Annotated in this window: 55 protein-coding genes and 4 pseudogenes (2 of these 59 running past the window's edge); 22 read left to right on the forward strand and 37 right to left on the reverse strand. The window is 68.6% G+C overall.

What is annotated here, in order from left to right:
* The 5 genes from FCG67_RS01260 to FCG67_RS01285 all read left to right on the forward strand — a co-directional run.
* A protein-coding gene (locus tag FCG67_RS01260) for an alpha/beta-hydrolase family protein (protein WP_136906433.1) crosses the window boundary here: on the forward strand, positions 1-773 show its 3' portion. It extends 640 nt beyond the left edge of the window; 773 of the gene's 1,413 nt are visible here — the last part of the coding sequence; its start codon lies beyond the left edge, outside the window; its stop codon occupies positions 771-773.
* 363 nt (positions 774-1,136) lie between these two features.
* Positions 1,137-1,604 carry a hypothetical protein gene (locus tag FCG67_RS01265; RefSeq protein WP_136906435.1) on the forward strand — a complete coding sequence of 156 codons (468 nt, stop codon included), beginning with the start codon at positions 1,137-1,139 and terminating at the stop codon, positions 1,602-1,604.
* A gap of 329 nt (positions 1,605-1,933) precedes the next feature.
* Positions 1,934-2,125, forward strand: coding sequence for a hypothetical protein (locus FCG67_RS01270; RefSeq protein WP_136906437.1), 192 nt, complete (start codon positions 1,934-1,936; stop codon positions 2,123-2,125).
* Positions 2,104-2,544 (forward strand): zeta toxin family protein, encoded by a 441-nt coding sequence (locus FCG67_RS01275; RefSeq protein ID WP_342775448.1) that lies wholly within the window; start codon positions 2,104-2,106, stop codon positions 2,542-2,544. Before FCG67_RS01270 ends, FCG67_RS01275 begins: the two co-directional genes overlap by 22 nt.
* A 2,487-nt stretch (positions 2,545-5,031) precedes the next feature.
* Positions 5,032-5,508, forward strand: coding sequence for a hypothetical protein (locus FCG67_RS01285; protein WP_136906441.1), 477 nt, complete (start codon positions 5,032-5,034; stop codon positions 5,506-5,508).
* A gap of 260 nt (positions 5,509-5,768) precedes the next feature.
* Here the strand turns inward: FCG67_RS01285 and FCG67_RS01295 are convergent, their stop codons facing one another.
* Positions 5,769-6,308: a GIY-YIG nuclease family protein gene (locus FCG67_RS01295; protein WP_211243083.1), complete on the reverse strand. Its 540-nt coding sequence runs from the start codon at positions 6,306-6,308 to the stop codon at positions 5,769-5,771.
* A gap of 123 nt (positions 6,309-6,431) precedes the next feature.
* Here FCG67_RS01295 and FCG67_RS01300 point away from each other — a divergent pair.
* Both FCG67_RS01300 and FCG67_RS01305 read left to right on the forward strand, forming a co-directional pair.
* A pseudogene (locus FCG67_RS01300) lies at positions 6,432-7,139 on the forward strand (SOS response-associated peptidase); the annotation flags it as partial.
* Between the two features lie 17 nt (positions 7,140-7,156).
* Entirely contained in the window at positions 7,157-7,531 is a 375-nt protein-coding gene (locus FCG67_RS01305; protein WP_136906443.1) for a hypothetical protein, read from the forward strand.
* 128 nt (positions 7,532-7,659) lie between these two features.
* Here the strand turns inward: FCG67_RS01305 and FCG67_RS25295 are convergent, their stop codons facing one another.
* From FCG67_RS25295 to FCG67_RS01340, 8 genes and pseudogenes are all read right to left on the reverse strand, one after another.
* Positions 7,660-7,959: a helix-turn-helix domain-containing protein gene (locus FCG67_RS25295; RefSeq protein WP_342775435.1), complete on the reverse strand. Its 300-nt coding sequence runs from the start codon at positions 7,957-7,959 to the stop codon at positions 7,660-7,662.
* A gap of 117 nt (positions 7,960-8,076) precedes the next feature.
* The gene (locus FCG67_RS25620) at positions 8,077-8,574 is read right to left on the reverse strand and encodes a hypothetical protein (protein WP_342775436.1); all 498 of its coding nucleotides are present in this window, start codon (positions 8,572-8,574) and stop codon (positions 8,077-8,079) included.
* A gap of 69 nt (positions 8,575-8,643) precedes the next feature.
* Positions 8,644-8,928 (reverse strand): annotated as a pseudogene (locus FCG67_RS25665) (acyl-CoA thioesterase domain-containing protein); the annotation flags it as partial.
* A gap of 395 nt (positions 8,929-9,323) precedes the next feature.
* Positions 9,324-10,049, reverse strand: a complete 726-nt coding sequence (locus tag FCG67_RS01320) for a recombinase family protein (RefSeq protein WP_246044721.1) — start codon at positions 10,047-10,049, stop codon at positions 9,324-9,326.
* A gap of 239 nt (positions 10,050-10,288) precedes the next feature.
* Positions 10,289-10,537 (reverse strand): hypothetical protein, encoded by a 249-nt coding sequence (locus tag FCG67_RS01325; protein ID WP_246044722.1) that lies wholly within the window; start codon positions 10,535-10,537, stop codon positions 10,289-10,291.
* Between the two features lie 209 nt (positions 10,538-10,746).
* Entirely contained in the window at positions 10,747-12,879 is a 2,133-nt protein-coding gene (locus FCG67_RS01330) for a tyrosine-type recombinase/integrase (RefSeq protein WP_246044724.1), read from the reverse strand.
* Complete coding sequence (locus tag FCG67_RS01335) at positions 12,876-14,003, reverse strand: tyrosine-type recombinase/integrase (RefSeq protein ID WP_136906448.1); 1,128 nt, start codon at positions 14,001-14,003, stop codon at positions 12,876-12,878. Before FCG67_RS01335 ends, FCG67_RS01330 begins: the two co-directional genes overlap by 4 nt.
* Before the next feature lie 59 nt (positions 14,004-14,062).
* Positions 14,063-14,442, reverse strand: a pseudogene (locus FCG67_RS01340) (recombinase family protein); the annotation flags it as partial.
* A gap of 393 nt (positions 14,443-14,835) precedes the next feature.
* Between FCG67_RS01340 and FCG67_RS25670 the strand changes: the two are divergent.
* Positions 14,836-15,015, forward strand: a pseudogene (locus FCG67_RS25670) (DUF2188 domain-containing protein); the annotation flags it as partial.
* A 414-nt stretch (positions 15,016-15,429) separates the two neighbouring features.
* Positions 15,430-15,900 (forward strand): hypothetical protein, encoded by a 471-nt coding sequence (locus FCG67_RS25300; protein WP_246044727.1) that lies wholly within the window; start codon positions 15,430-15,432, stop codon positions 15,898-15,900.
* Positions 15,901-16,058: 158 nt separating this feature from the next.
* Here FCG67_RS25300 and FCG67_RS01350 read toward each other — a convergent pair whose 3' ends face one another.
* Positions 16,059-17,816, reverse strand: coding sequence for an RICIN domain-containing protein (locus tag FCG67_RS01350; RefSeq protein WP_136906453.1), 1,758 nt, complete (start codon positions 17,814-17,816; stop codon positions 16,059-16,061).
* Positions 17,817-18,827: 1,011 nt separating this feature from the next.
* On the opposite strand from FCG67_RS01350, the gene FCG67_RS01355 reads away from it, so the two are divergent.
* Entirely contained in the window at positions 18,828-19,412 is a 585-nt protein-coding gene (locus FCG67_RS01355; protein WP_136906454.1) for a recombinase family protein, read from the forward strand.
* Positions 19,413-19,484: 72 nt separating this feature from the next.
* Here the strand turns inward: FCG67_RS01355 and FCG67_RS01360 are convergent, their stop codons facing one another.
* Both FCG67_RS01360 and FCG67_RS01365 read right to left on the reverse strand, forming a co-directional pair.
* Positions 19,485-20,027, reverse strand: coding sequence for a DnaB-like helicase N-terminal domain-containing protein (locus tag FCG67_RS01360; RefSeq protein WP_136906456.1), 543 nt, complete (start codon positions 20,025-20,027; stop codon positions 19,485-19,487).
* 215 nt (positions 20,028-20,242) lie between these two features.
* Positions 20,243-20,839: a TetR/AcrR family transcriptional regulator gene (locus FCG67_RS01365; protein ID WP_136906458.1), complete on the reverse strand. Its 597-nt coding sequence runs from the start codon at positions 20,837-20,839 to the stop codon at positions 20,243-20,245.
* Positions 20,840-20,948: 109 nt separating this feature from the next.
* Between FCG67_RS01365 and FCG67_RS01370 the strand changes: the two genes are divergently transcribed.
* A complete protein-coding gene (locus FCG67_RS01370; RefSeq protein WP_136907124.1) occupies positions 20,949-21,818 on the forward strand; it encodes an SDR family NAD(P)-dependent oxidoreductase in 870 nt (289 codons plus the stop codon).
* Positions 21,819-21,865: 47 nt separating this feature from the next.
* Positions 21,866-23,005 carry an NAD(P)/FAD-dependent oxidoreductase gene (locus tag FCG67_RS01375; protein WP_136906460.1) on the forward strand — a complete coding sequence of 380 codons (1,140 nt, stop codon included), beginning with the start codon at positions 21,866-21,868 and terminating at the stop codon, positions 23,003-23,005.
* 90 nt (positions 23,006-23,095) lie between these two features.
* On the opposite strand, the gene gatA is transcribed toward FCG67_RS01375, so the two are convergent.
* Entirely contained in the window at positions 23,096-24,571 is a 1,476-nt protein-coding gene (gene gatA / locus FCG67_RS01380; RefSeq protein ID WP_136906462.1) for an Asp-tRNA(Asn)/Glu-tRNA(Gln) amidotransferase subunit GatA, read from the reverse strand.
* Positions 24,568-24,867: an Asp-tRNA(Asn)/Glu-tRNA(Gln) amidotransferase subunit GatC gene (gene gatC / locus FCG67_RS01385; RefSeq protein ID WP_027499190.1), complete on the reverse strand. Its 300-nt coding sequence runs from the start codon at positions 24,865-24,867 to the stop codon at positions 24,568-24,570. Before gatC ends, gatA begins: the two co-directional genes overlap by 4 nt.
* Positions 24,868-25,162: 295 nt before the next feature.
* On the opposite strand from gatC, the gene FCG67_RS01390 reads away from it, so the two are divergent.
* Positions 25,163-25,813 carry an ACT domain-containing protein gene (locus FCG67_RS01390; RefSeq protein WP_136906464.1) on the forward strand — a complete coding sequence of 217 codons (651 nt, stop codon included), beginning with the start codon at positions 25,163-25,165 and terminating at the stop codon, positions 25,811-25,813.
* A gap of 20 nt (positions 25,814-25,833) precedes the next feature.
* Here the strand turns inward: FCG67_RS01390 and FCG67_RS01395 are convergent, their stop codons facing one another.
* The 3 genes from FCG67_RS01395 to FCG67_RS01405 all read right to left on the reverse strand — a co-directional run bounded on the left by FCG67_RS01395 (position 25,834) and on the right by FCG67_RS01405 (position 28,184).
* On the reverse strand, positions 25,834-26,322 hold the full coding sequence (locus tag FCG67_RS01395) for a GNAT family N-acetyltransferase (RefSeq protein ID WP_136906466.1): 489 nt from the start codon (positions 26,320-26,322) through the stop codon (positions 25,834-25,836).
* Between the two features lie 105 nt (positions 26,323-26,427).
* Complete coding sequence (locus FCG67_RS01400; protein WP_136906468.1) at positions 26,428-27,486, reverse strand: S-adenosylmethionine:tRNA ribosyltransferase-isomerase; 1,059 nt, start codon at positions 27,484-27,486, stop codon at positions 26,428-26,430.
* Positions 27,483-28,184 carry an SDR family NAD(P)-dependent oxidoreductase gene (locus FCG67_RS01405; protein WP_136906470.1) on the reverse strand — a complete coding sequence of 234 codons (702 nt, stop codon included), beginning with the start codon at positions 28,182-28,184 and terminating at the stop codon, positions 27,483-27,485. The genes FCG67_RS01400 and FCG67_RS01405 overlap by 4 nt, the downstream gene beginning before the upstream one ends.
* A 57-nt stretch (positions 28,185-28,241) precedes the next feature.
* On the opposite strand from FCG67_RS01405, the gene soxR reads away from it, so the two are divergent.
* Entirely contained in the window at positions 28,242-28,745 is a 504-nt protein-coding gene (soxR, locus tag FCG67_RS01410) for a redox-sensitive transcriptional activator SoxR (RefSeq protein ID WP_281282310.1), read from the forward strand.
* Positions 28,746-28,759: 14 nt separating this feature from the next.
* On the opposite strand, the gene FCG67_RS01415 is transcribed toward soxR, so the two are convergent.
* Positions 28,760-29,701, reverse strand: coding sequence for a MerR family transcriptional regulator (locus FCG67_RS01415; protein ID WP_136906472.1), 942 nt, complete (start codon positions 29,699-29,701; stop codon positions 28,760-28,762).
* Positions 29,702-29,840: 139 nt separating this feature from the next.
* Between FCG67_RS01415 and FCG67_RS01420 the strand changes: the two genes are divergently transcribed.
* Positions 29,841-31,100, forward strand: a complete 1,260-nt coding sequence (locus tag FCG67_RS01420) for a hypothetical protein (protein WP_136906474.1) — start codon at positions 29,841-29,843, stop codon at positions 31,098-31,100.
* A 3-nt stretch (positions 31,101-31,103) separates the two neighbouring features.
* On the opposite strand, the gene FCG67_RS01425 is transcribed toward FCG67_RS01420, so the two are convergent.
* From FCG67_RS01425 to FCG67_RS01465, 9 genes are all read right to left on the reverse strand, one after another.
* The gene (locus FCG67_RS01425; RefSeq protein WP_136906476.1) at positions 31,104-31,658 is read right to left on the reverse strand and encodes a dihydrofolate reductase family protein; all 555 of its coding nucleotides are present in this window, start codon (positions 31,656-31,658) and stop codon (positions 31,104-31,106) included.
* A 21-nt stretch (positions 31,659-31,679) separates the two neighbouring features.
* Positions 31,680-33,842 (reverse strand): NAD-dependent DNA ligase LigA, encoded by a 2,163-nt coding sequence (gene ligA / locus FCG67_RS01430; protein ID WP_246044730.1) that lies wholly within the window; start codon positions 33,840-33,842, stop codon positions 31,680-31,682.
* Between the two features lie 63 nt (positions 33,843-33,905).
* Positions 33,906-34,928 carry a methionine synthase gene (locus tag FCG67_RS01435; RefSeq protein ID WP_136906478.1) on the reverse strand — a complete coding sequence of 341 codons (1,023 nt, stop codon included), beginning with the start codon at positions 34,926-34,928 and terminating at the stop codon, positions 33,906-33,908.
* A complete protein-coding gene (gene mnmA, locus FCG67_RS01440; protein ID WP_136906480.1) occupies positions 34,925-36,013 on the reverse strand; it encodes a tRNA 2-thiouridine(34) synthase MnmA in 1,089 nt (362 codons plus the stop codon). The genes FCG67_RS01435 and mnmA overlap by 4 nt, the downstream gene beginning before the upstream one ends.
* Positions 36,013-37,272 carry a cysteine desulfurase family protein gene (locus FCG67_RS01445; RefSeq protein WP_136906482.1) on the reverse strand — a complete coding sequence of 420 codons (1,260 nt, stop codon included), beginning with the start codon at positions 37,270-37,272 and terminating at the stop codon, positions 36,013-36,015. Before FCG67_RS01445 ends, mnmA begins: the two co-directional genes overlap by 1 nt.
* Before the next feature lie 64 nt (positions 37,273-37,336).
* On the reverse strand, positions 37,337-38,200 hold the full coding sequence (locus tag FCG67_RS01450; RefSeq protein WP_246044732.1) for a lysophospholipid acyltransferase family protein: 864 nt from the start codon (positions 38,198-38,200) through the stop codon (positions 37,337-37,339).
* On the reverse strand, positions 38,197-39,012 hold the full coding sequence (locus FCG67_RS01455; RefSeq protein ID WP_136906484.1) for a GNAT family N-acetyltransferase: 816 nt from the start codon (positions 39,010-39,012) through the stop codon (positions 38,197-38,199). Before FCG67_RS01455 ends, FCG67_RS01450 begins: the two co-directional genes overlap by 4 nt.
* 127 nt (positions 39,013-39,139) lie before the next feature.
* Positions 39,140-40,096 carry an electron transfer flavoprotein subunit alpha/FixB family protein gene (locus FCG67_RS01460; protein WP_097213606.1) on the reverse strand — a complete coding sequence of 319 codons (957 nt, stop codon included), beginning with the start codon at positions 40,094-40,096 and terminating at the stop codon, positions 39,140-39,142.
* A gap of 44 nt (positions 40,097-40,140) precedes the next feature.
* Positions 40,141-40,941 (reverse strand): electron transfer flavoprotein subunit beta/FixA family protein, encoded by an 801-nt coding sequence (locus FCG67_RS01465; protein WP_136906486.1) that lies wholly within the window; start codon positions 40,939-40,941, stop codon positions 40,141-40,143.
* Between the two features lie 244 nt (positions 40,942-41,185).
* Here FCG67_RS01465 and FCG67_RS01470 point away from each other — a divergent pair, with 244 nt between their 5' ends.
* From FCG67_RS01470 to FCG67_RS01480, 3 genes are read left to right on the forward strand one after another with little or no spacing between them, the layout of a single operon-like run.
* Positions 41,186-42,025, forward strand: coding sequence for a class I SAM-dependent methyltransferase (locus FCG67_RS01470; RefSeq protein ID WP_425467777.1), 840 nt, complete (start codon positions 41,186-41,188; stop codon positions 42,023-42,025).
* Positions 42,026-42,057: 32 nt separating this feature from the next.
* On the forward strand, positions 42,058-43,587 hold the full coding sequence (locus FCG67_RS01475) for a 1,4-alpha-glucan branching protein domain-containing protein (RefSeq protein ID WP_136907132.1): 1,530 nt from the start codon (positions 42,058-42,060) through the stop codon (positions 43,585-43,587).
* On the forward strand, positions 43,584-44,828 hold the full coding sequence (locus tag FCG67_RS01480) for a glycosyltransferase family 4 protein (protein ID WP_136906490.1): 1,245 nt from the start codon (positions 43,584-43,586) through the stop codon (positions 44,826-44,828). The genes FCG67_RS01475 and FCG67_RS01480 overlap by 4 nt, the downstream gene beginning before the upstream one ends.
* Before the next feature lie 69 nt (positions 44,829-44,897).
* Here FCG67_RS01480 and FCG67_RS01485 read toward each other — a convergent pair whose 3' ends face one another.
* Both FCG67_RS01485 and FCG67_RS01490 read right to left on the reverse strand, forming a co-directional pair.
* The gene (locus tag FCG67_RS01485; protein ID WP_097213611.1) at positions 44,898-45,641 is read right to left on the reverse strand and encodes an acyltransferase; all 744 of its coding nucleotides are present in this window, start codon (positions 45,639-45,641) and stop codon (positions 44,898-44,900) included.
* Positions 45,642-45,657: 16 nt separating this feature from the next.
* Entirely contained in the window at positions 45,658-45,909 is a 252-nt protein-coding gene (locus FCG67_RS01490) for a hypothetical protein (RefSeq protein ID WP_136906492.1), read from the reverse strand.
* A gap of 353 nt (positions 45,910-46,262) precedes the next feature.
* Here FCG67_RS01490 and FCG67_RS01495 point away from each other — a divergent pair, with 353 nt between their 5' ends.
* Positions 46,263-47,561, forward strand: a complete 1,299-nt coding sequence (locus tag FCG67_RS01495; RefSeq protein WP_136906494.1) for an outer membrane protein assembly factor BamB family protein — start codon at positions 46,263-46,265, stop codon at positions 47,559-47,561.
* Here FCG67_RS01495 and FCG67_RS01500 read toward each other — a convergent pair.
* The 8 genes from FCG67_RS01500 to FCG67_RS01535 all read right to left on the reverse strand — a co-directional run bounded on the left by FCG67_RS01500 (position 47,558) and on the right by FCG67_RS01535 (position 54,447).
* Entirely contained in the window at positions 47,558-48,718 is a 1,161-nt protein-coding gene (locus FCG67_RS01500; RefSeq protein ID WP_136906496.1) for a class I SAM-dependent methyltransferase, read from the reverse strand. The genes FCG67_RS01495 and FCG67_RS01500 overlap by 4 nt on opposite strands.
* Positions 48,718-49,698 (reverse strand): class I SAM-dependent methyltransferase, encoded by a 981-nt coding sequence (locus FCG67_RS01505; RefSeq protein WP_136906498.1) that lies wholly within the window; start codon positions 49,696-49,698, stop codon positions 48,718-48,720. Before FCG67_RS01505 ends, FCG67_RS01500 begins: the two co-directional genes overlap by 1 nt.
* Positions 49,699-49,763: 65 nt before the next feature.
* On the reverse strand, positions 49,764-50,543 hold the full coding sequence (locus FCG67_RS01510) for an enoyl-CoA hydratase/isomerase family protein (RefSeq protein WP_077041129.1): 780 nt from the start codon (positions 50,541-50,543) through the stop codon (positions 49,764-49,766).
* 10 nt (positions 50,544-50,553) lie between these two features.
* Positions 50,554-51,366: an NUDIX hydrolase gene (locus FCG67_RS01515; protein ID WP_136906500.1), complete on the reverse strand. Its 813-nt coding sequence runs from the start codon at positions 51,364-51,366 to the stop codon at positions 50,554-50,556.
* Positions 51,367-51,438: 72 nt separating this feature from the next.
* The gene (locus FCG67_RS01520; protein WP_027499165.1) at positions 51,439-52,269 is read right to left on the reverse strand and encodes an ABC transporter ATP-binding protein; all 831 of its coding nucleotides are present in this window, start codon (positions 52,267-52,269) and stop codon (positions 51,439-51,441) included.
* 71 nt (positions 52,270-52,340) lie between these two features.
* On the reverse strand, positions 52,341-53,003 hold the full coding sequence (gene yczE / locus FCG67_RS01525; RefSeq protein WP_246044733.1) for a membrane protein YczE: 663 nt from the start codon (positions 53,001-53,003) through the stop codon (positions 52,341-52,343).
* Positions 53,004-53,095: 92 nt separating this feature from the next.
* Entirely contained in the window at positions 53,096-53,638 is a 543-nt protein-coding gene (locus FCG67_RS01530; RefSeq protein WP_246044736.1) for a hypothetical protein, read from the reverse strand.
* A complete protein-coding gene (locus FCG67_RS01535) occupies positions 53,635-54,447 on the reverse strand; it encodes a MerR family transcriptional regulator (protein WP_136906502.1) in 813 nt (270 codons plus the stop codon). The genes FCG67_RS01530 and FCG67_RS01535 overlap by 4 nt, the downstream gene beginning before the upstream one ends.
* A gap of 172 nt (positions 54,448-54,619) precedes the next feature.
* On the opposite strand from FCG67_RS01535, the gene FCG67_RS01540 reads away from it, so the two are divergent.
* The 3 genes in view from FCG67_RS01540 to FCG67_RS01550 are tightly spaced (at most 58 nt apart) and all read left to right on the forward strand, a layout consistent with a single transcriptional unit that may run on beyond the window.
* Positions 54,620-55,441 (forward strand): ABC transporter permease, encoded by an 822-nt coding sequence (locus FCG67_RS01540; RefSeq protein ID WP_136906504.1) that lies wholly within the window; start codon positions 54,620-54,622, stop codon positions 55,439-55,441.
* A gap of 26 nt (positions 55,442-55,467) precedes the next feature.
* A complete protein-coding gene (locus FCG67_RS01545) occupies positions 55,468-56,196 on the forward strand; it encodes an ABC transporter ATP-binding protein (protein WP_136906506.1) in 729 nt (242 codons plus the stop codon).
* 58 nt (positions 56,197-56,254) lie between these two features.
* On the forward strand, positions 56,255-56,519 hold the beginning of the coding sequence (locus FCG67_RS01550) for an ABC transporter substrate-binding protein (RefSeq protein WP_246044738.1). Its footprint extends 734 nt past the window's final position; 265 of the gene's 999 nt are visible here — the first part of the coding sequence; it begins with the start codon at positions 56,255-56,257; its stop codon lies beyond the right edge, outside the window.

Raw genomic sequence — 56,519 nt, forward strand, 5'->3', positions numbered from 1 at the left:
GGGCCTCGCTCGGCGCCCAGGGGCGCAAGTTCGTCGCCGCAGGGGCGGCCTCCGGTGCCGTGCGCACCTACGCGGGCATCGACAGCGCCCCCGATCAGGACGGCCGGGTGCGCCTGGCCGTCCGCGAGCTGGAACGCGCAGGCGGCCTGGCCAAGTCCACCATCGTGGTGGCCGTGCCCACCGGATCCGGCTGGATCGACGGCAACGCCGCGCAGGGTCTCGAGCAGCGCTTCGGCCACGACGTCGCCCTCGTGGGCGTGCAGTACTCCAGCGCCCCGAGCTGGGTGACCTTCCTGTTCGATCGCGATGCGGCCGAGCAGTCAGCGCGGGCGCTGTTCACCGCGGTCTCCGACCGGATCTCGCTGCTGCCCGCGGCGGAACGCCCCCTGCTGTACGTCTATGGGCAGAGCCTCGGCGCGGTGGGCGCGAGCTCGATCTTCCTGGACGAGGGACTGGGCGAGCGGGCCTGCGGCGCCCTCTACGCGGGCCCACCCGCGGGCTCCGCTCGCACCGCGGGGGCGGTGGTGCTGGCCAACTCGTCCGATCCGGTGGTGCGATGGTCGCCTCGGCTGTTGCTGCACCCGCCTGCGCTGGACCGGACCCGGACCGACGCACCGCGCCCGGCCTGGCTGCCGATCGTCAGTTTCGTGCAGACCAGCGTGGACCTGCTCTCGGCCCTGGACGCCCCTGCGGGGCACGGCCACCGGTACGGCACCGACCAGGGCACCGCCCTGCCCGACGGCGGCTGCGCCACCGGTGCGGCCCATGCGTGACGTCGACCGCCTGCATCGCGATCTTCTTACCGATGAAGGCGGCAACCGCTGGGCATCCGCAGCCGCCGGGGCGGATGCTCGGCAGTTCCAGGGCGCCGGCAACAATGCGCCCACTCGCAGCCCGCACCGGCGGTCACTCACAACCACGACGCCTACGGGGTCTGATCAGCTGCCGCTCTTTTCACCCTCAGCAGTTCACCGGCCTGTTGGACACGGAGCACGAACGCAATGAGGTCCGAACCACCAACCGGGTCGGACTCCTCCGTCATGACGAAGCTAAACCCGCCGCCAGTCCTCGCTTTACCCGTCTTACCTACCGATATAGGCTTCCCTATGAAGTAAGGGGGAGAAAGCGACTTCATCATGGATATGGACCGCGATCAGCAGCAGCTCTACCGCGAGCTCGCGCGCGACAAGGCCCGCGAGAAGGTGGCGCGGATCAACTACCTGCGGCACCTGCGCCAGCTCTACGAGTCGGGGCTGACCCAGGTTGCTCTGGCTGAGGTCGAGAACGTGAGCCAGCCAACGATCAGCGACCTCCTCAAGCGTGCGCGCTTTGAGGCCCCGGACGTGCGGCCTGGCACGCACGGTGGGACCGCGTACGAGATCGCCGCGCGGTATGCCGCGGGGGAGATCGACAGCGCCACCGTCCGTCGCGAGCTGATCGAGTGGGCATACGAGAAGCCGGGCGCTCCCAACCCCTTCCCCTACGCCAATGACGTCCCACCGATCAAGGAGGGCGGGTTCAACAACCAGGTTGGCCGCGCCCTCGACGAGGGTCTCCTCGCGGATGAGGACTACGACGCCGTGCTCGACGCCCTGGCCGACTGACCCGTGGCGACTCCAGAGCAGATCGAGGCCCGCCGCGCCTGGCTCGCCTCGCTTTCAGAAGAAGACGGCCCCCTGACCCCGGACGCACCGCACGCGACGATCAACGATCGCCGGTACTTCCAGAAGGTCGACCGGGAACTGGTCCCGACCCCCGCTCGGCGGCGGCTACAACCGAGATCCTGCACCGCTGGCGCGCATCCCAGCCCGACGTCCGGCTGGACCGTTCGGGGTATTTGCTCGCCGGTCCACCAGGCGCTGGTAAGTCTTCGACGCACGAGCATCTGTTCGACGGCAGCGACCGAAACCACTAGCGTGAACTCGATTCCGACGTGTTCAAGGGCTACCTCCTCGAGGCCGCCATCACCGACGGCTCACTCCAGGAGATGCTGCCCGAGCACCTGCGGATGCCCGCCGATCAGAGCTACTTCTACCCGAACGAGCTCTCCGCACTCGTCACCGCGAATCGACTGAGCTATTCGCCGTCGCCGCACGAGAAGCGATCAGCCGCGGAGACAACCTGATCATCGACGGCACGATGGCATGGAAGCCGTGGGCCGAGGAACTCGTCGGCCGACTGACGGCGGCCGGCTACAGCATCCAGATCGTGGACGTGGAAGCGCCGCAGGAAGTCGCGGCCGAGCGCATCGTCTCCCGATGGCGTCAAGGATTCCTGGCGGCAGCAGCCGAACCAGCCAACCCCGGCGCACAGATGGGAGGCCGATGGATACCTCGCGCCGCCGTCGACGGCCTGTTCACCGACCTCCGGGAACACGACGGCAAGCCGCTGCACGAAAAGTCCGTCACCGAGGTCAACGCCTGCGAATTCAGCGAGGAATCCCCCTCGGTCACCCGGTACGACCTGTACCGGACCAAAGCAGTCGACCGCGGCGCCGACCACATCGAACGCCACGAACGGGCCCCGGGAGCGACCTGCAACTGACGTGGCAGGCACCAGACAACTCCGCGGCGAGTGAGGCGAATACATCTAGCGTCGACTCCGCAGTCCTCGGCGGACTGCGCGCGGCCAGCGCGGCATTCCCCAAGCGGCTCGGCAAGGTCACCCGCACCAGCGAGTCCGTAAACGGACCGGCAACCTCAGGCCCTGAACTCGACCCGCCCGGCCGCGATGTAGGTCCCGAGCTGTAGCTGCCATGCTCGGAGCGGCTTAGCGTGGACCGGATCAGGTTGCCTGACGGGCACGCGACATCGACTCCCGTCGCCTGGCCGAAATCGTCCAACCGAAGGTTCGGACAGAGGGGATTTCGGCCAACGGTTTCGGCCGACAGACCCCGCCAGGTCGGGCACGGGGTACCGAGGCTGCCGATTCGCCGCCGAAATGGTTCGATTCTGGCCAGGCATGCCCAAGCCCCAAGATCGAAGCGGGTACTCGAGTAGTCGATTACTCATGACTCACGGCCGCAGGAAGAACACGCTGAAAGTGCAGCAGGAGGATCCGAGGCGTCGACCCGACTTGCACACTCAAACGCAGCCCTCCAGGAGGCAAATCAAACCAACTAGTATTTTTTTCAGCGAATCGCAGTTGCGCAGCCTCGGGGCGCATGCTCGATCCATTCCGGTAGACAATCCTTCGAGTGCAATAGGAAGCAACGATGGATAAAAGCGAATCAACAATGTGTAAAGAATCGTTTGTGGTAGCAGAGGGCCCCACCCCAACGGTCATCTCTACCAGTCCAGACTCCCCGGCCGCCCCATTCATTGTTCAACGAAGATTGTCATCCCTAGAAGAAATGAAAGACGCTGGATTAATACCTCCCACAGTTTCACTCAGAGACCTCAACGATGCAAAAGAGATTGCGCAGCACATATCATTTCCCGGATTAATGGAGCTGCCATCGGGTCAGTGGGTATCCGACCATCCAATACAAGGAATTAATGCGATTTCCCCCAGGGCAGCCATCACCCAGGAGGTGATACACCTGACCACTGCACATCTCGAACGGGTAGGGCACAGTCGTGCACTCGCGGATATGGTCGCCAAAAGGACTGCGGAGCTAATGTCACCAGTAGGCGATCGACAAATGCTAATCAACGTGGCCGATTTCGGTGGACTCACCCTGGACATTCGCGGGTTGCTCTATGTCAAAAGGGATATCTTTTCCCTTAAAGCATTTCACATCCTCTTCCACTGGTCTGGTTGGATCATACCTCAGGGCACGCACTTCTTTCTCACTTGCGGAAGAATCAGTGGGGTCGACGATAGACCCAACCTGAAATTGCACTACGACCTGATTGCGCGGGACATTTCGGGCAGTACTCCTCGACCAGGCCCAGTAGAAGGATGGACCAATAGGCTCTCTGTAGACGAGATACGCCGACGCGCAGAAGTAGTTACACAAGGATGGAGATAGGCGCCGACAATTCTAGAAAGGAAAAAGAAATGGGCGGGATAGACCAGCGTGGCGCGGATGGAACCAACGGAGCGCCCGGAACGAATGGGACAGTGGGTGCTGTCGGGTCAAACGGCGCGGATGCAGTATGCACCTCCCTCTTCTCTAATGACGAAGGTTCTGGGCGTGGAGGCGACGGGGGCCCCGGCGGAAATGGGGGTCCAGGCGGAAATGGTGGCGACGGCGACCCTGGAAAGACATTCGAGATTCATGTCGAAGTGCTCGGCAGCGGGTGGGAGGTCGATACTTCAGGAGGAAAGGGGGGAAATGGTGGCGCTGGCGGTAAGGGTGGCGCTGGCGGAGCAGGTGGTAAGGGCGGATTTGGAAGAGACTGCGAGCCCAGCGGCTATGGGGGAAAGGGCGGAGACGGTGCAAACGGCGGAAACGGCGGAAACGGCGGAAACGGCGGGATCCCTGGCGACCTCTTGGTGTTCTATGTCAGCGACCAAAGCAGTGGAATGAATATATTCATCTCAAAGGGGGGAGGGTCCGGCGATGCTGGGCCGGGCGGGGGCGGAGGAGACGCAGGGGCGCAAGGTGAGAATGGTGATTATAGCGATTTCAGCCATGCAGTAACAAGCGCGGGCGATCCTTCCCCTGCAGGTAAAGCCGGTTCGACAGGCGTGGCTGGCGCTCCTGGAAAGACCGCTTCTGCCAAGACTGGGAAATTCACGCAGGTCACCCAAATCTAAGCACTTCGTCGTCTCAGAAGGATTGCCGGATGCGTCCGGGCAACCTCGGATTGGGGGGTGGTGAACCGATTTCTCGTTCATTCTCGGACCGCGGGTGCCACCGCGATTGAGTCAGCGGTGACGACGAGGGCAAGAGTCAGCGCGTTGCGCCCCGTGCCGCTCGCCGCTCGCAGCGTGATGACGGCCAGCCATTGCGCGTCAGTGAGCTGGATCCATGCGTGCTGACTGGCTGGCATGAGCCCTTCGAGGCGAAGTCCCGCGGCCCGTGTCCGCAGGTTAATCCGGTCAGGCCTATGTGCGCCTCGGGCGAGCGAGAGTGCCCGGTCGATGTCGACGAGCACCGGCCGCGGCGGGCTGAATCGCTGGATCGCGGGCGTCCGTGGCTACAACTCCCGACAGGCCTCGAATAGTTCGAACATACATGCGATTGTGCGCTTGGCGAGACGGCGGCGCCAGGTCGGGGTAGCTCTACCAGATGGCGAGCTGCTGCTCAGTGACCCGCGACGTCCCGGCGATGGTTCCCTGTCGCCGGCGTACGCGCTCGACACTCGTACCCGCGGCGGCGGCGATCCGGATCCATGGCACTCCCTCGCGGCGGGCACGGTCGATCTCGTGGCACGGGTCGATACCGGCACGCTGGGCGATGGCGATCTTGACGAGAACGCCCTCCTCGCTGTGTACGCAGTCGCGACCGCACTCTCGTCGGATCGGGATCGCGCCGAACGCGCCCTCCCCATCGTGAAGGACCTTCTCGCAACCCTTCGTTCGATGTTCCCTGGCGGCGGCCGCGGCGGTGAGAAGTGAGCCGCCGGGATCCTCGCGGCCGCCCGCCACTGTGCCCCGACCATGTTCTCGATCTAGCCATCGAACTGCAGGAATCAGGGCTGTCGCTTCGGGGTATTTGCAAGGAACTCAACGCCGCAGGATTCCCCACCCCTACAGGTCTAGCAACCTGGGGAATCAGCCACATCAACAAACTCCTCGCCACCCGTAACGCCATGGAGCGCAAGGCATCACAGCGGCACTCAATGGAGGCGCCGGTTGCAGGCGCACCTGTCGGATGGTCAGGCGCTGGCGGTGTAGGCGGCGCGTGCAGTCTCGATGATGACGCGGGCGGGGCCGCTGGCGTGGGACACGTTGAGCGGCGGCGCCCACTGGCCGATTACGGCTGCCTCGACCGCGGACGGCGTCGGGTGCAGGCACCACGACACCCGCAGATTGGCGTGCATCCACGTTGTCAGGCGGATCTCGTCCTCATCGACGAGTACGACGCGGTCAGTGCGCCGCGTCCGGTAGCCCTCGGTGTCGAGCAGCAGCCCGGCAAGGGTGCGCCGCAGGGTGGAGGATCCACTGCGGCGCAGGTGATTGCTGTTGATCCGCCGCCGCAGGTTCGTGGCAAGACCGACGTAGAGCAGCCGCTCGCCGGCGCTGGTGGGGTGCGCGGGGCCGGGAAGCTGAGGGAACACCTCGGGAGCTGCCCACCACGCGTACAGACCCGCCGCGGCCGGCAGCGTAGACAGGTCATCGAGCGCGTGACTGGTGGCGCTGAGGGCAGTGATGGTGCCAGCCGGATCGAGCGGGGTCACAGGGGTCGGGGTCTGCACGCCGTCAGTGTGCCGTGACCGGCCGACACACGGCGATCGCGCGTGAATCGGCGAGGCTTAGTGTCGGCATGACTATCGTCCGCGGTATACCTGGCGATGATGGGAGATCCGAACGTGTGTTGACGGTATGCGAGCACCAGCACCCGACGGGACCTGCTCTCGACCTTCGATGCCACCGAGGCGGTCGGCGAGGAGCTGCTGGCGTCGTACAACGTCGCGCCGACGCAGCGGGTGAACGTCGTGCTCGACCGTGCCCCGCTCGAGGATCCCGACGCGACCCCGATCCGGCAGCTCAACAGCACAGTGAAGTGGGGCCTAGTGCCCTCGTGGGCTAAGGATCCGACGATCGGGTCCCGGATGATCAACGCCCGGTCCGAGACCATCACCCAGAAGCCTGCCTTCAAGGCGGCCGCCGCCCGCCGTCGGTGCATCATCCCGGCTGATGGCTACTACGAGTGGATGAAGGGCGAGGAGGGCAAGAAGATCCCGTACTTCCTGCATGCCGACGGGGTGATCGCGATGGCCGGCCTCTACGAGCTGTGGCCGGACCCCGAACTGCCCGAGGATGATCCGGGTCGCCGGCTGTGGACATGTACCGTGCTCACCCGGGCCGCCACCGATGCGACCGGGCACATCCACGACCGCTCCCCCGTGATCCTGCCTGCCGAGTTCCAGGAACACTGGCTCGACCCCAACCCGACCGACCGCGACGACGTCGACGCGCTGCTCAACTCCATCCCCGAGCCACATCTCGAACCGTATGAGGTCAGCACGGCCGTCAACAGCCCGCGCAACAACACCCCGGAGCTGCTGCGCCCGGTGCACCTATGACCTGGCGCGGATGGCTCATGGCCATCCCAGTCGCGGCCGCGATCCCCACTGCAGCGGTGCTGGTGCGCGGCGACCTCGCCGTGCTGCCGATCGCCCTGGTGTTCGCGGCCGTCGCAGGCGCGCTACTCGGGGTGTGCGCGCTCGCCGGCGCCCAGGCCGCGATCATCATCGCCCGCGAGACCCACCCTCGCTCCTGGGTGTGGCGGCAACTGTTCGCGCTCTGCGTCGCGGCCGCGACCTTCCTGCTGGCTCTGCCCACCACCGCATGGTTGACCGGTGCGACCGCAGCCGCCTCGCTGCTCCCGTACCTGGTAGGTGTCGCCGCGATCGCCTACCTCTGTGGCGCCGTCGTCTGCCCGCCGCTGTCGCAGGTACTCGACGTCAATCGGTGACCTGTCGCTGCGGCAAATCTGAACCTCCCCGAGCCGCACGCAAAACGGAAGCCCGGGGAGGTACGTCCACGGCAACGGGGATTCGCGGGGACTATCCGAGTTTTACACAGCTCGCCGCTCGCGCGCGCTCACCCGATGTGCCGGTAGAGCGTGCTCCGGGCTACTTCAAGCACTTCGGCAATCTCCGCCATCGGGGTGCCCTCTGCGCGCATCTTCTTGGCAAGGCGCTTCTTTGCTGGGCTGAGCGCGGTGGGGCGGCCGCCAACGCGGCCCCTCTCGCGGGCGACAGCAAGGCCGGCGACGGTTCGCTCTCGGATAAGGCTGCGCTCGATTATGTGGACAACTCTGTCTCCGCAAGCCGAATACAACAGAGCTGCCGGGTGCGGGTAGTACGAACCATCCTGTTGGACGCAACCATTCGTGCGCACTCTAGTCAGGTGGTCTCCTGGCGGAACACTAACCGCCGCAACCAGGGGACTGCCCCGTCAGCTGAACACGGGGCAGTCCCGAGATCTGGCGCTTTGCGTCCACCGGGACTGTGGAGGCTAGTGAGTTGAGTCGAAATCGGGTTGGTAGGAACGATCGGATTCTGCCCATTGATCGGGGCCGCTCGCTGAATTCAGGCTGCCGGCCATGTGGGCGACCGAGCCGACCAGACTGATCCCGAACCGACCGTGTCGATCCCACATCGACGCCGCTCCGGCAGCGATACCGCTGTCGGCGATGTGGTTGTCTGCCTCGATCCCGACAACCGGACTGATCGGCAGTCGCGACAGGAGAATCGTCACGTCGTGGTTGATGAAGCCGATTCCGCGATCGCTCCAACTGGTCAGGGTGTTGGTCAGTTCGCCGACCATGGCGGCACGAACGAATGGGGTGTTGTCCATGCCGGAGATGACCTGCGGTTGGTCGAACCACAGGCGCTTCCTGCCGGCGTTCTGGTGTTCGGGCATGGCGAAGCTCCACCGGTCCGGGTGCTCGTCGCTGCCCCAGAGAATGCCGGGATTGGGCAGCGACTCGATGAGTGGCTCGGGCGGGGTCATCGACTCGCTGTCTGGGTGCCACCGTGAACCCGGCGGATCTTGTGTCGGTCGGATCGACACCATGGACGCTCGCGCTACGGCACGATCTCCCTGTCGTACGACCACGTCGGCGATGCGGATGCTGCGGCCCTCCCGGACCACCGTGGTGTCGGTCTGCAAAGGAGCAAACGTCGGCTGCCGGAAGATGTCCAGGGTGAACTTCGCTGGGCGATACCCGGGTGCGCTGCAGTCCGACTCCACCGCATGAGCGGTCAATCCCGCCAGGGCCGATCCGTTGATCGAGTCCGGGGACCACTGACTTTGGGAGAACGGGAGTGGTTGGTATCCGTCTTCTCTGCATTCGAAGTAGGCCATGGAGCTCCTCTGATTTGGTGAGAACGGTCGGCGTCACTTCTGCCAAACTAGAACGTGTTCCAGTATGGCGCAGCATCGAACGCCGTGGAAGGAAGCCGCCAATTCGGCGACGCGACGGCTGTCAAGCGTCGACGGAATTGGATGTCACCGGCGGATCATGCGTGGTCGGGGCAAAGTAGCGCCGGATCCGTTCGCCACCCGGCGGCGGTGAGCCACTGTTGGACTGGCGGCGACAGGAGATTGCTACTGCCGGTGCCAGCGGCGAGTTCTCCAGCGAGGATGGGGCCGTCTTCGCAGACTGCGCAGGCGATGTCGACGGCCGGTTCATCGGGTTGGCAACTGCGGCAGTGGTTTCGAGCGACAATCCCGACTGCGGCGCTGGGATCGCGATACAGTCAGGACACGGCCAGGTCGGCGCGTTGATGGGCGGCCTCGGCGCGGGTGGTTGGCTCGTTTTCGCAACTCGGGCAGGCACGCGGAGTACTTCGCGCCGGCGCGGGGTGTTCGAGTGTGTTCACGCCAAGGTCGGCGGGCGACGACGTCGCGGGATCCGCTGGTGCAGCGGCGGACTTGCTCAGGTGCCCGTAGAGGGTGGTGCGGCGCACGCCGAGGAGCCCTGCGATCTGGGCAACGGTGTGCCCGCCGGCGTCATACAGACGTTGGGCGTGCTCGACCTGCTCAGTGGTGAGCTTCGAGGGCCGCCCGCCCTTGCGGCCGCGGGCCCGGGCGGCGGCGAGCCCGTCTCGGGTGTTGGCCACGATCAACTCACGTTGGAGCTCGGCGAGCACCGAGAGCATCCCGAACATGGCGCGTCCCTCGGCGGTGGCGGTGTCGATGCCCTGCTCGAGCACCTTGAGCCCCACGCCCTTCTCTCGCAGCTCGGCGCCGAGGCCGATCAGGTGCAGCACCGAGCGCCCCAACCGGTCGAGACGAGTGATCGCGAGCTGGTCGCCGTCGCGCAGCAACTTGAGCACCAGGTCCAGCTTCGGTCGAGACGCCTTCGCGCCGGAGGCGTGATCGACGTGGATGTTCGCGGGGGCGACGCCGGCCCGGCGCAGTGCGTCGATCTGATGGTCCGGGTTCTGGTCCCCGGTCGAGACGCGGGCGTAGCCGATCAACATCCGTCGACAATATCCGAGGGCGGGGTTATCCGACGTTGATTCTCGACACGGGTATTCGACAACTGCGGCCTGGGGCAACGATTTTCGGCCGAGCTTGTCGACAAACGATGGTTTTCCGACACAGTCCGGTGTGACTCGCGGACCGCTCGTCCCTTTCAGTTCGAGCGGTGGCGGAGCCGGCTCGGGCAGCCGTCAAGCTCGGCGACCTCGTGCTCGCACTGTGTCTCGTTTGGGCGTCGCTACCGCGTTCTGGTGAGCGCTGCCGAGATGATCGAGGCAACCGTGTCCGGGTCTCTGGGAGTGAAGGCCGGCGTCCCGTAGCCCCAGATCTCCAACACGATTGCGGTGTGCTTCCTCGGTCGCAGTAGGTCGAGGCTGTACCAGTGGCTGAAATCGCCCGTGCCCCAGATTCTCCACCGACCTCCGATGTCGGGGAGTGCGGCGGTGTGCACGTACTCGATTCGCTCGTAGGGCAGGAACCTGCTCACGAACGGAAAGTAGAAGTGTCGAATCGTCACGCCTCGGTCGTCGAGACGCACAGTCCTGTCTTCATAGAGAATCCCACCCATACCCGGGACCATAGCTTCATACGTCGTTGCCTCGCGATGCGGTGGGCGCTGACGGTTCGCGCAGCGGCGACATTGCGCACCAGAACTGCCATCTGGCCATTCGAGACACCTCCACATCTCGCCGCGAGTCACAGACCTGCGATCGGACCGCCATGGTGGATGCAGGCGTCCGGCTCCTCGCCGAGGTCTTTCAGGAGCGAGGTGAGGCGGTCGGCTGTGCGTTGGTGGCGTTCGACCTCTCGGTCCCAGCCGCGGGTTGCGGCGTCGGCGATCAGGGTGTGTTCGGTGGCGAGGCGCTGACGCAGCCGGGGCGCGTAGTCGCTGGTGGTCAGGAATTTTGAGCAGGTCAGCACCAGGTCGCATTCGCAGGGGCCTTCGGCGGGCAGGCGCAGGCAGTGGCCGAGTTCGAGTTCTGTCTTGAGGAAGTTCGTCTGCAACCACGACACGGCCTGCGGGTCCAGGCGGTGCTCGCGCATCGCCTGTGCCGCTGGCCCGGCCAGGCTCACCCCGTCGAGCTTCCGGTCGAGTGCATCCTGGTACTGCTGTTTGACGATCGGATCCGACAGGGACGCGTAGATCAGCGACATGTGCGGAGTGCGGTGCCCGAGCACCGCCATGATCGTCTGGAGCCGGGCGCCGCCCTCGGCCAGCTGGGTGCCGATGGTGTGCCGGAACCGGTGCGCGCTGACGGTGGGCCGGCCCCGCGAGTCGAGCAGCCCTGCGGCGGTGCACGCGGCCTTGAGTGAGAGGTCGAACAGGAATCCCTTCGACAGCAGCTTGCCGCGCACGGTGAACACGTGCTCGACGGCCCTGTCGGCGCTGGGATCGTAGAGGCCGCGCGCGCCGCGGGCGCGGGCGAGCTCGATCAGCGGCCGCAGGACCGCGGCCGCGTCGGGATGCAGGGGGATCGAGCGTTCGGTGTATCCCTTGCCGACTGGGATCCGCAGCCGCGGATGCCCGTCTGGGTAGGTGTCGAGACAGTTGACCTCGAGCCGGCGGATCTCGTCGCGGCGGGCGCCGGACCAGCGGGCGACGATCAGCGCGGCCCGCTGGTACGGGTCGGTCAACTGCTCGACCGCGTCCATCAGGGCAACAAGCTCGTGGTCGGGGATGAACCGGGGCACGGTCTTGGCGATCTTGGGGATGTCCCCGCGGGTGAACAGCACCCGCCCGGGCACGTCGTCCCAGCCCCACGATGCAGTCTCGGAAACGAACCGGGCCAGCAGGGTCACGATCGAACGACGGGTACTCAGCGCCAACGGCAGCCCGGTCTGCTGGCCGGTCTGCTCACCGAGCCACCGCAGAAACTGCTCGGCGTGCTCGCGGGTCAGCTGCTCAAAGCTGGTGACCTCCGGATGCTCCTCGCGCAACCACAGCACCAGGCGTCGCAACGCGTCACGGAAGTGGCGGACCGATTGCTCCCGCCCGAGATTCGCCTCCAAGTGCAGCCCCAGATAGCGCTCGATGACCGCACGCATCCGGGGCTGTGTCCCGTCCGGGGCGAGCCGGGAGGTCCAGGAACCGGCGTCGACCCGACCCGGCGGCGCCATGTCGACCTGCCCGATGGTGAACAACAGCAGGTGGGTCGCGTTGATCCGTTTGGCGACCGTGCGGCGGAACGACTCGACCGGATCTGCCGGAAGACGCTTGCCACGGGAGCGGCCGTAGAACTCGCGGATCGGTTCGTGACGCAGCCGTTCGGTGAAGGTATCGGCCGCACGCCGTATCTCGTCGATATCTGCCATGGTGATTGCCGCGAGATCGGGGTCGCCGCGGTGCAGGAGCAGGCGCCCCACCGCGGCCTTCAGGTCGGTCCTTGCGCTGGCCGCGGTGTAGCCGAGTTGTTCGAGCCGGCTCACGTGCCGCTCGAAGAGACCCAGGCCGACCCCCAGCCCGGTCGGCGCGGCGGAATCAGTGAAGGGGCTGGCGAACGTGCGGGCAAACAGCACCTCGTAGTCGAGTCCGACGCCATGCACCAGCGACAGATACGACAGGTACGGCATGATCACGCTGGCCCCGCCGTGCGGATGCTGCCCCGGCACCGGCCTGTCGGCGTCGAACGTGCGCTGCGCGAGCGGGGCGGCGAACCAGTCGGTCAGCCTCGGCCAGCGGGCGACGAAATCGTCGTAGTTGTACAGCCGCGAATACCGGGCGCCGGGGGTGACGTGCCGCCACAACCAGGCGCGGTAGGTCGTCCGGTCCACATGGTCGACCACCACGGGGGTCTCGAATGGACCCTCATTGGCGGCGGCCGCGGTCACGGCCGATTCCCGAGGGCCGCGTCGTACTCGGCGAGCACCTGCTCGTCGGAGACTTGGGTGTAGACGCGGATCGATTCCGGGGATGCATGACCCAGACGTCGTTGCAGGGCAAGCTCTCTCATCCCGGACTCCCACATCGCCGTCGCGTGCGTGTGGCGCAACGCGTGCGGCGTCTTGCCCGGGGACCGGATACCGAGCCGGTCCAGGCGGCGGGCGAACCCGCGCGCGAGTGCCTGATAGCTCAGCGGGTCGAGCCGGCGGCGACCGGAACCGCCGACCAGGAACACGAACTCGCTGACCGCGGCGGTCGGTCGCTCGTGCAGCACATAGTCGCTGACCGCGTCGAGGGTGCGCGGCTCGTGCAGGTCGACCACCCGCTCTCGGCGCGCCTTCGCCCGCGCCCCACGCGGGTGGTCGTCGCGCTTGCGGATCGTCACCCGTCGCCGCCCGTAGGCGATGTCCGCCAGCCGCAGGCACAGCACCTCGCCGGGTCGCAGTCCGCCGTCGAGCATCAGCAGGAAGATCGCCAGGTCACGCCGCGAGGTCATGCTCGTCAGCAGCGACTCGATGTCCTCGCTGCTCAGTGGTCGGGGCAGTCGGATCGGCAACCGTACTCGCACCGCGCGGCGCACCGGCCGCTGCCGGCTCGCGTCTCCGGTGAAAGGGCGGTGCCGGTCGAGGACCTTCGCCAAGGCGGGGTCGTCGCGCTTCTGGAGGGGGTTCTCCGCACCGCTGTACAGCTCGGCGGCGATCGCCCACTCGTAGAAGCTGGAGGTGGCCGCCAGGATTCGGGCGACGGTCGTCGAGGAGAGTCGCCGACCCTCCTCGACGGTGATCGCCAGTCCCAGGCGCTGAGCGGAGGCGCGGCTGGGGATCCGGCGCAGATAGCCCAGGAATTCCAGAGCCGTCGAGGGGCGGAAGTCCGTCCACACGATGGTCCGCTCGTCGCAGAACATGAACAATCGGCGCAGGTCATAGGCATACGCGCACAGCGTGTTCGGGCTGTAGCCCGAATCGGCCAGATGTGACAGGAATCGGGACGCCGGCACGATCTCGTGACCGTCGTCGTCGACCAGGACCGCACGGCGGACGATACCGCCGACGGTGTGCTTGACCACCCGCATACCGGCCTCCTTCTCAGGTGCCGGTACCTACTGCATCAGGCAGCGACCCCCAACTCAAGGAGGCCGGAATCCCGGCGTGTCGAGATAACTGAGAAATCGGCCAGAGCACCGAAGATGTGGAAGATCAGCTTCCCGCCGGCGGTCGATGTGTCGATGGCCTCGGTCAGCGAGCGGAAGGCCACCCACGCTGCTCGAGCGCGGTGACGGTCTCGATCAGATGCGGGAGGCTGCGGCCCAGGCGGTCGAGCCGCCACACGACGAGGGTGTCTCCCGGCCGGAGCGCATCCATCGCGGCGGCGAGCTCGGGCCGGTCAGTCTTTGCGCCCGATGAGGTGTCGGACCACACCCGAAAGCACCCGGCGGCGCTGAGAGCGTCCGTCTGGAGGTCGAGGTTCTGGTCGGCGGTCGAGACCCGGGCGTAGCCCAACAGTGCGCTCACGGCCGCGAGTGTCCCAGAACTCACCGACAGCACCAGGTTTCGGGACAGCAGCATTGAGACACGTATTTGGGACACGTGAGGCGCTGGTCGCTGGCCGCCACTCCCCTGCCCCAATTCGTGTCCAGGAAACCTCCGATTCCGCGACACCAAGGACCCGACCACGAACCACCATTTTCGGAGCGCCGGAAGTTCCCGCCCGAACGGACTCGATTTAGACCGGGTGGTCGGTCATGATCTAGATAGGTGATTTGCCGCCGCTAGGAGATCAGCAACTGCGGGAGGAGCCGGTTCGGGTGGTTGAACGCTGCTGGTGCCTTAGATGTGTGGGAATCTTCGTCCCTGCACAACTCGCGCTCGCAGATGCGGCATACAAGCCATCTAGAGGCGCAGGCAATGCCAATTAGTCGCATTGTGGACAGCTGGGGTGGGGGTACCTGGGCGATTCGCCAGAGGTTGCAGACGCCCCCACTTTCGGTGCACCAGAGCCTTCAGAAAGCAGTGGACGCAGCCGTCGCGGAAGTAGCGAATGCAGGCGGAGGCGAGGTCGTAATTTGTGACCAGCAGGGACAAGTTCGCGACCGTCGAGTCGTATATCCATCCTGGCCAGCGCATAGTATGCCCCTTCAGCACTTCCCTGGACCGGTCGCAACGGCCGGGAATCTCACTTACCCGGATGGGAAGTCCGCGAGAAGTTCATCCGGCCGGAATTGGAAGCATGTCGCTGAGGTTGTGGGTCTGATCGGTGTTGTTATCGGGATCGTGTTCACCGTGCTCGCATACGTTCGTCCACCGGAACCCCCCGCAGAAAGCGGAAAATTAGACCTTGTGGCCTCGTCGACGATAATTTCTTACTACCCCACGAATGGGAAGCTCCCATCTCTAGGTAACCCTCCACCAGACTTCAGTGGCGGATCTTTTAACTACCATTGCGACAGGTGGCAGGAGTGGTTCAGGGAGAGCTCAATAGCGCCGATTGGAGGGTCGTCGATGGAGCTGGAAGTAACAGCTTCCAGCACGTCGCCGATCTCGATTGTCCGACTGACGACTGATGTGCTGGCCAAGAAACCGACTGGGGGCTCTGCGCGTATTCGGTGTGGATACGGCGGCGCTGGATTTGATCCGCATACCCTAAGGATTGAAATGGATAGGTCGTCAGTGCCCATCCTTGAACGAGGCGGTCCAAATGGTGGAATCATCGGCCCACTGCCACCCTCGTCGTTTAGGGTCGATGAATCTGCCGCGGAAACGCTCACCCTGGATTTCGAGGGCGAGGAGGGATATCTGTATGAATGTTCCATACGGGTTGAATATTCAGAGAACGGTGAAAATAAAGTCGCGGAATTCGGAACGTCGGAGGACCCTATACTTTTACTTCCAAAGGAAGCGAGTCTTTCCGGGTTGACGGAATACGATTGGTCGGTCTCGGATAATCAGTGGATCGTTGCGCCAGTTCGGTAGCTCGATCCGGGTCGGGGTTTAGCCAAAATCTCGATCATTCGCCCGTGGCAGGCACCACGAGGTGGCCACGTAAGCCCTTGTTCAGAGGGCTCGATTACACTAATCCGCCATAATTGGCCTGGAATCATAAATTGCCTGTGACGAATTGCTACTTCGTGTCACAGGGGTGGCATTCCCCGGATCACCCAACGTTGAGTGTCGTCGATCCGCAACACCGGTTCGACTGTGACGACGGAGAAATCGCGTGTCGAGGATGTGTAGGCATCGACGAAGCGGCCGATGCTCAGCTGCTGGATCGTGAAGGTGTCGCTGCTGAGCGGCAGAACCACCCATCGCTGGCTGTCGTGGTCCTGCCTGGCTCGTGTCACCACCGCAAAGTCCTTCTCCGCGGATGTGTGGGCGTCCAGGAAGCGGTTGTTGTGCTGGTGCTGGATGCCATACACGAAACCCACCTGATTGAAGGTCCAGCGTTGGGTGTCGTCGGTCTGAGCGGGGCGGGTTACCGCCGTGAAGTCGCGCGACGACACCTCGTGGGCGTCCAGGAACCGGCCGCTGCTCTTCTGCTGCAATGAGTACGACCCGCCTGAGTGAAAAAGCAGAGTCCAGCGCTGGCCGTCGCCGGTCTGCGCGGGGCGGGTCACCGCCGTGAAGTCGCGCGACGACACCACGTGGGCGTCCAGGAACCGGCCGCTGCTCACCTGTTGGATCGTGACAGCGTTGACATCGTCAGAGGTTCGCCAGAACACCCAGCGTTGGGTGTCGTTGTTTTGTGCGGGGCGGGTCACCGCCGCGAAGTCCTTCTCCAAGGATTCATGGGCATCCAGGAAGCGGTCGTTGCTCTTCTGCTGAATCGTGCATAGGGCACCGATCGGCATGAGCATCCATCGCTGACTGTCGTCGTCCTGCGCGGTGCGCGTGACGACCGCAAAGTCCTTGTCCACGGATGTATAGGCGTCCAGGAAGCGGTGATTGCTCTTCTGCTGGATCGTGCAGGATCCACGTGGCGGATCGATTCCCAGGTTGGTGTCGTAGCTGGGAGGGTAGACAACCGAGGGGTGCTTGTAGGTGTGCGGATCGCCGAGATTCTCGGGCGCCGCCCACGGCCGGACGCCGACTCCGCCTGACCACGGTTGGATGTTGCTGTTGAGGCGGGCGTCGTTGCGTTCGGATCCATAGAGGGTGGCTGGGTTGAGCCGCTCTCGGTGTGCGGGGTCGGTTTGCCAGCGCGCCCACAGCCGATCGACGTTCGAGTGCAACAAGAACACGAACGGATCGCGGAACGAAATATGTTGGTGGCCCATATTGACAAACCCGTGCATCCTGCCGTGCGCCTCCTCCAGCACTCGCCGCATGTCCGCATAATCGCGAGCCCTGAGGATCGCCGCGTCGTCGGGCTCGGGGGAACCGGAGACCGACCGGTTCACAGACCGCGGCGGGTCGGCCGGATTGTTCGTAGCGTCGCGGTGGTGGCGGGCGCCCGGAACGTAGTAGCCGGCCTTCAGCCACGGCTCGCCGATCGGAGCGGGCGTGGAGCCGCCGTAGCCCATGAAGTCATCGGTGAACAGGTTGAGCCGGCCGGTCGCTCCGCCACCGAGGTTGGCGTTCCGGATGCTTCGCGGGTCCTGCGTCCAGTCCCAGTAGTGCAGAGACAGCAGCGGATTGATCCGCCGTAGCATCTCCTCGAGGCGATTGACGATCTCGCGGTGCCACGGAAGAAACTCCGGGCCGCCGTGCACGTGAGTGGCTTTATGGATCTCGTCCTGCTTGAACCACCAGCTCACGTGACCGGGAATCTGATCGTCTCGGCTGCCCTCGAAGTAGCGGCGGCTCAGTTCGATGAGTGCGTCACGCAGCAACCGACGCTCGTCGGGGTCGACTGTTGCTACGTTTCGCCGGATGCCGTCTCCGAATGCCATGGTGTCCCCCATTTTGTAAAGGTGATGTCGGGGTGCCCCTTTGGTAACGCGGGGAATGCCCGTTCAAGTCGATATCTACAAATCTCCTCGGAGCCGTCACGGAAAACCATCACCGTAGGGTGGAAAACGCTCCACCCTACGGTGATTCCTTGCGCTTGAGTGATCCAGGAGACGGAACTATGGCAGCTGCCCGAGGACCTGACCAACCCGTTTCAGCTGACCGCGGTCCATCGGACGCCCGAGACACAGCGGCGCGGCTTCCGCCACCGAATCCGAGTTCGACTCTTCCCCAACGAAATTGATGCGTTTCGGCCCCTTCTAACCGCCCCGATCACTGCCCTCAGCGGCTGGCGCCGATTCTCTACGAAGCAATCACGCTCACGCTGTCGGCACAGTTCGCTGCCTGCTGCGCGGTTCGGGGGAGACATCCAATAGAGGGGACGCATGACGTTTCACAAGACAGCTGTCCGCACCGTTGGGAGCGCGGCCGCCGCAGTAGGCATCGCCGCGGGAGTTGCTCTGTGTGCCGCACCGACAGCGTCGGCCGACGTGCCGTTGCAGTGGGTCGGCATGGGTCCGGATACCTGGACGTTCTCGAACAGCGGTGCGTGCTCGGGCACGATCCCGGTGCGGTTGGAGACCAACCCGGCACGGCCCGGGTTCCTCACGTTCCATTTCGCGCCGCAGGGCCAGCTCGCGACCCCGGGGCTGCGGCACTACGGTGGAAGTCAGGGCGACTACCGGCCTGAATGCGCAGACTCATCTCATGCACGTCGACGGCCGGCCGACCAGTATCGAGCTGTTCACCGGATCCGGTGTCTCGTTGGTCGCCGCAAAGACCCCGAATCTAAACAAGGGCGTTGGCAGTTTGGTCATCGTCCCGCAGGAAGGCCCGCCCGAAGGGACCGCCACCACCTCACTGAGGCGGTGGCGGTCCCTTTTGGTCGTACCGGGCACCCACGCCGCCGAGTGTTGTATTTGAAAACCTGGCTATTTGGGTATCGTGTAAGCATGTTCACTGGATACGCGCGGTGCGCCGCCGAGGGCGATGACGAACGCGAGCAACGTGCGGCCCTCGTCGAGCTCGGTGTGCCGGCGGACCGGATCTTCGTCGATCACGGGTTGACCGGCACCGACCGTGAACGTGAGGGGTTGCCTGCCGCGCTCGCCGGGTTGTCGGTCGGCGACACCCTGGTCGTCACGAAGCTGGAGCGTCTCGCGTGGTCGGTGGCTGATCTGAGCCACACGGTCGCCGAGCTCGAGGACCGGGGCGTGAAGCTGTCGTTTGATGGACAGACGTACGACGTCGGGGACCCTGTCGGGCGGAAGGTGTTCGACATGCTCCGCACGACGTTCGCCGAGTTCGATTCCGGGCTGATCCGGTTGCGGACCTCGGGCGGTGTGGCCAAGGCCAAGGAGCAGGGGAAGTACCGGGGCCGCGTGCTCAAGCTCTCCCCCGAGCAGCAGAGCAAGCTGTTTGACGACCACCAGTCCGGGAAGTTCAAGATCGCCGAGCTGCAGCGCATGTACGACCTCAGCGTGAAGGGGATCTACAACTACGTGGACAGGGAAAAGGCCGCCCGCGCAGCGAAGTAGATGCTGCGGGCGGCCTCTGGTCGATGGCGCACGGCGGTGGCGTCCCTGAGGTCTCCCCTCCCCCTCCCGTGACTAGTCCTCGCGGTGGTCGTTGTCCGGGCCGTTGCGGATGGTGTTGAGGCGCTGGAGTTCGTCGCGCTGCCGCGTGCCGTGCTCGACCAGGATCGGGAACAGCTCATCCTCGGATGCTTCTTCGGCCGCGAGCTGCATGGCGGCCGCGAGGCGGAAGTAGCTGCGGCGGGAGCTGGCGGCGACGACGCTGGCCGCGTATTGCCCCACTGAGGCGGTCGAGCTTCCCAGGGTCAGGACGGTGCGCAGAGCGTTGTGAACGGCGGTGGGGATCTTGTCCCGTCCCGCCTGGGTGAAGCTGGCCGCGATGATTGTCGGGTCGTGCGGCTGACTGGCTGCGAGTGCGTCGCCGATCGCTGTGAAGATCGGGCGGTAGAAGGGGTTCTCGAAGTCGTCTTCCCGCATGTGGGTGAACAGGAATCGCAGGGTCGTTTCGTCGCGGGACCACAGGGCCGCGCACAGCAGGTGTGCTTCTGGGTCCAGATCCATTTCGACATAGTCGATTTCCGGATCCACATCCGGCTCGTGCGTGCGGTGCTCCGCCATGCCTCTCCCCTCCCCTTCGGGGCGGGCCAGGTGTCTCGCGCCCGGCCCGCCAGTCTCGATCAAGCGTTGCTGCTGGCCTTCTCGACCTTGGCCGATCAGGACCAGTAGCCGGTGTCGGCGGTGCTCGACCACCACGGTCCCGTGCGCCGGTACCCGTGATTCTGGACTAGCGGCTCAGCCTTCTCGAGGTTCCAGACGGATCCGCCTGCGGGCAATCAGCTCGGGCGCACCGCCGACAGCACCAGCTCGAGCAGCGCATCCGCATACCCCTCGGTCAGGCCTCCCAGCCCGAGCGCCCAGCGGGTTTGGACGGGCCCGACCAGCAGGTCGACCGCGACCTCCAGGTCGACATCCGGCCGGATCGCGCCGGACAGGGCCGCGACCCGGAGCCGCTCGCGAATCGCCTCGCGCTGCGGCGCGAGCAGCCGATCGCGGTAGATCTCGGCGAGGTCCGGATCCGACTGGATCTCGATCATGACCGCGCGGAGGAAGGCATCGAAGCGCGGTTCGGTCATCTCCGCGACGGTGGCGCGCAGGAACAGCCCGAGATCCGCACGCAGGTCGCCGGTGTCGGGCAGGGCGACCCCGTCCGGACCGGCGGACAGCTCCAGCAGCGCGTCGAACAGCACCGCCCCCTTGGTCGGCCACCAGCGGTAGATCGTCTGCTTGCCCACGCCCGCGCGCGCCGCGATCGCCTCGATCGTCAGCCGGCCGTAGGGCACCTCGAAGACCAGCTCCGCGGTGGCGGTGAGGATCGCCGACCGGGCGCGCTCGCTGCGCCGCGTCGGCGGGACCTTGGGCTCGGATGTCATTCGCCCACCGTAGCAGCGAGACGAGACGTTGCGTCTTGACACACCCTCGTTGCGATGCCACAGTGGGTTAACGAGACGCACCGTCTCGTACGGACCCGAGGAGGCCACGATTCTCACCACCGAACCCCGCACCTGGTTCATCACCGGCGCCGGACGCGGACTCGGACGCGCCTTCGCCACCGCCGCGCTCGATGCAGGCGATCGGGTGGTCGCCACCGCCCGCGACGCGACGACCCTCCGTGACCTCGAGGCCGCCCACCCGGAGCGCGTGGCCGCGCTGCAACTGGACGTGACCGATCGCGACGCCGCCGCCGAGGCCGTCGCGCGAGCCGTCGACCGGTTCGGACGGATCGACGTCGTCGTCAACAACGCCGGCTACGGACTGATGGGAGCCGTCGAAGAGATCACTGAGGACCAGGCCAGGGATCAGATGGAGACGAATTTCTTTGGCGCCCTGTGGGTTACCCAGGCCGTGATACCGCAACTGCGGGCGCAGGGATCGGGACACATCATCCAGATCTCCAGCGTCGGTGCGGTCGGCGCGATGCCGACCTTCGGCCTCTACAACGCGAGCAAGTGGGCCCTCGAGGGGTTCAGCGCCTCCGCAGCCGAGGAGCTCCGCCCGTTCGGGATCTCGGTGACGATGGCGCAACTCGGCGGCTTCGACACCGACTGGGCGGGCTCGAGCATGAGATTCGCGGCCGCGAACACCGCCTACGACGAGACCCGCGTCGCCGTCCTGGGGACCGCGGCGTATCCGGACCCGAGCGCCCCACCGCAGGCGGAGCCGGAGGACACCGACCCCGAGTGGATCGACGCCCCGCCCGCGGAGGCGGCCGCCGCCCTCCTCACGCTGGTGGACAACCCGCACCCGCCGGTGCGCCAGATCATCGGCACCGGCGCCCATCAGATGGTGAACATGGCCCTGGCCGCCCGCCGCGCGGACTACGAGGCGGATGCCGAGTTCGTCTGGCCGTAGCGCTCGCACCCTTGCCCCGGCGCCCCCGGCGGGGGGAGCCTTGATGGATGCACACCGTGCTGATCCTCGGCGCCGGGTTCGGAGGACTCGAACTGGCCGCGTGTCTGTCCGAATCGGTTGCCGACGAGGCCCGCATCGTGCTCGTCGACCAGAGCGACTCGTTCATGTTCGGGTTCGCGAAGATGGACCTCCTCTTCAAGGGCGCGACCGAAGAATCGGTCCGGATTCCGTACCGCGAGCTCACCCGGCCGGGCGTCGAGTTCCGGCGGGAGATCGTCACCTCGATCGATCCGAGAAACCGCCGGGTGATCACCGACCGATCCGAGTACGAGCCGGACACCCTGGTGGTCGCGCTCGGCGCCGACTATGAGCCCGGCGCGACCCCGGGGTTCGTGGAGGACGGGCACGAGTTCTACTCGGTCGAGGGCGTCGGCCGGCTGCGTGCCCGGCTCGACGAGTTCACCGGCGGCAGGGTGTTGCTCGGCATCCTGAGCGTCCCGTTCAAGTGCCCGCCCGCACCCTATGAGGGCGCCCTGCTCCTGCACGAGGAACTGGTCCGGCGCGGACTGCGCGAGCGGACGGGCATCCACGTGCTCAGCCCGATGGATTCGCCGATCCCGGTGTCGGCGGGAACTTCGACCGCCCTCGTCGAGGCGCTCGCGGAACGCGGCATCGACTACTCGCCGGGACGCCTGGTCCACGCGCTCGACCCGACGGCGCACCGCGCCCGCACGCGTGCCGCGGAACTCGATTACGACCTGTTCATCGGGATCCCGGCACACCGGGTGCCTGCCGTCGTCGAGGCCTCCGGCCTGACGGAGGGCGGAACGGACGGCTGGGTCGCCGTCGACCAGCGCACGCTCGCCACGCCCTTCCCTGGCGTCTACGCCATCGGAGACTGCGCGGACGCACCGGTCCCCCGGGCCGGGGTGTTCGCCGAGGACGCCGCCCGCACGGTCGCCCCGGTCATCGCCGCGAGGGTGCGATCAGAACCGCGGCCCGAGGTGAAGTACCGCGGCCGGGGCGCCTGCCACATCGAGTTCGGTGGCGGCCTGGTCGGCAAGGTGGACGCGGACTTCCTCTCGGGTCCGGCGCCCGTCGCGCCGTTCGTCGCGCCATCGCTCGAGTTGGCCCGGGAGAAGGCGGAATTCGCGGCCGCCCGACGTCGCCGGTGGTTCTCCGGCTGACCCGGCAGGAAAGCGCCGAACGGGCGGTTATCGGGACATCGGCCTGGTGGCCGAACCGATAACCGCCCGTTCGTGAGCGCGCGACGAACGTCAGCGCACGACAGGTCCGCGCGCAGCCTCGTAGGCCGCGCCCACCCGGTACAGCCGCTCGTCGGCCATCGCCGGGGCCATGATCTGCAGGCCGACGGGCAGCCCGTCGTCCGCGGACAGGCCCGAGGGCACCGACATCGCGCAGTGTCCGGCCAGGTTGGTCGGCAGGGTGCACAGGTCGGAGAGGTACATCGCGAGCGGATCGTTGACCTTCTCCCCCAGCTTCCACGGGGTGAAGGGGCTGGTCGGCGAGACCAGCACGTCGACCGACTCGTAGGCCTTGTCGAAGTCGCGTGCGATGAGCGTGCGGACCTTCAGCGCCGAGCCGTAGTAGGCGTCGTAGTAGCCGGAGGACAGCGCGTAGGTGCCGATCATGATGCGGCGCTTGACCTCCTTGCCGAATCCGGCGGCCCGGGTCGCGGCCATCACCTGGTCGGCGCTCATGTTGCCGTCGTCGACCCGCATGCCGTACCGCATCGCGTCGAAGCGCGCCAGGTTCGAGGAGACCTCGCTCGGCAGGATCAGGTAGTAGGCCGCGAGCGCGTGCAGGAAGTTCGGGCAGGAGACCTCGACGACCTCGGCACCGAGCTCGGTGAGCTGCGCGACGGCCGCGTCAAAGGAGGCGATGACGCCGGGCTGGTAACTCTCCGAGTGCAATTCCTTGACGACGCCGACGCGCACGCCCTTGAGGTCGCCGCTCGCGCCATGACGGGCGGCCTCGACCACGGGACGGACCGGCGCGTTCACCGAGGTGGAGTCGCGCGGGTCGTGGCCGGCGATGACCTCGTGCAGGAGCGCGGTGTCGAGGACGCTGCGGCCACACGGGCCGCCCTGGTCCAGCGAGGACGCGCACGCGACCAGACCGAACCGGGACACCGTGCCGTAGGTGGGCTTGGTACCGACGGTGGCGGTCACGGCCGCGGGCTGACGGATCGATCCGCCGGTGTCCGTGCCGATGGCCAGCGGTGCCTGGTTGGAGGCGAGCGCCGCGGCCGAGCCGCCGCCGGAGCCACCCGGGATCCTGGTGGTGTCCCACGGGTTGCGGGTGGGCCCGTAGGCCGAGTTCTCGGTGGACGAACCCATCGCGAACTCGTCCATGTTGGTCTTGCCCAGCACCGGGATGCCGGCCTCGCGCAGCTTGGTGGTCAGCGTCGCGTCGTACGGCGACACCCAGCCATCGAGGATCTTCGATCCACAGGTGGTGGGCATGTCCGTGGTGGTGAACACGTCCTTCAGCGCGAGCGGGACACCGGCAAGCGCGGAGGCGGGCGCCTGGCCGGAACCGATGGCGTCGTCCACGGACTTGGCGGCGCTCAGCGCCTGCTCCCCCGCAACGTGCAGGAAGGCATTGATCTCGCCGTCGACCGCGGCGATGCGGTCCAGGTGCGCCTGGGTGACCTCGACGGAGGACACCTCGCGGGCATGGATCTTCGAGGCGAGGACGGAGGCGTCCAACGCGGTCAGGTCGGTGGTCACTGCTCTTCCCCCAGGATCTGCGGCACGGCGAAACGGTCCTGCTCGACGGCGGGCGCGCCGGAGAGCGCCTGCTCGGGGGTGAGTCCGGGAACGATGACATCCGGGCGGGTCACGTTGGTGATCGCATTGGGGTTCGCGGAGGGCGGCACATCGTCCGTGGCGACCTCGGCCACCGTCTTGACATGGCTGAGGATCGAATCGAGCTGACCGGCGAACTCGTCGAGTTCGGCGTCGGACAGCGCGAGCCGGGACAGCCGGGCGAGGTGGGCGACCTCGTCACGGGAGATGGCAGGCACCGCGTGGGCCCCTTTCAGGTCGGAGACAGCGATCGGCCCCTAGCCTAGAGCGTCGCCGCCCGGTCGCCACAGCCAGAGCCGGGGCCGGACGCGCCCCGGCGCGCGATGCGACTTCATTTCCGCGGCGGAACGATCACATGTCGGCCGTGTCACCGAACCGCGGCGAGCTGGGAGTCCGACGGGCAGCGGCGAATTCGCGGACACGTCCGGGCAACACGCGGACCGCCAACGGTGCAAGGATGGGGTCACGGCGAACCCACCGTTCCCCGACCACCCGCAATAGAAGGAACGCCCCGTGTCGTATCTCCTGCGTGTCCAGCTCCCCGATCGTCCAGGAAGCCTGGGCTCGCTGGCCGTCGCGCTCGGCTCGGTCGGAGCCGACATCCTCTCGCTCGACGTGGTCGAGCGGGGCGCCGGGTACGCGGTCGACGATCTCGTCGTCGACGTGGCGCACGGCTCGTTGCCCGACACCCTGCTGACCGCAGCGGAGCAGCTCGCGGGCGTGCGCGTCGACTCGATCCGGCCCTACACCGGAATCCTCGACACCCACCGGGAACTGGAGCTGATCGATCAGGTCGCCACGGCCACCGACGACCGGCTCCAGGTCCTGGTGGACGGCGCCCCGCGCGTGCTGCGGGTCGGCTGGGCGACGGTGATCGGCATCGGCTCGCGCGGGACGTATCGGGTGGTCGGCAGCTCGGGAGCCCCCGAAACCCATGCCGGGGAGGCGCCGTGGATGCCGCTGGCCAAACCGACGGTCCTCGACGGCGAGGACGACTGGGTGCCGACGGTGTGGAAGGACATGAACACCACGCTCGCGGCGGCCCCCCTCGGGCATTCCGACCAGGCGCTGCTGCTCGGCCGCCCGGGCGGACCGGAGTTCCGGCCGTCCGAGATCGCCCGGCTCGGCTACCTGGCCGGCATCGTGGCGACCGTGCTCAGCTAGTCCGGGGTCGCCCCGCCGGCTCAGACGAACTCGCGCACCAGCACGGTGAGCGCGACGCCCGGCATCGGCTCCCAGTCGCGCTGGGGCGCGGGGACGAAATCGTTGCGATCGTAGATACGGCGGGCATCGACCATGTCGGCCTCCGTCGAGATCACCACGCGCGCGAGCCCGCGATCGTAGGCCTCGTCCAGGACGTGCTTCACCAGCGCCGAGCCCACACCTTTGCCGCGGGCGGTCGGCGCGACCGCGAGCATCCGGAACTCCAGTTCGCCCGGCTCCGCGACGTCGGCGAAGGGGGTGCCGGGCTCGGCGATCGTCAGCGAACCGACGATCTCGTCGCCTGCGACGGCCACCACGACCTCGGCGTGCTCCGCGCGGGCCGCGGTATCGCGCAGGCGGTCCACGTACGCGCTCGTGTCCGGCACGAATCCACCGTCGACGTAGACATCGACGGTCAGCTCGCCGATGGTGTCGAAGTCGGCGGGTGTTGCGGGGCGAATCTCGATCATGGCGTCACTATCGCAGGACTTTCGTGAGATCCGGTCACGCGCGCGGGCCGATTGTGAACAACCTCACCCCCCGACCAGGGTCGACGTGAGGGGCGCGAGCAGGCCTTATGCCCGCAGCAGCAACGCGCTGTCGCCGAACTCGTGCCACAGGTATCCCTCCTCGAGCGCGGCCTCGTAGGCCCGGCGCACCGCCGCGGTGCCCACCACGGACTCGAGCAGCATCAGGTGCGACGCGCCGGGGGCATGCCAGCCCGTGATCAGTCCGTCCACCACCCGGGCGGGCCGCCGCGCGCTCAACACCAGGTCCGTCCAGCCGGCCCCTGCCACGGCCGTCCCGCGCTTGGTGGCCCCGGTTTCGAGCGCACGGGTCACCGTGGTGCCGACCGCGATGACCCGGCCGCCCGCCGCGCGCCGGTCGTTGATCAACCGGGCGGTCCACTCCGGCAGCTCATACCGCTCGGGGATCGGCTGCTCTCCTGGTTCGGCCGACGAGACCGACGTGTGCAGCAGGATCGGCGCGACCACCACCCCGGACACGGCCAGCTCGGTGATCATCGCGTGCGTGAAAGGCCTTGCCGCGCTGGCCATCTCCGCGCTCCCCCGGTCCTTCCCGAAGATGGTCTGGTAATACGGCAGCGGCCACCGTTCCCGCACGTACGCGTAGGTGATCGGCCGGCCGGCGACAGCGAGCAGATCCCGCGGGACGTCCGCGACGCCGTCGATCTCCGCGCGCCACAGCCTGATCGACGTCCGCGGCCAGGGTTCCCGCAGCGTTGCCTGCGCGCCGAGCGGAAGGCGAATGCGCATGCCCGCAGCGGCGGCACCGAGCGGCCCGGTGACCGGACCCGGCGCACGCACTTCAACCACCCAGGCGCCGTCGTCGAGCGGCGTGGAGAAATGCACGACCACCCGGCCCACACCGTCGACCGTGCCGTCGACGGCGGCGGCGAGGGTGGCCGACGTGTTCACAATCACTACGTCGCCGGCGCGCAGATATCTCGGCAGCTCATGGAAACGGGCGTGTTCCACCCGCTGCCCCTCGGCCACCAACAGGCGCACGGTGTCCCGCAGCTGCCCGCGGCTCTCCGGCGGGCCGCTCGCCTCCAGCCGATCCGGCAGCACGAAGTCGGGTCCGGCCGCGGTCGCGACCCTCACCTCGGTCACGACGACGCCGCCGTGGTCAGCAGGTTCGCCGCGCGATAGCGGCCGCTCGCCGGTCGGGTGTCGAGGAGCCGCAACAGCGCGGGCACCACCGTCTCGGGTTCGGGCCGGTCGGAGATGTCCTCGCCCGGGAATGCCGCCTGGTGCATCGCGGTGCGCATGTCACCCGGGTCGAACGCGTACACCGAGAGCCGCGGATGCTCCACCGCGAGCACCGCCGTCGCGTGATCGAGGGCGGCCTTCGCCGCACCGTATCCGCCCCACCCCGCATAGGCCTCGACCGCCGCGTCCGACGACACGTTCACGATCGCACCTCCCGCACGGCTCACCGGTTCGAGCAGCGCGGAGATCAACGCCAACGGCGCGAGCACGTTCGTCGCGAACACTGTCGTCAGCTCGGCCTCGGGGTACCGTGCGAGCGTCGGCATCGGGCTGGGTCCGAGTGCACTGGCGTTGTTGAGCAGCAGGTCCAACCGCCCGCGGGAGGCGATCTCCCCGCGGAGCCGTTCTCTGTGGCCTGCATCGGTGACATCGCCCTGGCAGGTGGTGATCCCGTTCGCCTTGGCCGCGACCCGTTCGAGTGGCGCCGCGTTGCGGCCGGTGATGATCACCTGCCAGCCCCGTTCGGCCAGCGCGAGTGCCACCGCCCTGCCCAGGCCGGCCGATCCGCCGGTGATCAACGCCGTGCTGGTGTCGTTCATCAGTGCTCCTTGCGTCCGGTGACTTCTGGGACCATCCTGAAAGCTCAAGTTCACTTGATGTCAAGGACCGCAGGTGAGGAACTCGCGATGCGCACCACGGATCTGCTGACCGTCGGCGAGGTGGCGCGGCGCAGCGGCTTGGCCCCGTCCGCACTGAGGTACTACGAGGACCAGGGACTGATCGCGTCGAGCAGGACGTCGGGCAACCAACGGCGCTATCAGCGCAGCGTGCTCCGCAGGATCGCGTTCGTCCGCGCCGCCAGGAGCATCGGGCTCAGCCTCGACGAGGTGGCCGAGGCGCTCGCGCAGCTGCCGGACGGGCGCGCCCCGACCAGGGCCGACTGGACGAGACTCTCGCAGAGTTGGCGCAGCAGGCTCAACGAGCAGATCGACGCCCTGATCGCGCTGCGCGACGGACTCGACTCCTGCATCGGCTGTGGGTGCCTGTCCCTCAAGACCTGCGCGCTGTCGAACCCGGGCGACGCCGCCGCGAGCTACGGACCGGGCGCGGCCTACCTACCCAAGGCGCTGCACCCCGACGATGCGGACCGCTCCGCCTGACCGCCCTGCCACTCCTACCCCGGCAGCCGGGCGCGCAGGGCCCGCACGAACCAGTCGAGCGCGGCCGCCGAGCTGTCGGGCACTGCCCATCCGTTGACCACGGCGAGCAACCGAAGATAGCGCTCCCGGCGCGGGTCGTTCGCGGCCTCCAGCCGCGACAGCAGCCGCCGCCGAAGCGCGACGTCGTCGTCGGAATTGCCGCGCAGCCGGGAGTATTCCGCGGTCACCTCCGCCACCACCGGGTCGGCCGCGGACGAGGCCGGGTCGATGCCGGCGGCCAGCATCGGCTCGGCGTGGTCACGGACGAGCGCGACGATCTCGCGGCGCACGCCCGCGGAGCCGTCGTGTGCGCGGTCGTCTGCGTGGCCGCTCGCCATCTCCCGCATGACGGCGCGAAAGTCCGGATCCCAGGACAGCTCGGCCAGTTCCACCCACGCCTCGACCTGTTCGGCCTCGGGATCGTCGGGCAGTTCGGGGGTCATCGAGCGCATCATCCCCTCGAACGCGGGATCGCCGTCCAGCCCGCCGAAGGCGTGGTCGAGGAAATCGCCTATCAGGCTGCGCCGTTCGGTCTCGGACAGCTTGGCCAGCTTGTGCACGAGCCTCATCTCCTCCGGGCCGGAGCCGCGCTTGGCGACCACCGACAAGACCGTCCGCCGCAGGCGCAGCGTCCGGATCTGCGCCGCCAGTGCCTCCGCGTGCGCCGCCGCGACCTCGGGCAGGGAGGTCTGGCGGTCCACGACGCCCTTGATCGTGGCCAGGTCCAGTCCCAGCTCGCGCAGCGTCCGCACGAGGTCCAGTCGTGCGACCGAGTCGACGTCGTAGAGCCGGTAGCCGCCCGGGCTGCGGCCGGTCGCAGGCACGATCCCCCGATCCGCATAGAACCGAATGACCTTGACCGTCAGTCCGGTTCGCCTGGCCAGGTCACCGATCGAGAAGAGCGCGTCGTCGTCCATGTCCCCACTCTCGCGTCTCCCCCTGCGGGAGACTCAAGTCCCGTGCCGCGGCCATCGCTCCGACCTGCGGAAACGAGCTCCGAAGCCGCTGCGCCGATGCTAGCCTGGATGAACGCGGCGACCGGAAAGGCGCTTGTCGATGAATGGACACATTCGGAGATCGGCCACGGTGGCGCTGGCGCTGGCCGCCGCAGCGTTTGTTGTCGCTCCCCCGCAGGCGCACGGTTTCGCCGAGGACATCTGCTACTCCGAGGGCGGCGCCCCGCCGCACAACTGTGCGCCCTTGCCGCAGTCGTGTCCGCTCGACGATCCGAACGGGCCGCTGTGCGGACTCGAGGCGTTCGTTCGCTACGGGTACACGTTGCGTCAGCCGCTCGGCGGACGCAGCCTCGTGCATTCCGACTCGACCTACATCATCGCCCGCACCGTCGGCTTCTCGGAGCGGGATGCGTATTGGATCGCGGCGTACGACGAGGCGACAGACCTGGGCACCTTCGCGCCACGAGACGTGAACGGCCAACTCGTCGCCGACGCCGCCGCGTTGACCACCAAGGACATCGGCGGTCTCGTGCGCACGCATTTCGCCACCGGCGGGTTCCTCTTCCATTTCCTCCCGACGATGCGGGGACCGCTGGATCCCGAGCCCGACGGGATGCGACCCGACGTCGATGATCCCGCGCACGAGGTCATGCTCACGCACGTGCGGCGGTGGGCCATGGCCGGGCCGGGCGGCAGCGCCCCGTTGTGCACGGGAGGCTTCACCACTCGCTCGGCCGACGGCGACTATGCCACTGGCGCAGCCTGTTACGCGGACCCGGAGCCGGCGCAGATCAACGGCGTGTACAGCGTGGAGACCCCGGTCGCGATCCCGTTCACCAACGTCACCGGAGAGCAGGTCATCTCCGACGGGGTGTCCTCATCGCAATTCGACTCCTGGATCGGCGCCGACTCGTGGAACGCGAGGATCGGCATCTACATCCACGCCCTCGGTGATCGCATCTCACACCATGCCTGCACCGACGCCGGCACGATCAGCGCGCCGTCGCCGGACCGGCCGGAGTTTCGCATCGATCTGAACAAGCCCACCTGTGACCAGGGCCCGCACGCGGTCCGCCACGAGTACGAGACCGGTGTGGATTTCGCCGGGCTCGAGTCGGAGGACCAGACCACGAAAGCGGCGCTGTCAATGGTCTACGACGAGCTCGTCGAATTCGCACGGATCCGCGGAACCCTCGATGCCCAGGCCACCACGCCTTCGACCAAGAACGCACTCGTGCTCGATGGGCTGTTGCCGGCCTTGGAGGTCGGGAATCCGGTCGAGCGGATGGAAGCCGTCACCGATGTCGGTTGCCGGCTCGGTGTGCCTGCCTTTCCTGGAAGCCCCGCCTGTCGGGGGTGATTGCTACCGCGTTCGGTAGTGCAGGAACACCGTCCCGCCCTCGAACCGACGCTCGTCGACGAGCCGCAGGTCGAGCCGAACGTCCGCGGGCAGCGCCGGGGTGCCGCCGCCCACCACGGCCGGGACGAGATACAGCTGCCACTCGTCGACGAGTCCCGCCCGGATCGCGCTGGCAGCGAGCCCAGGGCCGCCGATCGACAGGTCGCCGGGCGAGGACGCCTTCAACGCTCGGATCGCCGCGGGATCGAACTCCCGCTCGAGCCGGGTGCGGGAGGTCGAGACCGCCTGCAGGGTGGTGGAGTACACGATCTTGTCGGCGGCCCGCCACAGCTCAGCGAAGTCATCCGCTGCAGGCGGGCCCGCGTCGCCGGCGATGAACTCCCAGCCGGCCATCACCTCGTACATGCGGCGCCCGTAGAGGTAGGTGCCGATCGGTCGCTCGCGGCCGTTGACGAAACCGTGCACTTCCTCGTCCGGCATGGCCCAGTCGAAATTGCCGTCGCGGTCCGCGACGTATCCGTCGAGCGAACAGATCGACGAGTAGATCAACGCGCCCATGTCGTCCTCCCGATGTGCGGGCTATCCGGCGGTGTCGGCGTCGCCTTCCCCGCCTGCAGGCGTCACCGCGTCCGGGCCGCGCTCGAGCAGCAGCCGGAACCCGTCCTCGTCGAGCACCGGCACCCCGAGCTCGATCGCCTTGTCGTGCTTGGAACCCGGGGCCTCGCCCACCACCACGAACGCGGTCTTCTTCGACACCGACCCGGCGGCCTTACCGCCGCGGATCAGGATCGCCTCCTTGGCGCCGTCGCGGGTGAACCCGACGAGCGAGCCGGTGACCACGATCGACAGGCCCTCGAGGTTGCGCTCGATCGACTCGTCGCGAGCGTCCTCCATCGACACCCCGGCGGCGCGCCACTTTGCGACGATCTCGCGATGCCAGTCCACCGCAAACCATTCGACGACCGCGGCGGCGATGGTGCCTCCGACGCCGTCCACGGCCGCCAGTTCCTCCACCGAGGCGTTCTCGATCCGCTCGAGGCTGCCGAATTCGGAGGCCAGCGCCCGGGCCGCGGTGGGCCCGACGTGCCGGATGGACAGCGCCACCAGCACCCGCCACAGCGGCTTTTCCTTGGCCGAGTGCAGGTTGTCGAGGAGCCTGCGCCCGTTCGCCGACAGCGCGCCCGCCTTGGTGGTGAACAGCGAGGTCTTCATCAGGTCGTCGGCGGTGAGCGAGAACAGGTCTCCCTCGTCGGCGATCACCCCCGACTTGAGCAGCTCGGTCGCCGCCTCGTAGCCGAGCACCTCGATGTCGAAGGCACCACGCCCCGACACGTGAAAGACCCTCTCCCGCAACTGCGCCGGGCAGGACCGCTGGTTCGGGCACCGAATGTCCGCGTCGCCCTCCTTGGCGGGCGCCAGCTCGGTGCCGCACTCGGGGCAGTGTGTGGGCATCACGAACTCACGCTCGTCCCCGGTGCGCACATCGACCACGGGGCCGAGCACCTCGGGGATGACCTCGCCCGCCTTCCGGATGACCACCATGTCGCCGATCAGCACACCCTTGCGCTTGACCTCCGACCCGTTGTGCAGCGTCGCGAGCGAGACGGTCGATCCGGCAACCGTCACCGGCTCCATGTAGGCGAACGGGGTGACCCGGCCGGTCCGGCCGACGCTGACCCGGATGTCGAGCAACCGGGTGGTGGCCTCCTCCGGCGGATACTTGTACGCGATGGCCCAGCGCGGAGCCCGTGAGGTGGAACCGAGCCGCCGATGCAGCGCCATCTCGTCGACCTTGACCACCAGGCCGTCGATCTCGTGTTCCACGTCGTGGCGGTGCTCGTCCCAGTAGGCGACCCTCGCCACGACCTCATCGACGCCGCGGACGCGCGCGGTGTGCGTGGAGACGGGCAGCCCCCAGGCCGCCAGCGCGGTGTAGGCGTCGTGCTGGGACGCCGGTGCGAAGCCCTCGATCCGGCCGAGCCCGTGGCAGATCATGCCGAGCCGGCGCTTGGCCGTGACCGCCGGGTTCTTCTGCCGCAGTGATCCGGCCGCCGAGTTGCGGGGATTGGCGAACGGCGCCTTGCCCTCCGCGACCAGCGAGGCGTTGAGGGCCTCGAAGTCCTCGAGCCGGAAGAACACCTCGCCGCGCACCTCGAGCAGCGACGGGATCGGGAACTCCTCGCTCGGCGTCAGCACGTGCGGGATCTCCTCGATCGTGCGCGCGTTGAGGGTGACGTCCTCGCCGGTGCGGCCGTCGCCGCGGGTGGCGCCGCGCACCAGCCTGCCGTTCTCGTAGACCAGGTTCAGCGCGACGCCGTCGATCTTCACCTCGCAGAGGTAGTGCAGGTCGGAGCCATCAGGCGCGGAGCCTGCGGAGTGACCATCCAACACTGCAGCTTCCACCCGCCGCACCCAGGTGCGCAGCTCCTCCTCGTCGAAGACGTTGTCCAGGCTCAGCATTCGCTCGAGGTGGTCCACCGCGGTGAACTCGGTGGCGAACCCGCCGCCGACGAGCTGGGTGGGCGAGTCCGGGGTGCGCAGATCGGGGCGCGCCTCTTCGAGCGCGATCAGCCGGTTCAGCAGGGCGTCGAACTCACCGTCGGAGATGATCGGCGAGTCCCGCACGTAGTAGCGGAACTGATGCTCGCGCACCTCCTCCGCGAGCCGCTGCCATTCTTCGCGTTCGTCGGAGGTCGCTGCTGACAGTGCTGGTTCAGACCCCTGGGCTGCGTTCTCGTCCACGCCGGAAGGTTATCGCAGGAGGCAGACAACGCCGCCGCTCGAGCGGGCGCCCGCGGGTCCTGTTCAGTCGAACTCGGCGCCGTCCGCGAATGCCCTCGTCAGCTCGGCGGCGCGACGCAGCGCCGTCCGCGCCCACTCCGGGCTCGCGCCCGCGAGACCGCATCGAGGCGTCACCGTCACCTGCGAGGCGAGGACCGACCGCGGGAACCCCAGCCGGTCGACGAGTGTCACCGCGGGCTCGGCGAGTTCGCGCCAGCCGGGCGCGGGCTCGGCGCTCAGCGTCGGCACCAGCCCGAGGGCCAGCGTGAGGCCGTCCTCGAGCAGTTCGCCGACCCCGTCGAGGTCCGCGACCGTCAGCTCGCTCAGGTCCAGTCCGATCATCGCGGCCCCGCTGCGACGCAACAGCCTCAGCGGCAGACCGGCGGCGCAGGAGTGCACCAGCACCGGCGACTCCAGCCGGTCGATCACCGACGAGAGTACGGCGAGCGCCTCCGGTTCGGGCATCGCGCGCGGGGTCTGCAGGATCGAGACGCCCGCCAGCGAACCGGCCAGCACCGCAGGCAATCCGGGCTCGTCGAGCTGCACCACGACGGGCGAGCCGAGCCTGCGGGCCACCTCGTCGACGTGCACGGTCAGCCCCTCGGCCAGCGATTCGGCGAGGTCGCGCAGCGCGCCCGCGTCGGTGAGCACGCGGTGTCCGCCGGACAGCTCGACCTGCGCGGCCAGCGTCAGCGGCCCGACCGACTGGATCTTCACCGGCTGATCGGTGCCCCGGCGCCCGGCGACCTCCCAGGCCTCCTCGAGCGCGTCCAGGTCACGCCGGAGCAGGTCGCGGGCCCGACGCGTCACCGCACCCGGCCGCTGCGCGAGCCGGTAGGCGGTGGTGGAGGTGTCCAGCGGCATGTCGACCAGCAGCGCGGCCGCGCGGCCGATCATGTCTGCGCCGACGCCGCGGTCGGGCAATTCGACCAGGTGCGGCAGCGCGGGAAGCTCGCCGACCACGATGGCGGCGGCCTCCCGCGGATCGGTGCCGGGCCAGGAACCGACGCCGGTCGCGACGCCGACCGGGATGGACGGTGCCGTCACCGACGGTCCGTGCCGGTACCGACGATGGTGCCGCTGCCGAGGACCTCGTCGCCCGCGGGGTCGGGCCGGTACAGCACGACCGCCTGCCCCCTGGCCACGCCGGTCAGCGGCTCGCGCAGCTGCACGTCCAGTCCGCCGTCGACCGGCACGACCACTGCCTCGGCCAGTCCGCCGTGCGCCCGGACCTGCACCACGCACTCGATCGGTCCCTGCGGCGCCGCGCCGGAGGTCCAGATCGCGCGCTCGGCCGCGATCGACCAGACCTGTAGGCGCTCGGCCGAGCCGACGGTGACGGTGCCGGTCTCGGGTTCGATGGCGGTGACGTAGCGCGGCTTGCCGTCGGCCGCCGGGCCCTGCACGCCCAGTCCCTTGCGCTGACCGATGGTGAAGCCGTGCACGCCCTCGTGATCGGCGAGCACCTCACCGGAGTCCGCGTCGACGACCTTGCCGGGCCGGATCCCGATCTTGGCGCCGAGGAAGGCCCGGGTGTCCCCGGACGGGATGAAGCAGATGTCGTGGCTGTCGGGCTTGTCCGCGACCGCGAGCCCGCGCTCGGCGGCCTCGGCGCGGATCTGCGGCTTCGGGGTGTCGCCGACGGGGAACATGGCCCGGGAGAGCTGCTCGGCGGTGAGCACGCCGAGGACATAGGACTGGTCCTTGTCCGCGTCGACGGCCCGGCGCAGCACGCCGTCCTCCATGCGCGCATAGTGACCCGTCGCGACAGCATCGAAACCGAGCGCGATCGCGCGGTCCGCGAGGGCGGCGAACTTGATCTTCTCGTTGCAGCGCAGGCAGGGGTTCGGCGTCTCGCCTGCGGCGTAGGACTCGATGAAGTCCTCGATCACGTCTTCCTTGAAGCGATCCGCGAAATCCCAGACATAGAAGGGGATCCCGAGGATGTCGGCGGCGCGGCGCGCGTCCCCGGCGTCTTCCTTGGAGCAGCAGCCACGCGATCCGGTTCGCAGGGTCCCCGGCGCGGTGGACAGCGCCAGGTGCACGCCAACCACCTCGTGTCCGGCGGCCACCGCACGCGCCGCCGCCACCGCGGAGTCCACTCCGCCGCTCATCGCCGCCAGTACCCGCATCAGCGTGCCCCTCCCCTGGCCCCGGCACCCGCCAGGCCCGCCATCCTGGCCCGATCGACCACCTGCGGCAGCGCCGCGATCAACGCATCGACGTCGGAATCGGTCGAGGTGTGTCCCAACGAGAACCGCAGCGACCCGCGCGCGACGGTCGGGGCGACGCCCATCGCGATGAGCACGTGACTGGCGCTGGCGACCCCGGCCGTGCACGCCGACCCGGTCGAGCACTCGATCCCCGCCGCGTCGAGCAGCATCAGCAGCGAATCACCCTCGCAGCCGGGAAAGGTGAAGTGCGCATTGCCGGGCAGTCGCTGATCGCCTGCCGGGCCGTTCAGCACCGCCGTCGGCACGGCAGCGCTGACCCCGGCGATCAGCCGCTCGCGCAGCCTGATCAGCTCGACGGAGCGGGAATCCATGTCCGACACGGTCTTCCGCAGCGCGGTCGCCATCGACACCACCGCGGCGGTGTCCAGGGTGCCCGCACGAAGGTCGCGCTCGTGGCCGCCGCCGTGCAGCAGCGGCACGCACCGCACCTGACGGCCGAGCAGCAACGCGCCTGCGCCCTGCGGCCCACCGAACTTGTGCGCGGCGATGCTCAGGGCGGAGAGCCCGCTGGCCGCGAAGTCCACCGGCAGCTGCGCAACGGCCTGCACCGCGTCGCTGTGGATCGGGACCCCGAACTCGGTGGCGACGGCGGCGAGTTCGGCGATCGACATGATCGAGCCGACCTCGTTGTTCGCCCACATGACGGTGACGAGCGCGACCTCGTCGGCGCTCGCGGCCAGCTCGACGCGCAACGCATCGGGGTCGATGCGGCCGTGCCGGTCCACCGGCAGCCACGTCACCTCGGCGCCCTCGTGCTCCACCAGCCACTCGACCGCGTCGAGCACGGCGTGGTGCTCCACGGCGCCCGCGATGATCCTGCGGCGTCGCGGGTCGGCGTCGCGGCGGGCCCAGTAGATGCCCTTGACGGCGAGGTTGTCGCTCTCGGTACCCCCGGAGGTGAAGATGACCTCCGACGGCCGTGCGCCCAGGTCGGCCGCGATGGACTCCCGCGCCTCCTCCACCCGGCGGCGGGCCGCGCGGCCCGAGCCGTGCAGCGAAGACGCGTTGCCCACCGTGGCGAGCACCGCGGTCATCGACTCGATGGCCTCGGGCAGCATCGGCGTCGTCGCGGCGTGATCGAGGTAGACCTGGGATGGCGCACTGGACCGCAGGGTGGCATCACTGCGGTTGGAGGCGCTCGGGTGGGGCGTTGTCATGACCTGACCAGGATAGCCCGTCGCCCGGGGGCCGCTGCGACCGCGACTGTGCTGGTAGGCGCGCTCACGCCGCCGTGGTCTGACGCTCCTCCATGCTGTCGAGGATGTCCTGCACGGTCAGGTCCGCGCCGAGGATCTCGCGCGCCGCCCGCTCGCAGCGCCGCGCCAGCTCCCTGCGGTCGGCGCCCGGCTCCTCGAGGGGCGCGAGCAGGACCTCCACGTCGAGCCCGCGCAGCCCGACCGTCCGGCGTAGCGATGCGGCCAGCGTCTGGTCCCCGACGAAGCAGGCCGTGGTGTCCAGCCGCCCGTCCGGTGTGCAATACCTGATCCCGACGGGCTGCACCAGCGCGCCTGCCGCGACCGCGGACTGGAACAGGGCGGGGCGGAAGCTGCCATAGGCACGCCCGCACCAGGTGGTCCCCTCCGGGAAGGCCACCACCCGTCCGCCGGCCCGCAGCCGCTCCGCGGCCTCGTCGACCGCGCCTGGCAGCTCGGACAACCGCGCCCGGTCGATCGGGATGATCCGCATCCGCCGCGCCAGGGTCCCGAGCAGCGGCCAGTCCAGCAGGTCCGCCCTGGCCACGAAGTCGGCGGGCCCCAGCGCGCAGAGCACGAGCACATCGGCCCAGGAGACGTGCCCGGCCACCACCAACACACCCCGTTCCCCCGGGTCGAGGTCGAGTCCGCGCTCGTCGCGCACCCGCAGCCGCATGCCCAACCCGCGCAGCGCGGCCCGCGAGTAGCCGCGCTGCAGCGAGCGGCGCCAGGATCCCGGCAGGACCCCACCCGCCAGCAGAACGGGCAGCGAGAGCAGCATCGCCGCGAGCATCGCGCACCGAGCGGCCTTCCGGGCCAGGCCGGCCCGCTCCGCCGCGGTGGGCAGGCAACCGTCGCCGCAGGGGCTCGAGGGCATCCAGTCGTGCGTCATCGGACGATCATCGGGACGGCGGCGGCGGCCGACCGCAGCCGGCTCAGGTAGCGCTCGTCGGCCTCCGCCATGCCCAGCAGGGCCACGAAGTCCGCGACACCGAAGTCGGGGTCGTGGGCGGGCTCGCCGCAGATCGAGGCGCCAAGGCGCAGGTAGCCGCGCAGCAGCGGGGGCAGCACCGTGCGGGCGGGGGCCGCGATCTCGTCCAGGCCGGGCACCGGCCGCAGCGGACGCACCCGGAGGTCCGGGGCGGTGGCGTGCGCGTCGAGCAGTCGGTCGCGGACCCCGCGCACGTTCGCGCCCGGCAGATCAGTCGGCCGGGCCTGCATCGGGACCGACACGCAACCCATGGCCCAGCGGTAGCCGGTGAGCTCCAGGTAGTTGAGGATGCCCGCCCACATCAGGCCCAGCACCGAACCGGAACGGTGATCGGGGTGCACGCAGGCCCGGCCCATCTCGACGAGCTGTGGGCGCAGCTGGTCGAGTGCGGAGAGGTCGAACTCGGTGGCGGTGTAGAGCCCGCCCGCGGCGATCGCGGCGTCCGGGGTCAGCATCCGGTAACAGCCGACGACCTCGTCGGCCAGCTCGTCGCGTACCAGCAGGTGATCGCAATACTCGTCGAAGTGGTCGGCGTCGAGACCGTCGGAGATGCCGCGAACCGCGCCTTCGAAGCCCGGTTCGGCCGCGAAAACCTGGTATCGCAGCCGCTGCGCTGCGATCCGGTGCTCGCGGTCCGAGGACAGCAGCAGGGTGTATCTGGGGACGGTGGTGACGCTCGGGCAATCGTTGATGAGGACCGGCGTTGTCGTCATGCCCGAAGGGTCACCGAGCCGGGCGGCCACCCGGCATCAGGTCGGTGTCGTGTCGATGCAACTTCGGTGAACACGACGACGGCCCCGTTCCCAACAGGGAACGGGGCCGCCGAAAGGTGACGCGGGATCAGCCCTTGTGAGCCTTGACCGCCTCGGTGAGCTGCGGTGCGACGTTGAACAGGTCGCCGACGACGCCGTAGTCCGCGATCTCGAAGATCGGGGCCTCTTCGTCCTTGTTGACGGCGACGATGGTCTTCGACGTCTGCATGCCTGCGCGGTGCTGGATGGCGCCGGAGATGCCGAGCGCGATGTACAGCTGCGGGGAGACCGTCTTACCGGTCTGACCGACCTGGAACTGGCCCGGGTAGTAGCCCGAGTCCACGGCGGCACGCGAGGCACCGACCGCGGCGCCGAGCGAGTCGGCGAGCTCCTCGACCACGCTGAACTTGTCGGCGCTGCCGACGCCACGGCCACCGGAGACGACGACCGACGCCTCGGTGAGCTCGGGGCGGTCGCCGCCGACGATCGGGTTGCGCGAGGTCACCTTGACTGCGCTCTCGTCCTGAGCAGGCACCTCGACGGTGACCTGCTCGGCGGCACCGGCCTGCGGCTGGGCCTCGACGGCACCCGGGCGAACCGAGATGACCGGGACCTCGCCGTTGGCCTTGGCCTCGACGGTGAACGCGCCACCGAAGATCGAGTGCACGGCGCTGCCGTCGGCCTTGACCTCGATGACGTCGCTGAGCAGGCCGGAACCGATCCGCGCGGCAAGACGTCCGGAGACCTCTTTGCCCTCGGTGGTGGCGGCGGTGATCACGGCGGCCGGTCCGGCGGACTCGACCAGGGCGGCGAGGACGTCGACCTTCGGGGTGATCAGGTAGCCGTCGATGTCATCGGACTCGGCGACGTAGATCTTCGCGGCGCCCGCGGCGGCCAGGGCCTCGGCGAGCTTCGCCGCGGTTCCGGCCGGGCCCGCGACGACCGCGGCCGGCTCACCGAGCGCGCGCGCTGCGGTGATGAGCTCGGTGCTGACCTTCTTGAGCGCACCCTCGGCGTGCTCGACGAGCACAAGTACTTCTGCCATTGCTGTCTTCTCCTACGTGTGGGTCTGCTGGTTGAGGGGCGCGATCAGATGATCTTCTGGCCGACGAGGTAAGCGGCGATCTTGCTGCCGCCATCGCCCTCGTCGGCGACGCGCTCACCAGCGGTACGCGGGGGCTTGGGGGTGGACGCGGTGACGGTGGTGCCCGCGTTCGCGACGCCAACGGTCTCCGGGTCGACGCCGAGGTCGGCGAGGGTGAGGACCGAAACTTCCTTCTTCTTCGCGGCCATGATGCCCTTGAAGGACGGGAAGCGCGGCTCGTTGATCTTCTCGGTGACCGAGACGATGGCGGGCAGCGAGGCCTCGAGGCCGAAGATGCCCTCGTCGGTCTCGCGCTCGCCGGTGACCTTGCCGTCGGCGACGGTGAGCTTGCGCAGCTGGGTGAGCTGCGGGATGCCGAGGTACTCGGCGATGATGGCCGGAACGGCGCCGACGCGGCCGTCGGTGGCCTCGTTGCCTGCGATGATCAGGTCCGCAGGCTCATCGTTCTCGAAGCCGATCTGGCCGAGCGCGGCGGCCAGGGTCCAGCCGGTCTGGATGGCGTCGGAGCCGTGCAGGGCCGGGTCGTTGATGTGAACGGCCTTGTCGGCACCCATGGACAGCGCCTTGCGGATGGCATCGGTGGCGCGGTCCGGGCCGGCGGACAGCACGGTCACCTCGCCCCCCTGCGCCTCCTTGATGAGCAGGGCCTCCTCGACCGCGCGCTCGTTGATCTCGTCGAGCACGGCGTCCGCGGCCTCGCGGTCCAGCGTGAAGTCACCATCGGTGAGCTTGCGCTCGGACCAGGTGTCAGGAACCTGCTTGATCAAAACGACGATGTTCGTCATGGGTCTTCGTCGACCTCCTGTGTATTTCTGCCTGATGATCGAGAGCAGCTCCACGCCGAGGAGGAGCGCTCGCGTAACCGTCTCGTTCGCACGTCGGGTGTGCGTCAGATTACCCCATGTTAAGTTACCCGCTAGTAACTTGGGTGGGAAACCTCGTCCACCATAACGGCCAGGAGGATCATTCATGCCTGTGATGTGGACCACCCCGACCAGTTCTGACACCGAGGGCACTAACCTCCCAACGGTGAGCGATTCATCTGTCTCGACCCCGGCCATGTCCGTCGACGCCGATAACCACCCGACGGCTGCCGAGGCGACCCCGCAGCCGAGCGAAGCGACCCTGCCGCTGACCGGCGAGCGCACCGTCCCGGGCGTGCCCGAGGAGAACTACTGGTTCCGCCGTCACGAGGTGGTGTACCGACAGCTGCTCGAGCGCTGCGCCGGCCGCGCCGTCCTCGAGGCCGGGTCCGGAGAAGGCTACGGCGCCAACATGATTGCCGACGTGGCCGAGAAGGTCATCGGGCTCGACTACGACACCTCCGCCGTCGAGCACGTGCGGGCCCGATACCCGCGCATCGACATGCGCCAGGGCAACCTCGCGGACCTCCCGCTGCCCGACGCCAGCGTCGGGATCGTGGTCAACTTCCAGGTGATCGAGCACCTGTGGGACCAGGCCCAGTTCCTGGCCGAGTGCTTCCGCGTGCTCACCCCCGGCGGCGAGCTGCTGATCAGCACCCCGAACCGGATCACCTTCTCCCCCGGCCGGGACACCCCGCTCAACCCGTTCCACACCCGCGAGCTCAACGCCGCCGAGATGACCGAGCTCCTCGAGGAGGCCGGCTTCGTCGTCGACCTGATGACCGGCGTGCACCACGGCTCCCGCCTGCGCGAGCTCGATGCCAAGCACGGCGGCTCCTTCATCGACGCCCAGATCGACCGCGCGCTGGCGGGCGAGCCGTGGCCTGCGGACCTCGTCGCCGACGTCGAGGCCATCACCGTGGACGACTTCGCGCTCACCGAGCCCGACATCGACGCCAGCCTGGACCTGGTCGCCATCGCGCGGAAGCCCGCGGTGTCAGGGTGAGCCAGCCGACCGGAGTTGCGCAGGAACCGGGCATGTTCTGCCTGGTCCTGCACTCACACCTGCCGTGGTTGGCGAACCACGGCCGGTGGCCCGTCGGCGAGGAATGGCTCTACCAGTCCTGGGCGGCCACCTACCTGCCCGTCGCCCGCGTGCTGCGCACGCTCGCCGCGGAAGGCCGCACCCGGCTGCTCAGCCTCGGCATCACCCCGGTGCTGGCGGCCCAGCTCGACGACCCGCACTGCCTGGCCGGGATGCACCACTGGCTTGGCAACTGGCAGCTGCGCGCCCACGAGGCAGCGGGTATGCGCGACCAGGCGCACCGCGACCTCGGCGCCCGCGAGCACCGACTCGCCGCGGAGGCGCTGACCGACTTCGAGGAGCGCTGGGCGCACGGCGGCTCGCCGGTGCTGCGCGGGCTCGTCGACGCCGACGCCATCGAGCTCCTCGGTGGACCGCTGGCCCATCCGTTCCAGCCGCTGCTCCATCCACGGCTGCGCTCGTTCCAGCTCAGCGAGGGCCTCGCCGACGCCAAGGCACGTTGGGGCACAAAGCCCTCCGGGATCTGGGCACCCGAGTGCGGCTACACGCCCGGAATGGAACGGGAATACGACGCCGCCGGCGTGCAGCACTTCATGGTGGACGGCCCGTCGCTGCGCGGGGACACCTCCCTCGGCCGCCCGGTCCGCGAATCCGACGTGGTGGCCTTCGGCCGCGACCTGCAGGTCTCGTACCGGGTGTGGTCGCCGAAGTCGGGCTACCCGGGCGACGGCGCCTACCGCGACTTCCACACCTACGACCACGACACCGGCCTCAAGCCCGCACGGGTCACCGGCCGCACCGTCGACTCGAAGGACAAGGCGCCGTACGACCCCGAGCTCGCGGCCGCCGCCATCGATCGACACGTCGCGGACTTCGTCGACACGGTCAGGTCCCGGATGCGCTCGGAGAGCGAACGCATCGGCAGGCCCGCGCTCGTGGTGGCCGCCTTCGACACCGAACTGTTCGGACACTGGTGGTTCGAGGGTCCGCAGTGGCTGGAGAAGGTCCTGCGCGCGCTGCCTGAGGCGGGCATCCCGGTCGGCACCCTCTCCGATGCCAGGGCGGCCGGCTTCGTCGGCGAACCCGTCCAGCTCGCCGACTCCTCCTGGGGCAGCGGCAAGGACTGGCGGGTCTGGGCCGGCGATCAGGTCGCCGACCTCGTGCAGCTGAACACCGAGGTCGTGCAGACCGCGCTGGACGCGGTGGACAAGGCCCGCGGGGCGCAGCGCGCGCCCGGTCGGCCGGAGCTGCGCGATCGCGTCAACGACCAGATCCTGCGCGAGGCCATCATGACCGTGCAGAGCGACTGGGCGTTCATGGTCAGCAAGGACTCCGCCGCCGGGTACGCCCGTGACCGCGCACACCTGCACGCCCACGCCACCCGGGAGATCGCGGGCGCCGTCGCCGCGGGTCACCTGGACCGGGCGCGGCAGCTGGCCGACGGCTGGAACCACGCCGACGGGCTGTTCCCCTCGCTGGACGCCCGGCGACTCCCCGACGACGCGATCGGTGGTCCCGCATGAAGGTCCTGATGGTCTCCTGGGAGTACCCGCCGGTGGTGGTCGGCGGGCTCGGCAGGCACGTGCACCACCTGGCCACCGAGCTGGTGCAGGCCGGCCACGAGGTGGTCGTGCTCTCGCGGCGCCCCACCGGCACCGACGCGTCCACCCACCCGACCATCACCCACATCTCGGAGGGCGTGCTGGTGGTGGCGGTCGCCGAGGACCCGGCGCACTTCGTGTTCGGCGAGGACATGCTGGCCTGGACCCTCGCGATGGGGCACGCCATGGTGCGCGCGGGCGTCGCGCTCGGCAAGCCCGGGCTCGGCGACGGCTGGCAGCCCGATGTCGTGCACGCGCACGACTGGCTGGTCGCGCATCCCGCGATCGCGCTGGCCGAGTACTTCGACGTGCCGCTGGTCTCCACGCTGCACGCCACCGAGGCCGGCAGGCACAGCGGCTGGATCTCCGGGACGATCAACCGTCAGGTGCACTCCGTGGAGTGGTGGCTGGCAAACGAGTCGGACGCGATCATCACCTGCTCCGCCTCGATGGAGGAGGAGGTCACCGAGCTCTACGGTCCGCAATTGCCGCCGATCACGGTGATCCGCAACGGGATCGACGTCACCACCTGGAACTACCGGCAGCGCGCGCCGCGCTCCGGCCCGCCGCGGCTGCTGTTCGTCGGCAGGCTCGAGTACGAGAAGGGCGTGCAGGACATCATCGCTGCGCTGCCCCGGATCCGGCGCAGCCACCCGGGCACCACGCTGGCCGTCGCGGGCGAGGGCACCCAGTTCGAGTGGCTTCAGCAGGAGGCGCGGTCCAACCGGGTCCTGCGCTCGGTGGCCTTCCTCGGCAGTCTCGACCACACTGAGCTGCTGGGCTGGCTGCACGCGGCGGACGCGATCGTGCTGCCCAGCCGGTACGAGCCGTTCGGCATCATCGCGCTCGAGGCGGCGGCGGCGGGCACCCCGCTGGTCACCTCCACCGCGGGCGGGCTCGGCGAGGCCGTCGTCGACGGCGTCACCGGCATGTCCTTCCTACCCGGCGACGTCGAGGGGCTGACGTCGGCGGTGCGCGAGGTGCTCGACGATCCCGCGGCCGCGCAGCGCCGGGCCGACGCGGCCCGCGAACGGCTCACCGCCGACTTCGACTGGCACAGCGTCGCGCTCGACACCGCGCAGGTCTACCTGAGCGCCAAGCGACGGGTGCGACACCCGTTGGCGCGCCCCGACATCCCGCAGCGGCCGCTCCCCGGCCGGTAGGCGGCTCCGCCGCCTGTGCGCGGTTGACGAGTCCCTGGACTCGTCAACCGCGCACAGGCGCGCAGCGCCTCAGCGTGCTGCCGCGGCTTTCTTGCGCTCGATGTCCTCGAGGGCGGCGATGTACTTGGCCCGCTCGGCCGCGCCTGCCTCCCAGGCCTCCTTGCGGTTCTTGACGACCTTGACGGGCGCGCCGACCGCGATGCTGTAATCCGGGATCTCGCCCTTGACCACCGCGTGCGCGCCGAGCACGCACCCGCGGCCGACGATCGTGTTCCGCAGCACGGTCACCTTGGCGGCGACCCAGGTGTCCGGACCGATCCGAACCGGGCCTTTCACGATGCCCTGGTCCTTGATCGGGACGTTGACGTCGTCCATCCGGTGGTCGAAGTCGCAGATGTAGCACCAGTCCGCGACCAGGGTTGAAGCGCCGATCTCGATGTCGAGGTAGGTATTGACGACATTGTCCTTGCCGAAGACGACCTTGTCGCCGATGCGCAGGGAACCCTCGTGGCAGCGGATCGCGTTGCCGTCGCCGATGTGCACCCAGCGGCCGATCTCGAGCCGCGACAGTTCGGGAGTCGAGTGGATCTCCACGTTCTTGCCGAGGAAGACCATGCCGCGCAGGATCACGTGCGGGTTCGCGAGCTTGAACTTGGCCAGCCGGTAGTAGCGCACCAGGTACCAGGGCGTGTACGCCTTGTTCTCGAGCACCCATCGCAGGGAGTCACGAGTCAGGAACTTCGCCTGCTCGCTGTCGGTCCGACGTGATCCCCGCCACCTCGTGCGCAACGGTGCGCCCCACATGCTGGTCATGCCATGCAGCCTACGGTCAGCGAATGTGAGCTCCGCGACGGCCCACTCCGCCGCCCCCGCCGAGCCATCCGCCGCCTCCCAGCAGCGCCGCGACCAGCGCCGCCGTCACCGCGACCACGATGACCGCGAGCAGGGAGGACGTCATCACGCCGATCAGCGTCGCGGCGCCGACGATCAGGCCGACGACGATCACCACCCCCGCCTGAGGCGTGCCGAGCAGGTGATTGTCGTTCGCGTCGACGCGCGGCGAACGGCGCGGCGCACTCAAATCTCCACCCCCTGGCCCTTCCATGTCGCCATTCAAACACAATTGCGACCGGAATTGTGCGTTTCTGTCGGCTAACTATCGCAATCCGATACGGAATGTACCGAAATCACGTTCCAATCACAGGAGGCGCCGGACCTGCTCCATCGCGCCACAATTGGACGCTTGTCATCACGCTGTCCATTGAATTCTGAACCACTCACATTTCGTCCGCGGACCCCGACTGGCGATCGGCACGCCCGATTGTCCTGCGTTCAACGGATAGTCGATCCGCATTCCGCGAAGGGGCGGGTTCACACCCCCCGGGTCTCGGCCGGATAGTCTGCACCGAGCGAAATCCACACGAGGAGTGTTGAATGCGGCGTGTTCTCCGGTCGGCAGCGGTGTCGCTGACGGCAGTTTCGGCGCTGATCATCGGCGGCTGCAGCAGCGCACCACCGCTCGATGACGCCTACGCACCGAGCGGATGGCCCGCCATGCACGCGGACGCCCGCAACAGCGGCACCAGCCCCGCCGAGGGGGCCCGGTCGATCTCCTTCGACTGGTCGCGCCCGATCGGCGCACCGACCGCGACGGCAGCCTCGGTCGCATCGAACGGCCAGATCTTCGTCACCTCGCGCAGCGAGAACGGCTGCAACCTCTTCTCGTTCGAGATCGAGACCGGCCGCAAGCGCTGGTGCAACCGGCTCGGCCCCGGCGTCGCGGTCTCGACCCCTCTCGTCGACCGCGTCACGAATGTGTACGTCGGCGAGGACGGCGCCATGAACTCCTTCAACGAGCACGGTCAGCTGCGCTGGCGCACCGTGGTGAGCGGGACGCCGCTGTCCGCCCAGTTCACCGCCGACGGAAACCTGCTGTTCGTCACGCATTTCGGCGTCGTCTCGGTGCTCAGCACCCAGACCGGCAAGGAGATCGTGCCGTCGTACCAGCTGATCCCGACGCCGACCTACGACGTCGCCCAGAACGTCCCGCTGCCGCCCGCCGCGCAGGGACTCGAGCAGTGCTTCTTCGGCGCCCCCGAGTGCCCCGTCTCGACGGCACCGTCCATCGACCTCGCCACCGGCAGGTTCTTCGTCACCGTCTGGCGACCGGGCCGCCCGCACACCGAGCTGGTCGGCCTGCGGTACGCCGACGGCCGGATCAGCGAGGACTGGTCCTCCGACGCGCTGCCCGGCGGTGTGACGTCCAGCCCGGTGATCTCCGCCGACGGGACGACGCTCTACGCAAACGACAGCGCGGGCACGCTGTGGGCGCTCGATTCCGAGACCGGCGAGCCCCGCTGGAGCAACGACCTCGGGTTCGCCGCCGCGGGCAGCCCCACTGTCGCCGCGGACGGCCTGATCATCCCGGCCGGCTCTGACAAGGGCCACCTGCTCGCCCTCGAGGACAAGGGTGACCACGCCGAGTTGCTGTGGGAGCGAAAGGACGTCGTTCAGCTCGGCGTCCCTGCGCAGACCGGCGGCTCGACCGGCTACACCGTCGTGCGCGAGGGCAACACCGGTCTCGCGGTGCTCACCTTCGACACCGATACCGGCGAGACGCTCGACCAGGACACCCTGCCGGGCGCCGAGGGCTTCACCGTCGGCACGTCGATCGGACCCGGCGGCGAGGTCGTCACCCCCACCCTGATCGGCGAGGTGTTCGTCCTCCGCTAGAGCCGGACGCCCGCGGCGCAGACGAACGCGACCGGGGTGCGGCCGATCCGGGTCAGCACCACGCTCAGCGAGGCCGAGCCGCGCAGCTTCAGCCTGGGGCGCAACACCGCGGGGTCCACGTCGACGCCGCGCACCAGGATCTCGGCCACCCCGCAGTCGAGGCGGGCGAGCTCCTGACGCAGCGCCTTCTCGGAGTACTTGAGCTGCTCGATGATCCGGAACCCGCGCACGCCGGGGGGCACCGCGTCGCCGGTGAGGTACGCGATCCGCGGGTCGAGCTGCCAGAGCCCGTGCCGGGCCGCGTAATGCCGCACCAGGCCCGCGCGCACCACCGCCCCGTCCGGGTCGACGATCCACTCCCCCGGTCCGCGCTCGGGGATCTCGTCCGGTTCGGCGTCGGTCAGCTCCCAGGCGGTGTCCGCGGTCAGCACGGTCGCGCGACGACGAACCCCCGCCCCCGCGAGCCCGGGCGACCACAGGCAGGCCTCGCGCACGCCCCCGTCGAGCGAGACGATCTCCACCTCGCCGGGCCACTCCAGCGCGTCGTAGTCCAGTCCGGGAGCGCATTTCACCGACAGGTCGCGGCCGCGGTACGCCTCCAGCAGGTCCGGCAGCGGCGGCTGCAGGGCGGCCGGGTCGTGCCTGCGCCTGCCGCCCGCCCGCCTGGCCGGATCGGCGAGGACGACGGTGTCGCGGGTGCACGGCACCAACGCGTCCGCGCGGACGACCGTCGCGCCGGGCACGTTGTGCTGCGCCATCGCCAGGCGCACCGGGTCGAGATCGCTGCCGATCACCGCGCTCGCGATGCCGACCAGGGCGGACAGTTCCGCTCCCACCGAGCAGGTCACGTCGTGCACGGCCCGGCCGGCCACCCGCTCGGCCCGCCTGCGCGCGACCACCGAGGGCGTCGTCTGCTGCAGCGCGTCATCGGTGAACAGCCAGTCCCGGCCACCGTCGATCTTGCCGACGGCCTTGCGGCGCAGCAGCACCGTCTCGACCAGGGCACCGGAGCGGTCGGCAAAACGCGCACGCACCCGGCCGATGTCGGCCAGGTGCGTGCGTGTCGAGAGTTCGAGCCGATCCACCTCGGCGAGGGCGGCGATGCCGTCCTCGGACGTCAGGTACCGCACGTCCTCCCGGGTGAACTCGTATCCCACTACTTCGGTTCGGGCTTCACGCCGGTGATCATCACGTTGTAGAAGAAGTTGCGCGGGACGATGTGCTTGAGCAGCTTCTCGTCGACCCAGCTCAGCGTCTTGAATCCACCGAACGCGAACTTGGCCCAGCCCCAGCCGAGCTTCTCCGGCGGAACCGCCGCCTCGAAGGTCCGCACCGGCCAGCCCAGCAGCGCCGCGGCGAACTCCTCGGTGATGGCCCGTACCTCGGTGCCGCCTGCCGACTTCGCCATGTTCTCGAGGTCGGTGGGGTCGAAGGTGTGGATGTCGACGACGGCCTCGAGTGCCGCGGCGCGGGAGGACTCGTCGAGCTCTTCCTGCGGACGACGCCAGCTGGCCAGGAACGGCAGCTTGGTGACCGTGGTGGTGGCCTCCCAGGTCGCGCGACCGAGCCAGCGGGCGTAGAAGTTGCCGACCGTGGAGGGCTCGCCTGCGAAGACGAATCGGCCGCCCGGCTTGAGCACCCGAAGGACCTCGCGCAGCGACTGCTCGACGTCCGGGATGTGATGCAACACCGCGTGACCGACGACGAGGTCGAAGGTGTTGTCGTCGTACGGGATCCGCTCGGCGTCCGCGACGCGACCGTCGACCTTCAGGCCGAGGTGCTCGGCGTTGCGCAACGCGACCTTGACCATGCCGGGCGAGAGATCGGTGACGGAGCCGGTCTTGGCGACCCCGCCCTGCATCAGGTTGAGCAGGAAGAAGCCGGTGCCGCAGCCCAGTTCCAGCGCCCGCTCGTACGGCAGCGGCAGGTCCCCTGCGACGGCGTCGAACCGGCCCTTGGCGTAGTCGATGCAGCGCTCGTCGTACGAGATGGACCACTTGTCGTCGTACGTCTCGGCCTCCCAGTCGTGGTACAGGACCTGGGCGAGCTTGGTGTCCTTACGAGCGGCCTCGACCTCTTCGGCGGTGGCGTGCGGACGCGGCGCGGGATCGATTCCGTCATTCGGGCTTGCAGTCATGGGTGAGAGCCTACCGGGTAGTAAGGAGTGTGAACAGGTTCTAGTTTTGTGCGGGTGCCGGGCCGCTACTTGCCCGTGAACTGCGCCTTACCCGGGCCGTTCGCCACGAAGGACTCCATGCCGATCGTCCGGTCCTCGGTCGCGAAGAGCTGCGCGAACTGCTGCGCCTCGATCTTGAGCCCGGTGTTCAGGTCCGTGTCGAGACCCTGATCGATGGACGCCTTGGCCGCGGCAAGTGCGCGGCTCGCGGCGCCGACGAACTGCGAAGCCCACTTGCGGGCCGCGTTGTAGACCTCGTCGGGGGCGACCATCTCGTCGATCAGGCCGATCGCGAGGGCCTCCTCGGCACCGACGAACCGTCCGGTGAACACCAGGTCCTTGGCCTTGCTGGGGCCGATGAGTCGGGCCAGGCGCTGGGTACCGCCGCCGCCGGGGATCACGCCGAGCAGCACCTCGGGGACGCCGACCTTGGCGTTGTCGCCCGCGATCCGGCGATCCGCGCCGAGCGCGATCTCCAGGCCGCCGCCGAGGGCGTAGCCGGTGATCGCGGCGACGGTCGGCTTCGGGATCTCGGAGATGCAGCCGAGCGCCGACTGCAGGTCACCCGCGACCGGGCTCATCTCGGCGAAGGACATCTCCGCCATCTCCTTGATGTCCGCGCCTGCCGCGAACACCTTCTCGCCGCCGTACACGATGACCGCCTTGACGTCGGCGTTGACGGTGGCCTCGCGGGCCGCGGCCCGGAGCTCCTCCTGCAACTGACGGTTCAGCGCGTTCATCGGGGGGCGCGCGAGCCGGATGGTGCCGATGCCGTCGGATACCTCGAGAGTCACAAACTCAGCCATGAAGCGAAGGCTACCTTTCGCCCCACGGGTGCGCCCCGGCGGCGTAGTACGGATCCTGACCGGGGAATCGCACCCGCCACGAGCCGTCCTCCTCCTGGTACAGCGTCGGCAGGATCACCGGGATCTCCGGCTCGGCGGCGAGAACGTCTGCGACGGTGGCGTATTCGCCGATCGAGCTCAGCTGGCTCCAGGTCGGCGGGAGCAGCATGGTGCGCCCCTCGATCCAGTCCGTGATGGCCTGTGCCGGGGTCTGCCAGGTGACCTCGGCGGCCTCCGACGTCTCGCCGTCCGCGATCTGACCGGCCGGGGCCGCGGCCACGAAGAAACGGGTGTCGTAGCGCCTGCCCTCGCCGACCGGGGTGATCCAATTCGCCCACGGCCGAAGCAGATCCGCGCGCAGTACCAGGTTCTCGCGGGCGAGGAACTCGCTGAACGAGAACTCGCGGGCCTCCAACTGCTTCCGTGCCTGCGCGTAGCCGGCGGTGTCCGCGACGACGGTGTCCGCGGTCGGCCCGGCCAGCAGCACGCCGCACTCCTCGAAGGTCTCCCGCACCGCCGCGCAGACCAGCGCCTTCGCCCTGCTCTCGTCGACGCCGAACCGCTCGGCCCACCAGGAGACCGGAGGGCCGGTCCAGGCCACGTCCGCGTCGGCGTCCTGCGGGTCGACGCCGCCGCCGGGGAACACGGTCATGCCACCGGCGAAGGCCATCCCACCCACGCGCCGGAGCAGGAACACCTCGGGCCCGGACTCGGAGTCGCGCACCAGGATGACGGTGGAGGCGTCCTTCGGGGGGACTTCGGGGTGTGCTTCAAAAGTGGCCATGTGTCGGACGTTACAACGCCACCGCGCCGGTTAGTTCGCGCGGCTCAAGAAAGTGGCCTCCCGCGGGGTGCCTCAGCGGCGGTGCTGGCCCGGCAGCCGGGTGCGCCTGGCGAAGAACCGGCCGTCCACCTTGTCCAGGCTGATCGCCTGGCTGAACGCGTGTGTCAGGTTCTCCGCCGTGATCACGTCGTCGATCAGACCCTGCGAGACGACCTCGCCCTCCTTGAGCAGCAACGCGTGCGTGAAGCCAGGCGGGATCTCCTCGACGTGGTGGGTGATGAGCACGGTCGCGGGCGCGTCCGGGTCGGCGGCCAGGTCCGAGAGCCGCGCCACGAGCTCCTCGCGCCCGCCCAGGTCCAGCCCGGCCGCCGGCTCGTCGAGCAGCAGCAGTTCCGGATCTGTCATCAGGGCCCGCGCGATCAGTACGCGCTTGCGCTCCCCCTCCGACAGCGTGCCGTAGGTCCGGTTCGCCAGGTGCTCGGCGCCCAGGCTCTCGAGCATCTCCACCGCGCGGGTGGTGTCCATCTCCTCGTAGCGTTCCCGCCACCGGCCGAGCACGGCGTAGCCGGCCGAGACGACCAGGTCGCGCACCACCTCGTCGGCGGGCACCCGGTGTGCGAGCGAGGAGGACGAGAGCCCGATCCGCGGTCGCAGCTCGGTGACGTCGACGCGGCCGAGGACCTCGCCGAGCAGGTGCGCCTTGCCCGAGGTCGGGTGCACCTCGGCGGCCGCGATCCGCAGCAGCGAGGTCTTGCCCGCGCCGTTGGGCCCGAGCACAACCCATTTCTCGTCGAGCTCCACCTTCCACGTCACGGGGCCGACCAGGGTCACACCGCCACGGCGGATGAGTACGTCGTCGAAATCGATGAGCAGATCGGGATCAAGTTCGGACACGACGCCCATCTTGACCTACCCGCTCGCGGCGCACGCGTCAGGACCGGGTTGCGTGTCGCCGGTCCGGCACGCCGCGCAGGTCAACGGGCCGGGCAATCCTCGCGTGCGACGGCGGGCACCGACATCGCCGGCGCCGCACCGCCGCCGCCACGGTTCGGACCGAGCCGGTTCAGGAGGCCCATCATCAGCTGGATCAGGGGTCCGATGCCGAGCGCGTAGACGACGGTGCCCACCCCGACGGTGCCGCCGAGCATCCAGCCGGTCGCCAGCACGGCCACCTCGAGTCCGGTGCGGACCAACCGCACCGACAGCCCGGTGCGCGCGACCAGCCCGGTCATCAACCCGTCCCGCGGCCCGGGGCCGAGCCCGGCACCGATGTAGAGCGCCGCCGCGAACGCATTGAGGACGACCGCGAACAGCATCACCGGAATCCGGGTGGCCAGCGTGTCCAGTTCGGGGAGCAGGGCCAGCGAGGTATCCACCGCTACCGCGATCACCACGACGTTCGCGACCGTGCCGAAGCCGGGGCGCTGGCGGATCGGGATCCAGAGCAGCAGCACCGCAGCACCGGTCAGAGCGGTGACGGTGCCGAAGCTCAGCGACGTCCGCTGCGCCACACCCTGGTGAAACACGTCCCAGGGGTCGAGCCCGAGCCCGGCGACGACCATCAGCGCCATCGAGAAACCGTAGAGCCACAGTCCGACGAAGAGCGCGGCGAGACGGGAGGGCAGGCGGGTGAGCATGGCGGCCAGTCTCCCGACAACTGGACCGTCAACAAAGAGCCACTTCACCATCGCTGGACTGCACGAGTGGTACTCCTTGTCACGCCAACCGGTCAGGTCCTCACGGCATCGAGCCGATCGAGCATCGCCCGCGGATCGTCCAGATGCAGGCTCACGCCCATGATCACGGTCGGTTCGTCACGGCGGAAGGCGATCGGGACACCGCTACGAAAGTCGATGTCGAGAACCGTGCCGTCCGGGCCCGGCAGGTACAGGCGGCCGTCGCGTACTTCCTCGTCGGTGCGGTCGAACCGCCTGATCAGCCTCGTGGCGCCGATCTCGACGAGATCGACGGTTGCCACGACCGCCGAACCCTGTCGGAGGACGAGCTCCGTCTCGGTGACCAGGTGCGGGTGCACCGCTCGCCCGGCGAGCCAGCCGACGACCGCGATGAGGGAGCCGACCGTCGCGACCAGCAGCGTCACGCGCAGCCACTGCCAGGGCACCAGCAGATGGATCGCCACCGCCTCGATCAGCCCGGCGACCATGAACGCGAGCGGGAGCACGGCGGTGCCCTTGCTGTATCCGAACGCGGCTGCCTGACCGTGCCGATCGTCCACCTGTCCCCTGACCCACATCCGCACCGCGGCGATCACGGGGTGGCCTCGACGTCCAGCCCCGACCCGAGCCGTTCGAGGACACGCGTCAGGACCTCACATTGCGCCGGGTCCGGTACCAACTCGGCGACCGTCATCATCGGACGCGGGCCAGGGGCCACGGACTCGACGTCACCGATCAAGCCCGTTCCGACATACTCGTGAGCGATCACGGCCGCGAGTTCCTCAGCGAGAGAGCCGATCTCCTCGCTTACTGCAGCGGGATCAGCCCCGACCAGTGCCCCGAACCGCCGATAGAGTCCGATCATCGCCGCGCGCGAGCCCGGATCCGAGAGCACCCGCGTCGCGGCGTCGAAGAGCGCGGAGGGACCCGTCCCGGAAACGGCGAGCAGTTCCCAGGCATCCCGCTCGCGTTCGAACTCACGGCGTGTTCTGGGATCGCCTTCCGCCGAGATCAATTCGGAGAAGGCCACGGCCAGCTCGGCGGGTAGTGGCGAGACGGGCCGACCCTCGCGGTGCGCGTCGAGCATCTCCTGCAGCCGCCGCCGTTGGCCGCCCAGGCGATCGAGTTCGGCATCGATGCCGTCGATGAGCACCGTCAGGTCATCGCCGAGGTCGTCCGTATCACCCTCCGCGCGGGCCGATTCCATGATCGTGGCGATCGAACCGAGCGGGATCCCCGCGGCGGCCAGCCATCGAATGCGGAGCAGCCTGATCAGATCCGGCAACTCGTAGGCGCGATAGCCGTTGGAGAGCCGTCTCGGCTCCTCGAGAAGCCCGAGACGGTGATAGTGCCGGATTGTCCGAGGGGTGATTCCGGCCGTCTGGGCCAGGTCGCCGATTCGCATGAACCCAGCATCGACCATGACGCTGCGTCATGGTCAAGCCATACCCGCGCCGGGCCCGTCCCCCTACAGATTCCGTCTCACTGATTTCAACCCTTCCCGCGGCCGAGGCGTTCGCCGAGGATTCGTCACCGGCCCGTCACCGCGATGGGCACCGCGACAGCCTGGAGGTGCGATGCTCGTCGAGACCGGCCGGGACCCGGCACCCACCGCACGGGAACCCGCCCGGACCCCGGGCCGGCGCAGGCCCGGATTCCTGCGGGCGCTGGCCCCCCTTGCCCTGCTGATCGCCTGGCAGATCGGCAGCCAGAGCGGCTTGCTCTCCGAGCGCACGCTGCCTGCACCGTCCGTCGTCGTCGCGGCGGGACTGGAGGTGTACCGGTCCGGCGCCCTCGGTGACGCGCTGCTCGTCTCCGGACAGCGCGTGCTGCTGGGCTTCATCCTCGGGGCGGCCCTCGGGGTCGGCCTCGGGATCGTCGCGGGTCTCGGCCGGCTCGGCGAGTACGTGATCGATCCACCGCTGCAGATGCTCCGCACGGTGCCCCTGTTCGGCCTGATCCCGCTGTTCATCATCTGGTTCGGCATCGGGGAGACGCCGAAGGTGTACCTCATCGCCCTCGGCGTCGCGTTCCCGCTGTACCTCAACACCTTTTCCGGTATCCGCCACCTGGACCCGAAGCTCCTCGAGCTGAGCCGGGTACTCGGACTGAGCACCGGTGAGCGGCTGCGCACCCTCGTCATCCCGGGCGCGCTCCCCCAGATCCTCGTCGGTCTGCGGCAGAGCCTCGGCATCGCCTGGCTCTCGCTCATCGTCGCGGAGCAGATCAACGCCAGTGAGGGCCTCGGCTACATCGTCAACAACGCCAGGGAATTCCTCCGCACCGACATCGTCATCTTCGGGTTGATCGTCTACGGCGTGCTCGGGCTGATCACCGACTCGATCGTGCGCTCACTCGAGCTTCGGGCCTTGCGCTGGCAGCCGCACCCACCCCGCTGACCCAGCACGAACAAGGAGCTGATTCCATGACCGACGTCCTCAGTCCCCCCACCGCGGCCGCGCACGTGTCGGGCCTGCACAAGAGTTTCGACGGCCGGGTGGTCCTCGACGGCGTCGACCTCGACGTTGCCAGGGGCGAGATCGTCGCGCTGCTCGGCACGAGCGGCTCCGGCAAGTCGACGCTGCTACGGGCGATCGCAGGCCTCTCCGACGGCCACGAGGGAACGGTGGCGGTCGACGGCCGACCCGCCGTCGCCTTCCAGGAACCGAGGCTGGTGCCCTGGCTGAGGGTGAGCAGGAACGTCGAGCTCGGACTGCGCGACCGGCGCCGCACACCCGCCCGTCTCGCGAAGGCCCGGCGGGTGCTCGAGGAGGTCGGTCTCGGCCATCGGCTCGACGCGTGGCCGCTCACGCTGTCCGGCGGTGAGGCTCAGCGGGCCGCACTGGCGCGGGCCCTCGTCGCCGAACCGACCCTGCTGCTGCTCGACGAGCCGTTCGGTGCGCTCGACGCACTCACCAAGCTCTCCATGCACGGTCTGCTGCTGCGACTGTTCGACGAGCACGACCTCGGCGTGCTGCTCGTCACCCACGATGTGACGGAGGCGGTGGCCCTGGCCGACCGTGTGCTGGTACTCGACGGCGGACGCATCGGGCACGAGGTGCCGATCGACCTGCCCCGCCCGCGACAGCACGCCGCCCCGGAGGCCGCGGTGTACGCGGGACGCCTGCTCACCCTCCTGGGGGTCGAGGCCTGACATCCCACCGCATTCGCCCACCGAGACCCGAACCGATGACGAAGAAGAAAGCAGCACAGTGAAATTCCGCTCCCCCCGCCTGCGCCTCACCGGCGTCGCCCTGATCGCCGCGACCTCCCTGCTCCTCGGCGCCTGCAGCAGCGGCGGCGACACGACGGCGGACGCCGCCCCGACCGGTCCCGTTGACCTGTCGGCGGTGACGCTCAAGGTCGGTGACCAGAAGGCCATCTCCATCGAGGTCCTGCTCCGGGCTGCGGGCCAGCTGGAGAACCTGCCCTACAAGCTCGAGTTCTCCACCTTCACCGCTGGTCTCCCGCTCGTGG

Origin of the sequence: Rhodococcus oryzae, assembly GCF_005049235.1 — a bacterium.
Lineage (GTDB): Bacteria > Actinomycetota > Actinomycetes > Mycobacteriales > Mycobacteriaceae > Rhodococcus_G > Rhodococcus_G oryzae.

Coding starts and splice junctions, on each gene's coding strand:
- FCG67_RS01460 (WP_097213606.1), bottom strand. CDS start 40,096: ATGGCAGAAGTACTTGTGCTCGTCGAGCACGCCGAGGGTGCGCTCAAG.
- FCG67_RS01445 (WP_136906482.1), bottom strand. CDS start 37,272: ATGACAACGCCCCACCCGAGCGCCTCCAACCGCAGTGATGCCACCCTG.
- FCG67_RS01420 (WP_136906474.1), top strand. CDS start 29,841: ATGAATGGACACATTCGGAGATCGGCCACGGTGGCGCTGGCGCTGGCC.
- FCG67_RS01495 (WP_136906494.1), top strand. CDS start 46,263: ATGCGGCGTGTTCTCCGGTCGGCAGCGGTGTCGCTGACGGCAGTTTCG.
- FCG67_RS01515 (WP_136906500.1), bottom strand. CDS start 51,366: ATGGCCACTTTTGAAGCACACCCCGAAGTCCCCCCGAAGGACGCCTCC.
- FCG67_RS01375 (WP_136906460.1), top strand. CDS start 21,866: ATGCACACCGTGCTGATCCTCGGCGCCGGGTTCGGAGGACTCGAACTG.
- FCG67_RS01335 (WP_136906448.1), bottom strand. CDS start 14,003: ATGCGGGTGGTCAAGCACACCGTCGGCGGTATCGTCCGCCGTGCGGTC.
- FCG67_RS01360 (WP_136906456.1), bottom strand. CDS start 20,027: ATGGCGGAGCACCGCACGCACGAGCCGGATGTGGATCCGGAAATCGAC.
- FCG67_RS01415 (WP_136906472.1), bottom strand. CDS start 29,701: ATGGACGACGACGCGCTCTTCTCGATCGGTGACCTGGCCAGGCGAACC.
- FCG67_RS01265 (WP_136906435.1), top strand. CDS start 1,137: ATGGATATGGACCGCGATCAGCAGCAGCTCTACCGCGAGCTCGCGCGC.
- soxR (WP_281282310.1), top strand. CDS start 28,242: ATGTCAAGGACCGCAGGTGAGGAACTCGCGATGCGCACCACGGATCTG.
- FCG67_RS01520 (WP_027499165.1), bottom strand. CDS start 52,269: ATGGGCGTCGTGTCCGAACTTGATCCCGATCTGCTCATCGATTTCGAC.
- FCG67_RS01365 (WP_136906458.1), bottom strand. CDS start 20,839: ATGACATCCGAGCCCAAGGTCCCGCCGACGCGGCGCAGCGAGCGCGCC.
- FCG67_RS01510 (WP_077041129.1), bottom strand. CDS start 50,543: ATGGCTGAGTTTGTGACTCTCGAGGTATCCGACGGCATCGGCACCATC.
- FCG67_RS01465 (WP_136906486.1), bottom strand. CDS start 40,941: ATGACGAACATCGTCGTTTTGATCAAGCAGGTTCCTGACACCTGGTCC.
- FCG67_RS01305 (WP_136906443.1), top strand. CDS start 7,157: ATGGCCATCCCAGTCGCGGCCGCGATCCCCACTGCAGCGGTGCTGGTG.
- FCG67_RS01320 (WP_246044721.1), bottom strand. CDS start 10,049: ATGTTGATCGGCTACGCCCGCGTCTCGACCGGGGACCAGAACCCGGAC.
- FCG67_RS01355 (WP_136906454.1), top strand. CDS start 18,828: ATGTTCACTGGATACGCGCGGTGCGCCGCCGAGGGCGATGACGAACGC.
- FCG67_RS01540 (WP_136906504.1), top strand. CDS start 54,620: ATGCTCGTCGAGACCGGCCGGGACCCGGCACCCACCGCACGGGAACCC.
- FCG67_RS01455 (WP_136906484.1), bottom strand. CDS start 39,012: ATGACGACAACGCCGGTCCTCATCAACGATTGCCCGAGCGTCACCACC.
- mnmA (WP_136906480.1), bottom strand. CDS start 36,013: ATGCGGGTACTGGCGGCGATGAGCGGCGGAGTGGACTCCGCGGTGGCG.
- FCG67_RS01350 (WP_136906453.1), bottom strand. CDS start 17,816: ATGGCATTCGGAGACGGCATCCGGCGAAACGTAGCAACAGTCGACCCC.
- FCG67_RS25300 (WP_246044727.1), top strand. CDS start 15,430: ATGGAGCTGGAAGTAACAGCTTCCAGCACGTCGCCGATCTCGATTGTC.
- FCG67_RS01480 (WP_136906490.1), top strand. CDS start 43,584: ATGAAGGTCCTGATGGTCTCCTGGGAGTACCCGCCGGTGGTGGTCGGC.
- yczE (WP_246044733.1), bottom strand. CDS start 53,003: ATGCTCACCCGCCTGCCCTCCCGTCTCGCCGCGCTCTTCGTCGGACTG.
- FCG67_RS01535 (WP_136906502.1), bottom strand. CDS start 54,447: ATGCGAATCGGCGACCTGGCCCAGACGGCCGGAATCACCCCTCGGACA.
- FCG67_RS01395 (WP_136906466.1), bottom strand. CDS start 26,322: ATGATCGAGATTCGCCCCGCAACACCCGCCGACTTCGACACCATCGGC.
- FCG67_RS01285 (WP_136906441.1), top strand. CDS start 5,032: ATGTCGACGAGCACCGGCCGCGGCGGGCTGAATCGCTGGATCGCGGGC.
- FCG67_RS01475 (WP_136907132.1), top strand. CDS start 42,058: ATGTTCTGCCTGGTCCTGCACTCACACCTGCCGTGGTTGGCGAACCAC.
- FCG67_RS01425 (WP_136906476.1), bottom strand. CDS start 31,658: ATGGGCGCGTTGATCTACTCGTCGATCTGTTCGCTCGACGGATACGTC.
- FCG67_RS01505 (WP_136906498.1), bottom strand. CDS start 49,698: ATGACTGCAAGCCCGAATGACGGAATCGATCCCGCGCCGCGTCCGCAC.
- FCG67_RS01545 (WP_136906506.1), top strand. CDS start 55,468: ATGACCGACGTCCTCAGTCCCCCCACCGCGGCCGCGCACGTGTCGGGC.
- FCG67_RS01405 (WP_136906470.1), bottom strand. CDS start 28,184: ATGAACGACACCAGCACGGCGTTGATCACCGGCGGATCGGCCGGCCTG.
- FCG67_RS25620 (WP_342775436.1), bottom strand. CDS start 8,574: ATGACCCCGCCCGAGCCACTCATCGAGTCGCTGCCCAATCCCGGCATT.
- FCG67_RS01450 (WP_246044732.1), bottom strand. CDS start 38,200: ATGACGCACGACTGGATGCCCTCGAGCCCCTGCGGCGACGGTTGCCTG.
- FCG67_RS01485 (WP_097213611.1), bottom strand. CDS start 45,641: ATGACCAGCATGTGGGGCGCACCGTTGCGCACGAGGTGGCGGGGATCA.